This is a genomic window from Kitasatospora cystarginea, from assembly GCF_039533515.1.
Classification (GTDB): Bacteria; Actinomycetota; Actinomycetes; order Streptomycetales; family Streptomycetaceae; genus Kitasatospora; species Kitasatospora cystarginea.
Genome location: NZ_BAAATR010000002.1, coordinates 353,649 through 409,891, shown reverse-complemented (window position 1 = coordinate 409,891; position 56,243 = coordinate 353,649). Strand labels below are relative to the sequence as shown.

The window sequence follows — 56,243 nt, the reverse complement described above, 5'->3', positions numbered from 1 at the left end:
GCGAGGCGCTTCGGGGTGCACTCGGCGATGCCGATGGCCCAGGCCCGGCGGCTGTGTCCGAACGCGGCCTTCCTGGCTGGGCGCTTCCAGGCGTACCGGCAGGTGAGCGAGATCGTGATGGGCCTGTTGAGGGAGCTGTCGCCGCTGGTGGAGCCGCTCAGCCTGGACGAGGCGTTCGTGGATCTGGAGGCCGGGCCGTACGGTCCGGCGCTGGCCGACGCCGGCCCGCAGGAGGGGGCCCAACTGGTGCGGGCGATCGCGGAGGACCTGCGCGCGGACATCCATGCGCGGACGGCGCTGACCGGTTCGGTGGGCGCGGCCGGCTCGAAGCTGATGGCGAAGATCGCCTCGGAGCAGGCCAAGCCGGACGGCCTGGTGCTGATCGGGATCGGATCCGAGCGGGCGGTGCTGAGTCCGCTGCCGGTCCGGGCGCTGCCCGGGGTCGGCCCGGCCACCGAGCAGGCGCTGCGGCGGGTGGGCCTGGCGACGGTGGCCGATCTGGCGGAGGCGGGCGAAGAGGAACTGGTCCAACTGCTCGGCCGGGCGCACGGGACGGGGCTGTACGCGACGTCCATAGGGCTTGACGAGCGCGCGGTGGTGCCGGACCGGGACGCGAAGTCGGTTTCGGTGGAGGACACCTTCGAGGTGGATCTGGCCGACCGGGACGTCATCCTGCGCCAGGTGGAGGTGCTGACGGCGCGCTGCGTCCAGCGACTGCGGGCGGCGGGACGCTCGGGCCGGACGGTGGTGCTGAAGGTCCGGCGGTTCGACTTCTCGACCCTGACCAGGTCGGAGACCCTGCGGGCGCCGACCGACGACGAGGGGGTGATCGCCGAGACGGCGCGGCGACTGGCGATGCAGGTGGACATCACCGGCGGGGTGCGGCTGCTCGGGGTCGGGGTGTCCCAGCTGGCCGACTTCACCCAGGAGGACCTCTTCGCCCAGGCTGCGGCGCAGGCGCAGGCGCAGGCGACGGCCGAGGCGGGGGAAGCCGCCGACGCGACGGAGGAGCCTTCGGAGCCCGAACCGGGCGAAGCGCGGGCGAAGGACGTCGTGCCGCCGACCGGGCGGCGCTGGCTCCCGGGGCAGGACGTGACGCACGCCGAGTACGGCCCGGGGTGGGTCCAGGGCAGCGGGGTCGGCCGGGTCACCGTACGGTTCGAGACGCCGTACGGCCCGCCGGGGCGGGTCAGGACGTTCGCGATCGACGATCCGGGGCTGGAGCCCGCGGACCCGCTTCCTCTGCGGCAGTAGCCGTAAGCCCGTGCCGATGGATGGTGAAACGTTTCAGCAAGCACGCGGAAACGCTGTGGCCCCGTACCCGGAGACATCCGGGTACGGGGCCACCTGTCGGGCCGGGCCCTGGGCGGGTCGCGATGCCCTCACCGCCCGCCGGGGCCCAGTCCCCTCGCGCCCTGTCCCTGAGCGCGAGGGCGGGCGCCTCGTCAGACGCCGGTCTCGACCAGCTCCGACTCGGAGCCGCTCGCCACCGGAACGGCGGTGGCGGGTTTGATGCGCCGGATCGCGAACGGCACCACGGCGGCCACCAGGCACATCGCGGCGGCGACCCAGAACGCGTGCTTGTAGGCGTCCAGCGTGGGCAACTGGATCGGCAGCGGGATCGGGAACTTCATGGTGTCGCCGGTCAGGATCGCGCCCATCACGGCGGTGCCGATGGCGCCGCCGACGGTGCGCAGTACGGCGTTCATGCCGTTGGCGATACCGCTCTGCTCGGCCGGGACGGCGCCGTTGATGTACGCGGGCATCGCGGCGTAGGCGAGGCCGACGCCGAGGCCGAAGACGGCGGAGGCGAGGTAGATGTCACCCTCGGCGCTGTGCCGGACGGCCAGGTAGGCCATCGAGGCGGCGCCGAGCGCTCCGCCGAGGACCAGCGGCAGACGCGGGCCGCTGCGGGCGATCAGCAGGGCGCCGACGGGGGCGGCGACCATCGAGCCGATGGCGGAGGGCAGCAGCATCACGCCTGCGTGCAGCACGGTGGCGGTGAAGCCGTAGTGGGCGAACTTCGCGGGGGTCTGGGCGAAGTTGCTGATCACCATGAAGGAGCCGTACATCCCGAAGCCGATGAGCAGGCCGGAGATGTTGGTGAAGGCGACGGCCGGGCGGGACATCATCTTCATGTCCACCAGCGGGTGGCTGACCTTGACCTCGATGGCGATCCAGATCAGGGCGACCACGGCGGCGACGGCGAACAGGCCCAGGGTCTTGGTCGAGGTCCAGCCCCAGTGGTTGCCCTGGCTGACGGCGACCAGCAGGGCGCAGAGCCAGCCGGCCAGGGTGAGCGCGCCGAGCGGGTCGGCGCCGCCGTCCTTGTCGACGACCGGGTCCTTGGGGACGCGCAGGGCGACCAGAGCGACCGCGATCAAGCCGAAGATCAGGCCCATCCAGAAGATGGACTTGTAGCTCCAGTGCTCCAGCAGCAGGCCGGTGGCGACCAGGCCGAGGCCCGAGCCGACGCCCATCGAGGCGGAGATCGCGGCGACGCCGCCGGTGACCTTCTCCCGGGGGAGCTCGTCACGGACGATGCTGATCGCCAGCGGGAGCACGCCACCGCCGGCGCCCTGCAGGACGCGGGCGACGACCAGCCAGGTGAAGGAGTGGGTGCCGACCGCGAGGGCGGAGCCGGCGACCAGGCCGGCCAGTGAGATCAGCAGCATCGGCTTGCGGCCGCGCAGGTCGCCGAAGCGCCCCAGTAGCGGGGTCAGCACGGCGGCGGAGAGCAGGTTGGCCGTCATCAGCCAGGTGATGTTGGAGCCGGCGGTGTGCAGCTCCTTGGCCAGCGACGGCAGGATCGGGACGACCGCGGTCTGCACCACGCTGAACGCCAGCATCGCCAGGATCAGAGCGGGCAGCACTCGTGCGCTGCTCGGCTTCTCGGCCGTGGAGCTGGGCTGTGGTGCCTCACTCACGGTTCTTCCTCCAGTTCAGGTCCCTCGGCGGTTGTGGCCAAGGGCGAAAGTCAACGAACTGAAGTAACGATGCACATGGATAGTTCAGACTGTCAAATATCTACGGTTGAAAATTAGGCAAACCGGTCGCCCCGGCTCCGTTTCGTCCGGTGCCGGGGCTGGAAGCGAAGCGACGGGTCAGGCGTGGCGCAGCGGTTCGGGACGGGCGGGCGGTGGGGTGGAGGGCGTCGCGCCCGGGGTGGTGGGAGCGTCCGGGGTGGTGCTGTCGTACACCTCGACCTGCTCCCGGCGCAGCTCCTCGCGGATCACCTGCTCCTCGGTGTACCGCTCGACCACCAGGCGCACCCGCTCGACCGGCGCCAGGTACTTGCGCAGCACCGGCCGCTCCTCGCGCAGGGTCACCTCCTCGACCGCGTCGGCGAGCTCCTGGTCGCTCAGTGCGGCCCGCTCGGACTCGGTCACTGGCACGCGCTCGACCCGAACCCGCTCCCGGGCGAGCCGTACCCGGCGCTCCACGGACTCGGTGGTCACGTACTTGCGCAGCCGCGCGGTGCCGAGGACGTGCCACTCGGTGCTGATGTCGAGGCGCTCCTCGCGGCAGGTGATCTCGATGGGCCCGGCCGGCGCGCCCTGGGCGGCCGCCCGGTCCGGGGTGGGGGCGTGCACCGCCCGCCCGTTGGACCCGGTGGTTCTGAGGGCGGGCCTGTCCGCCACGGCGGGGCTCTTGACGTGGTCGGCCGGCGGCGTGGCAGGCTGTGCGGTCGGGCTTGGAGTCGGAGCCGGAGCTTGAGTCGGCGGTGTGAAGCCGGCCGTCGCGCGCTCCCCGGTGGCGGGTGCTGCCGGAGTGGCGGGTGCGGAGGGCGCCGGGGGTGTGGCAGGTGCGGGGGCTGCCGCGGGCGTGGGCTGGGTGGCGGGCGGGTGCGGTCCGGTCGACCCGACGGAGCCGAAGTCCCGGTCGGTGGTCTTCGAGGTGCGGTTTGCGGGTGCCGCCGAGGGGGCGCTCGCGTCCAGGCCGTAGTAGCGGTAGAGCTGCAGCTCCTGTGCGGGCGAGAGGTGCTGCCCGACGCCGAAGTCTGGCGATTCCTTGATCAGTGACTTGTCGTACGGGACCCTGAGTTCGTCGCCCGAGAACTCACTGGTGGTCAGCGGGACGAAGGCATCCCGGCCGAAGATCCCGGTTCGCACCGCGGCCCACTCGGGCTCACCCGTCGCGTCGTCGAGATAGACCTCGTCGACCGTGCCGATCTTGTCACCGTTCCGGTCGACCGCCTTGTGGCCGATCAGGTCCCGCGGATCGATGTCGGTCTGCACGCCGTCCTCCACTACGTGCTCCTGGGGGAATCCCGTCTGGTGGGCGGCTTGGAGGAGCTGTCCGACCGCCACTTCACACGAAAAGCCATCAAGTCGGACAGCGGCTACCCGAAGGCAGCCGTACGGGAGGGCGTTGGGCTGTCCGGGGTCGTCGGTGTTCCGCCCGATCGCTCCCGACCGACCGGTGATCTGCGGGGTTTCCGCTGGTACCCTGGGCGCGACCGCCGAGCCCGCTCGGGAGAGTCCCCAATCCCCGTTGAACTGCGGGAAGTGGGGCGCCGAAGGAGCAAACCCTCCCCGGAATCTCTCAGGCATCCGTACCGTGTGGGCTAGGTCACTCTGGAAAGCAGGGCAGGGCTGTTGGCGCGGGAGCCGGCGGCACCACCCTCACCGACGGTGCAAGCCGATGGACGCCCCCCGGGCCTCCCGCGCGGCGAAGCTCTCAGGTCCCGATGACAGAGGGGGAGGCCTGTCGGGTTCACACGCACATCGGACCACCGCTCCCACAGCGGCGGAGCCCAACGACGTGTGCACCCCCCCGCCGGTCCGCGACCAGGAGGCCTCGACCCCCATGAACGCCCAGCCGACGCTCGCCGAGCTTGAGCAGGCCAGCCCCTTCGAGACCCGCCACATCGGCCCCGACACCGCCGCCCAGGACAAGATGCTGGCGCAGGTGGGCTACGGCTCGCTGGACGAGCTGTCCGACGCCGCCGTGCCGGAGGCCATCCGCAGCCTCACCGCGCTCGGCCTGCCCGCCGGTCGCAGCGAGGCCCAGGTGCTTGCAGAGCTGCGTGAACTCGCCTCGCGCAACCAGGTCCTGCAGCCGATGATCGGTCTCGGCTACTACGGCACGTTCACCCCGCCGGTGATCCTCCGCAACGTGCTGGAGAACCCGGCCTGGTACACCGCCTACACCCCGTACCAGCCGGAGATCTCCCAGGGCCGCCTGGAGGCGCTGCTCAACTTCCAGACCCTGGTCTCCGACCTGACCGGGCTCGCCACCTCCGGTTCCTCGCTGCTGGACGAGGGCACCGCCGCCGCCGAGGCGATGGCGCTGGCCCGCCGGGTCACCAAGGTCAAGGGCGGTGTCTTCCTGGTCGACGCCGAGACCCTGCCGCAGACCGTCGCGGTGATCAACACCCGTGCGGTGCCGACCGGCGTCGAGGTGGTCGTCGCCGACCTGTCGGACGGCATCCCGGCCGAGATCGCCGAGCGCGGCGTCTTCGGTGTGCTGCTCCAGTACCCCGGTGCCACCGGTGTGGTCCGCGACCTCGCCCCGGTGATCGAGCAGGCGCACGGCCTGGGCGCGATCGTCGCCGTCGCCGCCGACCTGCTGGCCCTCACCCTGCTGAAGTCCCCGGGCTCGCTCGGCGCCGACATCGCCTGCGGCACCTCGCAGCGCTTCGGTGTGCCGATGGGCTTCGGCGGCCCGCACGCCGGCTACCTGGCCGTCCGTGCCGAGTACGCCCGCAACCTGCCCGGCCGCCTGGTCGGTGTCTCGGTGGACGCCGACGGCAACCGCGCCTACCGGCTGGCGCTGCAGACCCGCGAGCAGCACATCCGCCGCGAGAAGGCCACCAGCAACATCTGCACCGCCCAGGTGCTGCTGGCCGTGATGGCCTCCATGTACGCCGTTTACCACGGCCCCGACGGCCTCGCCGACATCGCCCGCCGCACCCACCGCTACGCCGCCGCGCTGGCAGAGGGTCTGAAGGCCGGTGGCGTCGAGCTGCTGCACGGTGAGTTCTTCGACACCGTCACCGCCCGCGTCCCGGGCCGGGCCGCCGCGGTCGTGGACGCCGCCCGCGCGGGTGGCGTCAACCTGTACCAGGCCGACGCCGACACCGTGTCGATCTCCTGCGACGAGACCACCACCCGCGAAACCCTGGCCGCCGTCCTCGCCGCCTTCGGCATCGAGGGCGTCGAGCTGGACGAGAACGCCGAGGCGCTGCCCGCCGCGCTGCTGCGCGAGGACGAGTACCTCACCCACCCGGTCTTCCACGACCACCGCTCGGAGACCGCGATGCTGCGTTACCTGCGTCGCCTCTCCGACCGGGACTACGCGCTGGATCGCGGCATGATCCCGCTGGGCTCGTGCACCATGAAGCTCAACGCCACCACCGAGATGGAGCCGGTGACCTGGCCGGAGTTCGGCCAGCTGCACCCGTTCGCCCCGGTGGACCAGGCGGAGGGCTTCCTGACCCTGATCCGCCAGCTGGAGCAGCAGCTGGTCGAGGTGACCGGCTACGACGCCGTTTCCATCCAGCCGAACGCCGGCTCCCAGGGCGAGCTGGCCGGTCTGCTGGCGGTGCGTGCCTACCACCACGCCAACGGCGACACCCAGCGCGACGTCTGCCTGATCCCGTCCTCCGCGCACGGCACCAACGCGGCCTCGGCCGTGATGGCCGGGATGCGCGTGGTCGTGGTCAAGACCCTGACTGACGGCGACGTGGACGTCGAGGACCTCAAGGCCAAGATCGAGCAGCACCGCGACCAGCTCTCCGTGCTGATGGTGACCTACCCCTCCACCCACGGTGTGTACGAGGCCCAGATCACCGAGATCTGCGGCATGGTGCACGAGGCCGGCGGTCAGGTGTACGTGGACGGTGCCAACCTCAACGCCCTGGTCGGCCTGGCCAAGCCGGGCAAGTTCGGCGCGGACGTGTCGCACCTGAACCTGCACAAGACCTTCTGCATCCCGCACGGTGGCGGCGGCCCGGGCGTCGGCCCGGTCGCGGTGCGCGCGCACCTGGCGCCGTACCTGCCGAACCACCCGCTGCAGGCGGAGGCCGGCCCGGCCACCGGTGTCGGCCCGATCTCGGCCGCGCCGTGGGGTTCGGCCGCGATCCTGCCGATCTCCTGGACGTACGTCCGGCTGATGGGCGGCGAGGGCCTCAAGCGTGCCACCCAGGTCGCGGTGCTGAACGCCAACTACATCGCCAAGCGCTTGGCCCCGCACTTCCCGGTGCTCTACACCGGTCCCGGCGGCCTGGTCGCGCACGAGTGCATCATCGACCTGCGTCCGCTCACCAAGGAGACGGGCGTGACGGTGGACGACGTCGCCAAGCGCCTGATCGACTACGGCTTCCACGCCCCGACCATGTCCTTCCCGGTGGCCGGCACGTTGATGATCGAGCCCACCGAGTCCGAGGACCTGGGCGAGATCGACCGCTTCTGCGAGGCGATGATCGAGATCCGTGCGGAGATCGACAAGGTCGGCTCGGGCGAGTGGGCAGCCGACGACAACCCGCTGCGGAACGCCCCGCACACCGCCGCCAACCTGGCCGGTGACTGGGCGCACCCGTACACCCGGCAGGAGGCGGTCTTCCCGGCGGGCGTCAACCCGGCCGACAAGTACTGGCCGCCGGTGAGCCGGATCGACGGCGCGTACGGCGACCGCAACCTGGTCTGCTCCTGCCCGCCGCTGGACGAGTACGGCGTCTGAGTCGAACAGCAGCGCGGGGCCCTTCGGAGGATCGTTCCTCTGAAGGGCCCCGCGCCGTTCTCCGGGGTTGCTCAGGCCGCGGCCAGGGGCCGGTGCGGTGCGATCACCTGCCCGTCGGGCAGCAGCTCGCCGGTGTCATCGAAGATCAGGACGCCGTTGCAGAGCAGGCTCCACCCCTGCTCGGGGTGGCGGGCCACCGGGACGGCCGCCTCACGGTCGGCGGACTCCGCTGACGGGCACTCAGGACGGTGCTGGCACATGACTCGTACCCTCGCTTCGCTCACGACGATCCGCTCCCGCCGCCGCGGCCGCCCCCATCGGACCGGCCGGTAACGGGGCCCGTGGTGAACGCGCACCGACAGCTGCGGCCCGGGCGCACATCCTCGTCGAGGGTCGTTGCTCCGTCCGCCGGAGAAGTCGACCGCTGTGCCCGCCGGCGAAGTCGGCGGCAGGCCCGCGATGCACGTTCGGACTCGACTCTCGGCTCGCTCCTTCCCCCGCGTTCCCTGTTGCCGGTCGGTCCCGGGCGTCCGCCCCGCCGGTCGGATCTCCTGCCGGCCCCGGCTCATGTGTGAACCGGCGCGTCGGTGGGTAGGACTGGCAGCCCTTTCCACCTGATTCCCAGTGTCGGCATCGCGAGCCGATCGCGCAGCGATTTGGTGACATGCGCCACAACTGGCTTCGCTACATCACCCGTTCAGGCGGCGGAACCCGGTCGGGACGGCCGGACGGGCCACCCGGATGCTGACTCGACCGAGTCAGATCCAGATGGCCCGTCCGGGTGATTCGCCTCAGGAGATCCCGGCGGCCAGCCGCGCGGGGACCGCGGCGCGCTCCAGCATCGCCAGCAGTTCGAGCGCCGGGTAGACCCGGTGCGCGGTCACCCCGCAGGGGGCGGGCGCCAGCGGGATCAGCAGGTCGGTGGCCGGGCTGGCCTCCGGATGGTGCAGCCACAGCGCGGTGGCGTAGTGGCCGGGCATCGACAGCAGTCGCGGCTGGTGCCGGGACCGTGAGGACTGGGCGAGCTGCCAGGCCTGGCGCAGCGCCCGGACCGTGGAGTTCAGGTACGGCCCTGCGGTGAAGTGCGAGAAGGCGTGGCCGTCCGCAGTCTCGACCACTTCGGCCGCCGCCGCGACCTCGGCCGCGGGCTCCGCCGGGACCGCCGCCGAGCCACGCTTGATCAGGAAGCGCCACCCGGTGCGCCTGGCCGTGGCGAGCCCGGCGCCGGGTCCCTCCAGGACGTGCACCGCGAGCGGATGGGAGGGCAGCAGCGGGCCGGCGGCGTCGCGCAGCGCACCGGCGGCGGGCTGGCACAGCGCGGTCTCGGAGTCGAGCGCGGCAAGGACCGCGCGCAGGGCGCTGGGCGGGGGCTGGGGCGTCTGCATGGTCATGGCGGGTCGCCTCTCCGTGCTAGATCGGCGTGCGAGTGCGGCATACCGGCGTGGCGTTGGTGTGACGGGACCTGGGCCGTGTCCGGTTGGGCATGATCGCGGTGCGGGCGCGGAACCTGCCGACGATGAGATTCGGAGCGGCATGGCACCGGCTGGAAGCGCAGTGCGAATTCTACTCGAACAGGTGCGCAGGGTGACCTTCATATCACGTTCCGTGGCCCATGGCAAGCTGGGAGATGGCTGACGCAATGTCAGAAACCCTCTATCGTCAACCTGTTCGGGTGAGCGGCTATCGATCTTCCGGCGGGGCATGATGCAGGAGCGATCGGCCGAAGGATCGACCAAAGGTGAAGGGGCACCCATGGGCGAGAAGGTCGTGGCGAGTCGGGCGGAGCTGGCCGACCGGCAGTTGTACCGCCGGAAGCTGCAGTCCTGCATGGACGCACTGGAGCGGATGCTGCGGGAGGAGCGCTTCGACCGCCCCAGGGCCATGATGGGCCTGGAGATCGAGCTCAACCTGGCCGACGAGCAGGGCAGGCCGCTGATGTACAACGAGGAGGTGCTCGGCTCGATCGCCTCCAGCGACTTCCAGACCGAGCTCGGCCAGTTCAACATCGAGGTCAACATCGCGCCGCACCGGCTGACCGGCCATGTCCTGGAGGACCTGCGCGAGGAGCTCGACACCTGCCTGCGGTACGCCGACCGCAAGGCCGCGGAGGTCGGGGCGCGGATCGTGATGGTCGGCATCCTGCCGACCCTCGACCTGGACCACACCGGCCTGGACGCCATGTCGCACAACGACCGCTACACCCTGCTCAGCGACCAGATCCTGGCCGCCAGGGGCGAGGACATCGCGCTCGACATCCAGGGCGTGGAGCAGCTGTCGATCGAGTCGGTGTCGATGGTCGCCGAGGCCGCCGCCACCTCGCTCCAGCTGCACCTCCAGGTCACCCCCGAGCGCTTCGCCTCGGTCTGGAACGCCGCGCAGGCCTTCTCCGCCGTGCAGGTCGCCCTCGGGGCCAACTCCCCGTTCCTGTTCGGCCGGGAGCTGTGGCGCGAGACCAGGCCGGTGCTCTTCCAGCAGGCCTGCGACACCCGTTCGGCCGAGCTCAAGGCGCAGGGCGTGCGCCCGATCACCTGGTTCGGGGAGCGCTGGGTCGACTCCGCGCTGGACCTCTTCGCCGAGAACCAACGGTACTTCCCGGCGCTGCTCCCGGTCTGCTACGACGAGGACCCGGTCAAGGTGCTGGCCTCCGGCGGCATCCCCAGGCTGAACGAGATGCGCCTGCACAACGGCACCATCTACCGCTGGAACCGGCCGGTGTACGACGTCGCCGACGGCGTCCCGCACCTGCGGGTGGAGAACCGCTGCCTGCCGGCCGGTCCGACGGTCGCCGACACGCTGGCGAACGCGGCCTTCTTCTACGGCCTGGTGCGGGTGCTCGCCGAGCAGCCGAGGCCGATCTGGACCAGGCTCGCCTTCGCCCAGGCGGACGAGAACTTCCTGGGCGCCGCCCGGCACGGTATCGAGGCCGTCCTGCAGTGGCCGAAGAGCGGGCGGGGGGCACGCGGTACCGTCCCGGTCGCGGCCACCGAACTGGTACTGAGCGAGCTGCTCCCGCTGGCGTACCAAGGGCTGGCCGAGTGGGGGGTGGCGGCGGGCGACCGGGACCGCTACCTCGGCATCATCGAGCAGCGCTGCCTGCGCCGGATGAACGGGGCGGCCTGGCAGAGCGCCACCGTCCACCGGTTGCGCGAGCAGTACGGGATGGACCGGGCGGCGGCGCTGGCGGCCATGACGCGGCGGTACATGGAGTACTCGCGGGCGGGGGAGCCGGTACACACCTGGCCGGTTGGGTAGCGCGTTCGCCGCGCCGCGGGGCGCGCGGGCCGGGCGGTGAGCCCCGGACGAAGCGGCGCCCTGGACGAAGGGGTGCCCCTGGTGAAGGCGAGCGTCGGATGAAGGGGCGCCCGGCCGGTCGTGCGTTCACCGTGGCCGAGAAGCGTCCCCGGCCAGCAGCCCGGTGTTCAGAGGTTGGTATGGGAGGATGATCGGCCCGGCGGCAGGACCGGTCGTCGGGCCGAAGCTGCGTGCTGGAGAGCCCTGGTGACCACCGTTTCGACCGAGCCCGAACCCGGGACCGCCGCGCCGTCCCGCCGACTGCTGGTGGTCGAGCTGCTGATCGTGCTCGGTCTCTCGCTCGGCGCCAGCGGGGTCAGCGCGTTGATCAGCTTCCTCGGGTCGCTCACCCAGCCGATCGCGCTCGGCCACCAGGTCGCGATGCTCAACGGTTCACACGCTCCCGGCCGGCCGTGGCTCGACCTGGTCTGGCAGGTGTACTACGTCCTGCGCGGGCTGATGCCGGTCGCGCTGGTCGGCTATCTGCTGGTCCGGGAGGGAAGCTCGCTGCGGCAGCTGGGCTTCGACCTCCGCCACAAGCTCGGCGACCTCGGACGTGGCGCGGCCGTTGCCGCCGCGATCGGCGGTTCCGGACTGCTGCTCTACCTCGGTTCGCAGGCGGTCGGGGCCAATCTGACGGTCGCGCCGTCCGGGCTGCCGGACGTCTGGTGGCGGATCCCCGTGCTGGTGGCCTCCGCCTGGCAGAACGCCATCCTGGAGGAGGTGATCGTCGTCGGGTACCTTCTGCGCCGGCTGGGCCGGCTCGACTGGGGGCTGCCCGCGATGATCGCGGCCAGTGCGGTGCTGCGCGGCTCCTACCACCTCTACCAGGGCCTCGGCGGGCTGATCGGCAACACGGTGATGGGCGTGGTCTTCTGCCTGCTGTACCGGCGCTGGGGCCGGGTGATGCCGCTGGTGGTGGCGCACGCGCTGATCGACACCGTCGCCTTCGTCGGGTACGCGCTGCTGGCCGGGCACGTGAGCTGGCTGCCCACGGCGTGACACCCGGTCGGGGGCGGCCGAAGGGGGGAGTTCGGCCGTGAGAGCCCTTTGCTTTACCTGTTGTTGACAATGCGCCATGCTCACGCCAGCGTGGTGGGGCCCGACCGGGACCGTGTGATCCCTTCGACGACCCACCAGGCATGGAGAGTTGATGCGCAATCCGCTTCGCGGGCTGCTGCCCGCAGCCCTGCTCATACCGGCACTGGGCCTCGGGCCGGTGGTGTCGGCCGCCGCTCAGACCCGCACCTCCGTCGGTGCCGCCACGGTAATCGACGCCGACATCCGGGACCGGCTGGCCGCGATTCCCTCGGTGACCGTCACCGAGGAGAAGCCCGTCCCCGGCTACCGCTACTTCCTGCTGACCTACACCCAGCCGATCGACCACTTCAAACCGTGGCTCGGTACCTTCCAGCAGCGGTTCAGCGTGCTGCACCGGGGTGAGGACCGGCCGACCGTCTTCTACACCAACGGGTACACCCTGGGCGCCGAGCCGTCCCGCACCGAGCCGAGCCGGTTGCTCGACGGCAACCAGGTCTCCATCGAGTACCGGTACTTCACCCCGTCCCGTCCGGTGCCCACCGACTGGAGCAAGGCCGGGATCCGGCAGGGCGCGGCCGACGCGCACGCGATCATCACCGCCCTGAAGCGGATCTACGGCCAGAAGTGGATCTCCACCGGGGCCAGCAAGGGCGGGATGTCCTCCGTCTACCACCGCCGCTTCTACCCGGACGACGTGGACGGCACGGTCGCGTACGTCGCGCCCAACGAGGTGGACGACCGCGACGACGACGCCTACACCGAGTTCTTCCGGCAGGTCGGCAGCCCCGAGTGCCGGGCGGCGCTGCGGGTGGCGCAGCGCGAACTGCTGGTCCGGCGGGGCACACTGGAACCGCGCTACGCCGCCGACAACGCGGCCAAGGGCAACACCTTCACGGTGATGGGCAGCGCCGACCGGGCCTTCGAGGCCTCGGTGCTGGACGTGGTCTGGGGCTTCTGGCAGTACGGCACCGAGGCCGACTGCGCCACCGTGCCGGCGGTGAACGCCACCGACGACCAGCTCTACGCCTGGTTCGACACCCACTCGGGCGTGGCCGCGAACTCCGACGGCGCGTTGGCCCGGTTCACCGCGTACTACTACCAGGCCGGCACCGAACTCGGCTCGCCGAACTTCGACGTCTCGTACCTGAAGGGTGTGCTGCACTACGACCCGAGGGAGCTGTACGCGCCGCGCAGCTATGTGGCGCGCTCGATCCCGATGCGCTTCAACCCGTGGGCGATGCCCGACATCGACCACTGGGTGCGACACTTCGCGCGGCGGGTCATCTTCGTGTACGGGGAGAACGATCCCTGGGGCGCCGAGCGGTTCGAGCTCGGGCGGGGCAGCTGGGACAGCTACGTCTACACGGTGGCCGGTGGCAACCACGGTTCGAAGATCGCGGGGCTGAAGGCGGACGAGTCGGCGGCGGCGACGGCGAAGCTGCTCGCGTGGGCCGGGGTGCCGTCCGGGGCCTCCCTGGCTAGGGGGCACCAGGTGCCGGCGTTCGGCCCGCTGGACGCCGAGTGCCTGCGATTGGAGCACAACCGGCTCTGAGGCGGAGTACTTCAGGGGTGGAGCACCTCCGGCGCGGAGTAGTTCTGATCCGGAGTGATCCCGGTGCGGAGCACGTCGGACCGGGAGCGGCTCCGGGCTTGACCCCCCGGGGAGCCGATTCGCTCCGGCTCCGATCAGCTCGGAGTCGGAGCGAATCCGACCGCGATGAACTCCGGAGGGGATCGTTCCACGCCGTCGTTCCAAGGCGGACGGCGGCGGGGGTTCGGGACGGCTCAGCGGTACCGTCGGGCGGCCGGCGGGCGCCGCAGCAGCCGGTCCACGTGGTGGCGCTGGAGGCCCTGGCCCGGGTCGACGGGCAGCAGCAGCCGGTCCCGTCGCAGCAGGGAGTTGCGGACCAGCCGGCGCGGGATCAGGTCGTCCACCCAGGCGAACGGCCGTCCGTCCGCGAAGCGCAGCAGCGGTGCCCACTTGAAGGCCCGGAAGATGTCCATCAGCGGCACCCGCGGGTCGTCCGGCTGCGGGACGTAGTCCGAGAAGCGCACCACCGGCAGTCGGGGGAGGCCGAGCAGTGGCGAGATGTGGATGTTGGCCTGCTCCTCCCAGGTGGTCGCCCAGCAGAGCTGGTAGCTCCCGGCGAGTTCGCGCAGCCACTCGCCGTGGGTCCTGGACAGCAGGACGGTGTAGCCGAGCAGGTCGTGGGTGTCGAAGCCCGCGTCGGGGTACGGGCAGACGGGATTGAGCACTCCGTCCACGTCCAGGAACAGCAGAGGTTCGGACACTGGGCTCCCCCCGGAGTGGCGACAGTCTCATCCAAGGGGACGAACGGGGTCCGGTCCCGGTTTCCGACGCCGGACGATCAGCCGGCGGTGGCCGCCTCCGGGGCGGGACGCGTGGCCGGGACGCACACGCCCCCGACCGCGGTGGTGAGGATCAGCACGACCGAGAACCGCAGCACCATGACCTGCGGTCAGCGGTGCCCGGTGAACTCCCGCCGGCCCTCGCGGAGTTCGTGCGCCAGGATGGGCCGGTCGGGAGGGGCCGGAACGAGCCCGAGGCGGCTCCGGAGCGCGCGGGCCGCGGTCCGGCGGTACTCGTCGGATTGCCGGTGCCCCGGCCGAGGGTGCTTCCCGAGACGGCTTCAGCGGGACTAGGCCCCGGACGCGCGGGAGTACCAGAGACGGCTCCGGAGGGACCGGTGCCCCGGGCGCTATCCGAGGTGGCCCCAGAGGAAGCTGAGCGTGCGCTGCCAGGCGATCCGGGCCTGGAGGGCGTCATAGGTGCCCAGCAGGTTCTCCTCGTTCATGAAGGCGTGGCCGGCAGGGTAGAAGTGGATCTCCGGCCGGCGGTCGGTGGCCTCGCCGATCCGGATCGCCGCCTCGTCCACGGCGGCCACCGGGATCGAGCGGTCCCGCTCGCCGTAGTGCCCGAGCACATGGGCGGTCAGGCCCCGGTAGTCGTAGTCCGGGTCCTTCGGCAGGCCGTAGAACGGCACCACGGCCGCGATCCGGTCGCCCTCCTGCGCGGCCAGTACCAGGGCGAAGCCGCCGCCCATGCAGAAGCCGACCGCGCCGATCGAGTCGCCGACCGCCTGCGGGTGCTCCAGCAGGAAGTCCACCGCGCCGCGCAGGTCGCGGACGGCCTGCTCGACCGGCAGCTGCCGCAGCAGCCGGGCGGCCTCGTCCTTGTCGTGGGTGGTCTCGCCACCGTACAGGTCCGGGGCCAGGGCGACGAAGCCTTCGGCGGCGAACCGGTCCACGGTATCGGCCAGTTGGGAGGTCAGCCCCCACCACTCCTGGACCACCACCAGTCCGGGCCCGACTCCCCGGGGTGGCAGGGCGAGATACCCGTGTGCCGTCCGCCCGTTGCTGGGGAAGGTGACGTTCTGGCGGGAACCGCCCATGGCCTGGACTCCGTCGGGTGGGCCGCGTGAGCGGCGGGCAGCGGGCGCTGGTTGGGCCCGGGCAGCATGATGCAATGCAGGGGTGGGGCTTGGCCAGGTACCCGGCCCGGGCCGATCGGGTGAGCGGCGGGCCGTCCGGCCGGCCCGGGGTCAGCCCATCTCCTCCAGGGGACGGCCCTTGGTCTCCCTGATGCAGTAGGCCACGAAGGGGATGGAGAGCAGCGCGAAGCAGGCGTAGATGACGTACGTCGCAGACAGGTTCCAGTCGGAGAGGGTCGGGAAGGTCACGGTGATGGCCCAGTTGGCGAGCCACTGGGCCGAGGCGGCGACCGACAGGGCCAGCGCCCGGATCCGGTTGGGGAACATCTCGCCGAGCAGCACCCAGACCACCACGCCCCAGGAGAAGGCGAAGCACAGCACGAAGACGTGGGCGGCGGCCAACGCCGTTGTGGCGTAGGAGCTTTCGAGAGTCGCGGTGGAGCCCTTCCCGACCCGGTGGGAGAAGGCCCAGGCCGCGGTGGCGAGCGAGAGCGCCATGCCCGTCGAACCGGCCAGCGCCAGCGGCTTGCGGCCGATCCGGTCCACCAGCGCCATCGCGATCACGGTGCCGAGCACGTTGACGATCGAGGTGGAGAGGCTGATCAGCAGTGAGTTGCTCTCGTCGATGCCGACCGACTGCCACAGGAACGACGAGTAGTAGAAGATCACGTTGATGCCGACGAACTGCTGGAACACCGAGGCGCCGATGCCGACCCAGACGATCGGCAGCAGGCCGAACCGGCCGCCCGTCAGGTCCTTCGGCCGGGGCTTGTGCACGGATGCCAGGACCGCGCGGATCTCCGCCACCCGGGCGTCCAGGTCGACGCCCGGGCCCTCCACCTCCAGCAGCACCGCGCGGGCCTTGTCCTCCCGGCGGTCGGCGATCAGATAGCGCGGGGACTCGGGGATGGCCAGCGCCATCAAGCCGTACACCAGTGCCGGGATGGCCTCCACACCGAGCATCCACTGCCAGGCCTGGATCCCGCCCAGGTGCCCGGTGGACTCGCCGCCGGCGGCCTGGTTCAGGGCCCAGTTGGCCAGTTGGGAAACGGTGATGCCGAGCACGATGGCCAACTGCTGGAAGGAGGCCAGTCGTCCCCGGTACGCGGTCGGGGCGACCTCGGCGATGTAGGTGGGTGCGATGACCGAGGCGATGCCGATCGCGATGCCGCCGACCACCCGCCAGAAGCCCAGCAGTTCGATCGAGGGCGGGAACATCGAGCCGACCCCGCTGACCGCGAACAGGAAGGCGGCCAGCAGCATCGTCCTGACCCGGCCGAGACGGTCGGCCAGCCGGCCGGCGATCACCGCGCCGACCGCCGAGCCGAGCAGCGCGACGGCCACCACGAAGGCGGTCTCGCCGTTGCCCACCCTGAAGTGCTTCTGGATGCCCGTCACCGCACCGTTGATGACCGCGCTGTCGTACCCGAACAGGAATCCGCCCATCGCGGCCGCCGCCGAGATGAAGACGACGTAGCCCAGATGGGCCTGGTCGCTGTGGTGGGTGGGAGTGGTACTGGACAGGACGGGCTCCCGGGGTTCGGCGGTCCGCCCGCGCGGCCGGATGGAACAGCTCCACCGCTCATTTCAGCAGCCGGGCACACCGACGGCGCGCTGTGCGACTCTCAGGGTGAACCGCCCGAACCCCCGTCACCCCCGGGCCGGGCAGCCGCTGCGCCGTGCCGGTCAGCCGAGGTCGCGCAGGTAGCCGGGCAGCGGCCCGGTGGCCGGGGAGTGCGGCACCGGGGTGCCGTACGCCGTGCGCACCGGGACGACGCCGGACCAGTGCGGCAGGTCCAGGTCCGCCTCGTCGTCGTTGGCGCCGTCGTCGCGGGTCTTGGCCGAGACCTCGTCCAGGACCAGGCGTACCACAGCCGTCGCGGCCAGCTCCTTGGCGTTCGCCCGGCGGACGTCGCCCGAGCGGCCCGGCACCACCTGGTCCACCAGCGCGTCCAGGGCGATCGCCAGCTCCTCGGGGTCCGTCACCTGATGGGCGATGCCGTGGGCCACCACCGAGCGGAAGTTGACCGAGTGGTTGAACGCGGACTTGGTCAGCACCAGGCCGTCCACCTGGGTCACCGTGACGCAGACCGGGAGCCCCTCGTCGGCCCCGGCGCCGCGCATCGGACGGCTGCCCGTCGAGCCGTGCACGTAGAGCCGGTCGCCGACCCGGGCGTAGACGGTCGGCAGTACCACCGGGGCGCCGTCCGCCACGAAGCCCAGGTGGCAGAGGTACGAGCTGTCCAGGATCGCGTGGATGGCCTCCCGCTCCCAGGTGGCCCGGTCGCGGTAGCGGGTCGGCGTGGTGCGCTCGTTGCGGGTGTACGCGGCGTCAGTCGACTGCGTGGCGTCCGTGGCGGCGGACACGTGCGTGGTAGCCGTGGCGGCGGTCGTGCTGTCCGACATGGACATCCCCCTATGTATTAGTGCATAATTGTTTTTGTGCTAGGAGACTATCGGATCAAAGGTCGCCGTGCCAGTGACATCGCGGCTGACATCGAACGCGCGGTCGGCGCCGGTGAGTTGGCGCCGGGGGCCACCCTGCCGCCACTGCGCGACCTGGCCGGCGAACTGGGCGTGAACCCCAATACCGTCGCCGCCGCCTACCGGCTGCTGCGCGACCGGGGCGTGATCGAGACCGCCGGACGCAAGGGCAGCCGGGTCCGACCCAGGCCCGTCACCACCCCGCGCGACCAGATCCACATCCCCGTCCCACCCGGCGCCACCGACCTGTCAAGCGGCAACCCCGACACCGCGCTGCTCCCTGCCCTCGCGCCGGCGGTCGCCGTCGCGGCCGCCCAGGGCGACCGCGACCCCGTCCTGTACGGCCATCCCACCGCCGACCCCGGGCTGCTCGACCTGGCCGGCGCGGCGTTCCGCGCCGACGGCGTCCCAGGCGGCCGACTCGCCGTCTGTTCCGGCTCGCTGGACGCGATCGAACGCATTCTCACCAGTCGGCTGCGCCCCGGTGACCTGGTCGCCACTGAGGATCCGGGCTGGGGGAGCCTGCTCGACCTGCTGCCCGCGCTCGGGCTGCGGCCCGTGTCCGTACGGCTGGATGACGAGGGGCCGCTGCCCGACTCGCTCGCCGCGGCGCTGGCCGCGGGCGCCCGGGCGGTGATCCTCACCGTCCGGGCGCAGAACCCGACCGGGGCCGCACTCACCGAGCGGCGGGCCGCTGACCTGCGGGCCGTGCTGGCCGGGTACCCGGGCGCGCTGCTGATCGAGGACGACCACGGCCACGGCATGGTCGACCTGCCCTATCGGCCGCTGGTCGGCGGCACCGCCGCCCACTGGGCCGTGGTGCGTTCGGCCAGCAAGGCGTACGGCCCCGATCTGCGGATCGCGCTGGCCATCGGCGATCCGGAGACGATCGACCTGGTGCTGGGGCGCCAGCGGCTGGACGCGGGCTGGGTCAGCCTGCTGCTCCAGCGCACCGTGGCCGAGCTGTGGCGCGCCGACGCCGCGCCGGCCGGGACGGTGGCCGCGGTGTACCGGGCCCGCCGCGAGGCGCTGCTGGCCGCGTTGGCGGCGCACGGGATCGAGGCGCACGGTGCGAGCGGGCTCAATGTCTGGGTGCCGGTGCCGGATGAGCCCGGGGTGGTCGCGGCTCTGGTGCAGTCGGGTTGGGTGGTCGCGCCCGGCGCGCGGTTCCGGATGCAGTCCCCGCCCGGGATCCGGATCACCATCGCGGGCCTGGAGGAGGCTCGGGCGCCGAGGCTGGCAGCCGACCTGGCGGGCGTCCTGCACTCGTCGGGCGGGCGGTCGCGGTCGACCTGAGTCGGCTGCGACGTGAGCCGTCTCCAATTGGACTGACAATGCGTCAACAAGACGTCCGATCATCGGAGTTTGCTGTCCGATAGGTATGTATGTCTGACAGTCAGAAGAAAGTCGCTTCAGATACCTAGCGGTAACAACCGTGGGCATGCCACATTTTGGGCGCCCCCGGCCGGCGGTACACCCTCACGTCAGCGCCTCCCGTCCCCACGTACGGGAGGCCTTCCGCAGGAGTTCCGCCGTGCCCAACTCTCTCTGTACGACCGAACGTTCCCGCACCACCAGACGACTGGCCACCGTGCTGTCCGCAGCGGCCCTCGCCGTGCCGCTGCTGGGCCTGGCCACCCCGGCCGAGGCTGCCACCGGCCCCACCGTGAGTGTCTCGATGGGGGACAGTTACATCTCCGGCGAAGCCGGTCGCTGGCGGGGCAGCAGCGACAGCACCGGCGGCAGCCGGGACGGCACCGATCGGGCCTGGACCGGCAGCGGCTACGACGCCACCCGGGTCTACGGCAGCACCTTCGCGAGCGGCTGCGACCGCTCCGACAGCGCCGAGATCCGCACCGCGCGGATCGCCCAGAACCAGATCAACCTCGCCTGCTCCGGCGCCACCACCGCGAACGTCTTCCGAGCGGCCGACGGCGGCCAGTCGCATCTGGGCGAGGCGCCGCAGGCCGACCAGCTGGCCGCCGTCGCCGCCAAGAACAACGTCAAGCTGATCACCCTCTCGATCGGCGGCAACGACCTCGGCTTCGCCGACGTGATCACGTCCTGCGCGGCGGACTACATGATCTGGGGCTCCTCCTGCCGCGACGACGAGCAGGCCGCCGTCGACTCGGCGATGCCGGACGCGATGGCGGGCGTGGGCAAGTCGATCGACGAGATCCGGGCCGTGATGCGGGCGGCCGGCTACGCCGACGGCGACTACCGGCTGGTGCTGCAGTCGTACCCGTCGCCGATCCCGCGCAGCAGCGAGATGCGCTACCCCGAGAGCGGCTGGACCCGGGCGAACACCGGCGGCTGCCCGTTCTGGGACACCGACGCCGATTGGGCCAGGGACTCGATGACCGGCCAGGTCTCCGATGCGCTGGCCCAGGTCGCCGCGAGCAAGGGCGTGCAGTTCCTGGACCTGCGCGACACCCTGCAGGGCCGGGAGGTCTGCTCGAAGTCCGACAGCCTGGCCACGCCGGACAACCCGCCCTCCGCGACCACCAGCGAGTGGGCCCGCTTCGTGGACGCCGGACTGAGCACCCCGCAGGGAGCCACCCAGGAGTCGATGCACCCGAACTACTACGGCCAGCTCGCCCTGGGCCGCTGCCTCGCCCTGCTCTACGCGCGGCCGAGCGGCGACTTCGCCTGCGACAACACCCCGGGGCAGGACGCCTCCGGGATGTACCTGACCGCCAGGTAACGGCAGGGGTTCAGGAGCGAACGGCGCCGCGTACCAGCTTCCCCTCGGTCGACAGCAGGCCGGTGCGGTAGTCGAAGCGCGGCGCCGCCGCGAACATCAGATAGAGGTACTTGAGGTTCTCCGCGAACCAGTACCCGGGCGTCAGGTCGCCGAGGCGCACCGGCGAGGCGGTGACGTCCTCGGCGACCGTGTAGCCGCCCGACACCCGCTGTTCGGTCCGTACCGCCCGGAAGTAGCGGTAGGCGGTCTGCCGGTACTCGTCCGCGCCGGTCAGCCGCCAGAGGTCGAAGGCGGAGTTGGCGTACTCGGGCCGCAGGTCGTTGCGGCCACTGCGGACCTGGCCGGCGGCGTAGTCCACCTGCTCGGGCAGCAGCCCGTACTGGTCCAGCAGGGCGGTCCAGGAGCGGTAGTAGGCCTGGCCGGCGTCCAGGTCGCCGCCCTTGCCGAGGAGGCCGGCATAGAACGAGGCGAGCTCGGACTGGTCGTGGCCGGTGGTCTTGCCCGTGCTGAAGTCCACCTGGCGGAACCAGAGTCGGCCGTCCCTCCGGTCTGCCTGGTACTTGAGCACGGCGTTGGTCAGCACCCGGTACCAGCCGCGCAGCTCGGCGTCGTCGAAGAGCTCGCCGCCGGCCCAGAGGTACTCGTAGAAGGAGTCCACCGGTGGGTTCGGCTCGATCGCGTGGGTGTCCGTCCAGCGGCCCGACTCGACGTCCAGTGCGGTGCCGAGGAGGCCCAGCGAGGAGCGCCGGGCGACCACCGCGCGGGCGGCCTTCTTGGCCGCGCTCCAGTAGCGGTCGTCGCCGGTGAGCCGGCTCAGCATGCCGAACTCCACCAGGTTGGTGCCGACCTCGGCCAGCGGGCTGACCGAGCCGGAGACCGCTCCGGTGCGCAGATTGACGTAGCGGTAGGGGAGTTGGGAGGGGGAGCGGGTGAAGGCGGGCAGCAGTCGGTCGGCCAGCTCCCGGCAGCGCGCCAGCAGAGCGGGCCGCCCGGTGCACAGATGGCCCGCCAGCAGGCCGCCGACGAGCCGGATCACCGCCTCGAAGACCTGCACTTCGGCGTCGACGGCCGGGTCGAAGTGCGCCTCGATCCAGTCGGCGGCCAGTTCCACCTCCTGGTCCTGCTCCATCAGCCACAGGGTGTCCAGCGCCTCGACGATGGACAGGCCGAAGGTGTGCCCCCGGGCGAAGAAGTCGTTCCGTCCGCCGGAGAGTGGCCGGACCTCGTCGTAGCCCCAGGCCGCCAACTTGTAGCCCTCCCAGCTGTGCAGGTACTCGGCGCGGATCTGCCGGGCGACCGCGGCGTCGGACGGCAGACCGGCGGCGGCGTGGGCTGCGGGCACCCGGTCCGCTCCGGTCGCGGCGGCCGCGCGGGCGGGGTGGGGGAGAGCGGCGCTCGTGGTGGCCATGGCGGCGGCGCCGAGCACGGTGCGGCGGCGGGGCAACGGGGCAGATCGCATGCCGCAGGACGCTAGTGGCCCGGCAGGCCGCGGCCGCCCAGGCACTCCGTCCGCGTGTCGGCGCTCCCGCGCAGGTCAGCGCGGGAGCGTCGGTGTCAGGCCGGTGCGCCGGTTTCACTCGTACGGATGGCTGTCCTCGGGCGGTGCCGGCTGGTGGTCAGCCCTTGGCCAGCAGCGACTGGGCGTGCTGACGGACCTGCTCCCTGGACAGGTACGCGTCGGTGTACTCGAAGTCGCGCAGCCGGGCGGGTTGGCGGGCCAGGAAGCCGGTCCGGACGAAGTCGTCGCCCGCGGTGGCGTTCAGCAACCAGTTGGCGCCGACCCGGAACTTGGCCACGTTGGTGCGCATCGCCATGATGTGGTAGCCGCGGGCCACCAACTGGGCCGGTACGCCCTTGAGTTCGACACCGATCGGCTTGGAGACCGCGTCCTTGCCACCGAGGTCGACCACCAGGCCGAGGTCCTTGTGGTAGTAGGGCTGCAGCGGCTCGTTGTGCAGCGCGGCGACCAGGTTGTCGGCCACCCGGCGGCCCTGGCGGGCGGAGTGCTGGGCGGTGGGAGGACAGACCGCGCCGTCGCCCTTGGACAGGTCCGGCACGGCGGCGGCGTCACCGAGCGCGAACACGGAGTCGAACTGCGGCACCCGCATCTCGGCGGTGACCGCGATCCGGCCTCGTACCGTGTCGGCGTCCAGGGTCCCGATCAGCGGGCTGGCGGCGACCCCGGCGGTCCAGATCAGGGTGCGACAGGGCAGCACCCGTCCGTCGGTGAACTTCACCGTCTCCGCGCCGACTTCGGCCACCGAGACGCCGAGCGAGACCTCGATCCCGCGTGCCCGCAGGATCTGAAGTGCGGTGTTGCCCAGCTTGTCGCCCAGCTCGGGCATCAGTTTCGGGGCGATGTCGATCAGATGCCACTTGATCATCGCAGGATCCAGCCGGGGGTAGCGCCTGGTCGCGGCGGTGGTCAGACGCTGGAGGCAGGCGGCCGTCTCGGTGCCCGCGTAGCCGCCGCCGACCACCACGAACTGCAGCCGGGACTCCCGTTCGCGCTGGTCCAGGGTGGTCGAGGCGAGGTCGAGCTGGGCGATCACGTGGTCGCGGATGTAGGCGGCCTCGGCGAGGGTCTTCATCCCGCGCGCGTAGGCCGTCAGTCCGGGGATGTCGAAGGACCGGGTGATGCTGCCGGGCGCCAGGACCAGGTAGTTGTACCTGAGCGCGATCACCTCGTCGGTGATCTTCCGGATCACGCACACCTTGGCGGCCGGGTCCACCCCGATCACGCCGCCGGGGATGATGTGGGTGCGGTGCAGGCTCCGGCGCAGCGAGACGGCGACCGACTGGGGGGTGAGCACCCCGGCTGCAACGTGCGGCAGCAGTGGCAGGTAGAGCTGGTAGCTGAACGGCGTGACCAGGGAGATCTCCGCCTCCGAGGCCGCCAGCTTGTGTTCCAGGCGGCGTGCGCACTCAAGACCGGCGAAACCGCCGCCGACTATCAGGATCCGAGGTCGCTCCATCGTCCATCCCCTGCCTGCCGGGTCCGAGCGGTATCAGGACAACTCTGACAACTGTTCGCCACGGTCGCACGGTCATTTGGTGCCTGCCACCGCAGAGGGCCCGGCAGAGGGAAGCGTCGTGGGGTGGCGAGGGGCCACCCGGGCTCGCGCAGGACCCCGTACGTGCGGGAAACCGCCGCGGCCGCGGTGCGGGGCCCGGCGGCGGGCGGAGGACGGCTGACGGTCGGTAGGCTGGCGGGATGCTCTCCGAGGTGACGGCGGTCCGCTATGTGACGCCACTGCGAGAAGGCGGCTCGATGCCGGGCCTGGTCGAGGCCGATGACCATCGGCTCTACGTGCTCAAGTGGTCCGGCGCGGCCCAGGGACGGAAGGCGCTGATCGCCGAGGTACTGGCCGGCGAACTGGGCCGGCGCCTCGGGTTGCCGGTGCCCGAGCTGGTACGGATCGACCTGGACCCGGTGCTGGCCCGCAGCGAGCCCGAGCCGCAGATCCAGGACCAGATGCGCGCCAGCGGCGGCGTCAACCTCGGAATGGCCTTCGTCAGCGGCGCGCTCAACTTCGACCCGCTCTGCTTCGAGGTGGACCCGGACCTGGCCGCACGGGTGCTCTGGTTCGACGCCCTGATCGGCAATGTGGACCGCTCCTGGCGCAACCCCAACCTGCTGATGGCCACCGGCGGCCTGCGGCTCATCGACCACGGTGCCAGCCTGATCTTCCAGCACCACTGGGCGGGCTCGGCCGCCTGGCCCGGCAAGCCGTACGACGCCTCGGACCACGCCCTGCTGCGCTCCGCCGGGGACCTGAAGGCCGTCGACGAGGAACTGGCGGCACTCGCCGAGAAGGCGCTGCCGGCGGCCGTCGCGTCGATCCCGGAGGAGTGGCTGACGGACGAGCCCGGCTTCGCCGACGCCCAGGCCGTCCGGGACGCCTACCAGGAGCGGCTGACCGCCCGGCTGGCCGGACCGCGGGGCTGGCTGCCGACCCTGCCCGGCGCGGAGGAGGCCGGATCATGCTGAACGGGACGAGTGACAGGGAGCGGGGCGTGGGCGTGGAGCTGCACGACTACGAGTACGCGGTGATCCGCGCCGTGCCGCGGGTGGAGCGCGGCGAGTGCGTCAACATCGGCGTGCTGCTCTACTGCCGTCACACCGCGCACCTGGGCGCCCGCACCCACCTCGACCAGGGGCGGCTGCTCGCGCTGGACCCGGTCGCGGACGTGGCCGGGGTCCGGCGGGCGCTGCGTGGCATCGAGGCCGTCTGCGAGGGCGGACCGAAGGCCGGTCCGGCCGCGGAGGACAACCCCGGGCAGCGGTTCCGGTGGCTGACCGCGCCGCGCAGTGCGATCGTCCAGCCGGGGCCGGTGCACACCGGGCTGACCGCGGATCCGGAGGCGGAGCTGCGGCGGCTGTTCGAGCAGCTGGTGCTCTGAGGGCGATCGCCCTGACCGGGGGCCCGACCGGATGCGCCAGGGAACGGTTTGATTACGGAGAGTCGCTTATGCTGGTCAAAGCTGGAGTAACTGAAGCAAGTGTGCGTACCCTGACCACCATGGGCTCCACAGCGACCAGCACCGTACCGACCACCGCCGACCTGATGGAGGTGGTGGCTGCCGTAGGCACCGCCTACTTCCAGGACTTCGCGGCCGCCGCCGCGCGCCACGGCCTCAACTCCTCGCAGGCCAAGGCGCTGAAGTCGGTGCAGGAGCCGGTGCCGATGCGGGCGCTGGCCGGCCGGCTCGGCTGTGACGCCTCCAACGTCACCGGGATCGTGGACCGGCTGGAGGCGCTGGGGCTGGCGCAGCGCGAGGCGGCGGTCGCCGACCGGCGGGTGAAGATCGTCGCGATCACCGAGCAGGGGCGCGAGGTGCTGGGCCAGATCCGCGAGGACATGAGCCGCGCCCGCGCCGCCTTCGCCAGCCTGGACGACGAGCAGCGGGTCGCCCTGGACGCGCTCTGCCGCCAGGTGCTCCCGCTGCTCTCCGGTCAGTAACGGGCGGTCCGCCGGTTTGGCGGGGCGGCGGCCCGGGTGCTGCCCCCGCAACTCCCGTCGCTCCCGGGCCCGTCGTGGCCGTCCTTCGGCGTGGCGCGGGCGGTGGCCGGGTGCGCCTGATCGCCCCTCAGGAGCCGAGCGGGTGTCCGGTCGTCGCGTCGACGTGGTCGGGGATCTCGTCGTGCCGGTCGCCGACCGTCGGTGTCCCGGTGGGCTCGAAGAGCAGGATCGCGGCGCCGCCGGGAGCGGACGGCCTGTGCTCCGTACCCCGGGGGACGGTGAAGACCGCGCCCCGGGGAAGCCGGACCGTGCGCTCGCCGGCGGGCTCGCGCAGAGCGATGTCCAACTCCCCGTCGAGCACCAGGAAGAATTCGTCGGTGTCCTCGTGGACGTGCCAGAGGTGTTCGCCCCGAACCTTGGCGACGCGGACGTCGTAGTCGTTGACACGGGTGACGATGCGGGGGCTCCACAGGGCGTCGAAGGAGGCCAGGGCCCTGCCGAGGTCGATGGGTTCCTTGCGGTCGATGGGTTCGTCGCTCATGGGGGAATCCTGGCCCGCCCCGCGCGGCTGGCGTGAGTGCTAGGAATCGCACATGTCGAAAGGATCCTCGCACGGGCTCCGCGCGCCGGGCCCGCACCGGGTCGTCGTGATCGTGGACGAGAACTCGAACCCCTTCGAACTCGGCTGCGCGACCGAGGTGTTCGGCCTGCGCAGGCCCGAACTCGGCCGAGAGCTCTACGACTTCCGGCTCTGCTCGGCCGAGCCGCGCACGCGGATGCGGGACGGCTTCTTCACCCTCACCGGGGTCGCCGACCTCGCCGCGGCCGACTCCGCGGACACCCTGATCGTCCCCAACCGCCCCGATGTCGAGGTGTCGCGCCGGCCGGCCGTGCTCGATGCCGTGCGGCGGGCGCATCAGCGCGGCGCGCGCCTGGTCGGCTTCTGCAGCGGTGCTTTCACGCTGGCCGAGGCCGGGGTTCTGGACGGGCGCAGGGCCGCCGCGCACTGGCAGTGGGCGGATGCCTTCCGGGCCCGCTTCCCGGCCGTCCGGCTGGAGGCGGACGTCCTGTTCGTGGACGACGGCGACATCCTCACCGCCGCGGGGAGCGCGGCCGCCCTCGACCTCGGGCTGCACATCGTCCGCCGGGACCACGGCGCGGAGGTCGCCAACTCGGTGAGCCGGCGGCTGGTGTTCGCCGCCCACCGGGACGGCGGGCAGCGGCAGTTCGTGGAACGCCCGGTGCCCGACCTGCCGGACGAGTCCCTGGCCCCGGTGCTGGCCTGGGCCCAGGAGCGGCTGGACTCACCGCTCACCGTGGCCGAACTGGCGGCACGTGCCTCGGTCAGTCCGGCGACGCTGCACCGCCGCTTCCGCGCGCAACTGGGCACCACACCGCTGGCGTGGCTGACGGGGGAGCGGCTCACCCTGGCCTGCCGCCTGATCGAGCGGGGCGAGTCGCGCCTGGAGACGGTGGCGCGGCGCAGCGGGCTCGGTACCGCCGCCAATCTGCGGGTGGTGATGCGTCGCGGCACCGGGCTCACGCCCCTGGCGTACCGGCGCCGGTACGGTGCGGGGGCCGGGTGAGCCGTCCGGTGCTCCCGCGGCGGGCGGCAGGAGGCTCCGCCCCGGGGCGGGTGGAGGCGGAGCCGCCGCCGGTCAGCCGCGCAGGTGGTAGCGGTAGGCGAAACCGAACGTGCTGCAGATGCCGATGAGGCGCTGGGCCTGGTCGTAGGTGAACCCCGGCGGCACCTCGCACGCCCACAGTCCGTCGGCCGGAACCCGCAGGTGGTAGCGGATGGCGAAGCCGGACGCGCCGCAGGCGCCGATCAGGCTCTGCACCTGGTCGTAGGTGTATCCGTTCGGGAGCGAACAGGCCCAGGCGTTGTCCAGGGAGTGTGGCCTGGCCTGTGCGGCGGCCGGCGAGGCGCCCACTCCGAACAGGGACAGTGTGAGCCCGGCCGCGGCCAGCACCCTTGCGGCCGCACTACGTCGAGACATGGGCATGCGATACCTCATCTTCGGTTCACCCCGGGCGAGTTGGAGCCTTCGGTGGGGCCGGATGTTGTCGGCGGCCCGAACCTACGGCATGCCGGTCGTGAGCGAAGAGTCGGTAATCGGACGATTTCGCGTCGGAAGTGGCCGCGGTTCCCGCCGCCGGACGTGTCCGCCGCTCGGCGCAGCGCCCCCGGACAGGTGCCCGCCGGCGTCAGGAGGTGGTCCGGTTGGACGCCGGGGGCTGCTCGGTACGGCAGTAGCGGCACTTGGAGGCGGCCGCCGGGATGTCGTCGGCGAGACAGGCGGGACAGGTCTTGGCCGGTACGGGTGCACCGAAGACGGTGATTCCCCGGTGGCGCTGGAAGGCCCGGTACGGGATGACGATCAGGAAGTAGACCACTGCCATGAAGATGACGAAGTAGATCACGGCGGAGATGAACGCGCCGATGTCGACGTAGGTCGCCTTGTTCCCGGGCGCGCCCAACTGCCAGCCCAGCGCGGTCGAATGGCCGCCCTGGGCCCGGGTGATGAGCGGGTTGATGACGCTGTCCGTGAACGCCTTGATCAGGGTGCTGAACGCCAGCGCGACGATCAGCCCCACCGACACGACGACGACGTCACCGCGCATCAGGAAGCTCTTGAAACCCTTGAGCATTGCCGCTCCTCGTCCGCTCCGCCGGTTGCCCGGAGGCCATGGGCACCCAGAACCAGGCGAGCCGATCCGGCCCCGGTCCGCAACCAGAGCGGCGCCGACCGGGGGACGGACGGTGGACCGTCAGAGGGTGACGAAGGTGTAGCCCTTGGCCTTGAGGGCGGGCAGTACGGTGCGCAGCGCGTCGACGGTCTGCGAGCGGTTGCCGCCGCCGTCGTGGCAGAGCAGTATGTCGCCCGGCTTGGCGGCCAGCAACTTCTCGGTGATCGTCTTGGTGCCGGGGCGGGCCCAGTCCTTCGGGTCCACGTCCCAGTCGATCGGCGTCATCCCGTACTTGGCGACCGCGGCGAACACGTCGGCGGACCAGTCGCCACCGGGGGAGCGGAAGAGCTTCGGCTCGGGAGCCCCGGCGTCCACGATGACGGACTGGGTGTCGGCGATCTGCTGCTGGATCTGAGCCGCGCTGCGCCGGGAGAACGGCTGGGGATGGGTCATCGTGTGGTTGGCGATGGTGTGCCCGTCCGCGACGATCCGTCGGATGAGGTCCTTGTCGGCGTGGGCCTCGATGCCGACCACCGAGAACGTCGCCCGGACGTCGTACTTGCGCAGCAGCTGCAGGACCTCCGGGGTGTACATCCGGCTCGGACCGTCGTCGAGGGTCAGCGCGACCGCGTTCGACGGAGCGCTCGGCAGCAGGTCGTGCACCTTGAAGACCGGTTTGGTGCGTACCGGCACCGGCGAGGACGAGGGGTTCGGCAGGTTGGAGATGTTCGGGGGCTCGGTCGCAGCGGCCGGGGAGAAACCGTCGGAGGGGCTGTCCGACGGCGGTGGCGGCGCCGAGGCGACGTTGCCGGACGAACTGCTGCAGGCGGTCAGCGCGCCGCCCGCCCCGAAGACCGCCGCGCCGGCAGCCGTCAGCCTGATCAGCCGTCGCCGGGACAGCCCGCTTTGATCGCCCGGCTGCTCCGCGCGCTGCTCCGCCATGGTGACGACCCTCCTCCAGATGGTTCGCCGGGACGGGTGACCCCGTCCGGCCTCGGTGTGCCGGGGCCGCGATGGCCTCGCGCCACGGTCGATCCGCCGCTCCCCGCCTCAACGGACGTGGACCGGGCCGAGCCGGTTCCGGCGCTCCGATCTCTTGGGCAGGTCTTTGACCTCTCTTGCCAAAGGCCGGTTGAACAGGGGAAACGGCGCGACACCGGTGGGGCTCCGGAGGCAGCGAGCCGGGTCTGGGGGTGTCGGTCAAGGAGCCGCCACCGGCGTCAGAGGTTGGTGAGCTGCTCCCCCTTGCGGTCCTGGATGATGTGGTCCACGCACACCGCCAGGACGACCAGCAGGGTGCTGTCCTCGGGGCTCAGCACATCGACGGCATAGGCGTCCCGGATGGTGAACCAGCGCCGGGAGATGTGCGCCAGGGTGGTGCCACGGTGCTGGATGTCGAACTCGTGGTCCCACAGGTTGCCGACTATCCGCAGCCGCCGGCCGTCCCGCAGCCGGACCTTGAACCGGTCGCTGAAGATCCGGAAGGCCCGCTTGCTGATCCGGGCGACCACCGCGCCGTCCTGCTTGACCAGGATGGTGTGGTGCAGGGTGAAGGCCTTCTTGGTGATGCTCGCCACCTTCTCCCCGTGGGTGTCCACGAAGTCGAAGGTGGTGCGCAGCCGCAGGAACCGCCGGTTGACCTTGTAGAGCTTCTCCCGGTGCTCGGTCTCGATCCACGCCTCTTCGTGGAAGGCGAACATGCGGTCGCGTATGAGGTAGCGCATCCAAACCCCCGTCAGTGTCGCCGCCGCTCGGCGGCGTGGTGTCGCCCAGAGCGTAACGGGGGCCCGAGACGGGTCGGCGATGGAGCGGCGACGGACCGGGCCATTGGCGGGCCATCGGCAGGCCGATGCCGGCCCGGAGGCGGCACGACGGCCGGAGCGGAGGCCGGCCCCGCACCCGGGCCGGCCCGGCTGTGGCGGAGTGGGATCCGTGCTGCCCGCACGGTGCCTGACGTGCCGTTCAACCACAAAGCGATGAGCGCTGACGGCTGATCAGGTGTTAACGTCTGCACCGCCCTGGTCGGACCCGGGCTCGGCCGCCCTGCTCACCCGGGCGGTCCAGGTCCGGCGATGAGGGCGGTTCTCACCGATTCCATCATGAAAGGGACAGCGGACTCCGTTGATATCCCCAATTCGGCACGCCCACCGAGCCACGCGGGGCCTGCCGCGCCTCACCACCGCCGTCGCCGCCTCCGCGACCGGCCTGGCGCTGGTCACGGGTATGACCGCCGGCGCCGTCCCGGCATTCGGCGCCACGCCGGCCGAGGACACACTGCAGCGCCAGTTCGACTCCGCGGCCGCCGAGTTCCACGTTCCGGTCGGCGTGCTGCTGGCCGTCTCGTACCAGCAGACCCGCTGGGACTCCCACCAGGGCGCGCCCAGCACCACCGGCAACTACAACGTGATGGGCCTGACCGAGGTCGACGCGGCCGCCGTCAACGCCGCGCTCGCCAAGGGCCCGGGCCCCGAGACCGACGGCCGGGGTGACGGCGCGGAGCCGAAGCCGGCCAAGGGTGCGACGGCGCGACCCAAGGTCCAGGACGGTCCGGCACTGCACACCCTGGACGCGGCCGCCAAGCTGATCCACCGCCCGGCCGAGGACCTCAAGCGGGATGCGGCCCAGAGCGTACGCGGCGGCGCGGCCCTGCTGGCGAAGTACCAGAAGGAGGCCGGGAAGCCGGCCTCCGCCGACCCCGGCGCCTGGTACCAGGCGGTGGCCAGGTTCAGCCAGGCCGGCGACGCGGCGAGCGTCGACGCCTTCGCCGACCGCGTGTTCGGCACGATCCGCACGGGCGTCTCCCGGCACACCGCCGACGGCCAGTCGGTCGTCCTCGCCGCGACCCCCTCGCTCAAGGCGGACCGCCCGGCCCCGCTCAAGGCGGACCGCCCGGCCGCCGCGGTGCGGGCCGCCGCGGCCCCGGCCGCGGACGACACCACCCCCGAGTGCCCCTCCGGGCTCGACTGCGACTTCAAGCCGGCCGCCTACGCGCTGACCAACCCGAGCGACCTCACCTCGTTCGGCAACTACAGCAAGGCGAACCGCCCGGACGACGGCGACAAGATCCAGTACATCGTCATCCACGACACCGAGGGCGGCTTCGACGCGTCCATCGGGCTCTTCCAGAACCCGGCCAACCAGGACAGTGCGCACTACATCGTCCGGTCCTCGGACGGGCACGTCACCCAGCTGGTGCACACCAAGGACATCGCCTGGCACGCCGGGAACAAGTCCCTCAACATGCACAGCATCGGGATCGAGCACGAGGGATACGCCCTCCCCACCGACCGCCCGACCTGGTACTCGGAGCAGCTCTACCAGTCCTCAGCCGCCCTGACGCGCTACCTGGCCGCCCGCTATGACATCCCGCTGGACCGCGAGCACATCATCGGCCACGACGACGTGCCCGGCCCGATCCAGTCGTACGTCGCCGGTATGCACTGGGACCCGGGCACCTTCTGGGACTGGTCGCACTACATGGACCTGCTGGGTGCCCCCGTCTGCGCGAACCTCGGCGGTCCGCTCACGGTCGGCGGCGTGGTCACCGTCTCGCCCGCGTTCGACGCCACCAACCAGCCCCCGGTGACCGGAACGGCCGACCGGCCGGAGAACTTCGTCTACCTGCGTACCCAGCCGGACCCGAACGCCCCGCTGATCAACGCCGGTACCACCCAGGCCTCCGACTGGCACGACAAGGCCGTGTACGGCACCAGCTACGTCGTCGCGGATCTCCAGGGCGACTGGACCGCCATCTGGTACGACGGCCAGAAGGCCTGGTTCTACAACCCGTCCGGGCAGACCGGCGGTGCCGACAACCGGCCGGGCCGGACCGTGCTGACCGCCAAGCCGGGCCTGGCCTCGATCCCGGTGTACGGTCGCAACTACCCCGAGGCCGCCGCGTACACGCCGTACCCGGGGATCGCCCCGCAGTCCGTGGTGCCGCTGACCGCCACCGTGCCGGCGGGTCAGTCCTACGTCGCCGGCAGTGACGCACCGGTGCAGTCGGACTTCTTCTACTCGCACACCATCGACAACAGCGCGCCGAACGACTGGACTCTGGTGGTGGGCAACGACACCTACTACCCGATCCGCTACAACCACCGGATCGCCTACCTGAAGGCCTCCGACGTCCAGGTCGGCACGGCCGTCACGGCCGGCGGCAACACCGGCCAGAGCACGAAGTCCTGACGCTACGTCAGATCAGTGAGGGTCCCCGCGGCCGGATGGTCGCGGGGACTCCGCGCTGACCGCCCACCTCGGGGCGCCCGGGCCGGAGCGGCAATCGGTGTTGGTGCCGAACGGGATCCAGCCGCACCGCTGATCGTTCTGTTGGCGGGCGCGAGCGATCAGACCCCGCAGAACTCGTCTGCCGCGGAGGACCGGTGACGTTCGTGCCGGTGGCATGCTCGGCGGCTGTGCGGATCGTCGCCACGGGGTCGTCGCCCGGTGCCGAAGCACCACCCCTCGGAGTCGCGATCTACTCAGCGGGCCGATGGCTGGTCTCGGTCAGCCGTGCGGTGTCGGGGGAAACGGTCCGGGATGCCTTCCGGGTGCGGCGGAGGCCGAAGCTGCAGGCGGCAGCGATCAGCAGCAGCGCGATGGGCAGTAGCAGGGTCCAACGCATGGCAGTGACGAAGCCGTGGCCGAACACCCCCACGCCCAGTTGGTGCCACTGCGCCGAGAGCGACGTCGGCAGTCCGGCGGGGGCGTCGACCGTGCGGGCCGGGCTGTCGGCGCTGACGGCCGTGAAGCTGTCGACGAACTGCTCGCGTACCGACACGGGCAGGCTTTCTGCGGCGGTGGCGGCTTCCCGGTGGGTCGAGGTGCGAAGTGCCGCCTGCAACAGCGCGCCCACGGCGGCGGTGCCCAGCGCCTGGCCGAGTTGCCGTGTGGTGTTGAACACCGCGGAGGCGGCGCCGGACAGCTCCGGTCGGACATCGCGCAGGGCCACGGTGGTCATCGTGGAGAACAGCAGCCCCATGGCAACACCCAGGACGATCACCGCTGGCACGATCAGCCACACGCGCATGTTCGGCGCGGCGAGCAGCGCACTGCCGCCGATCCCGGCGCAGAAGGCCAACAGGCCCGTGACGAGCAGGTATTTGCCGCCCGTTCGGTCAGCTCTGAACCCGGCGAAGGGTGCGATCATCGCTGCGCACACCGATGCGGGGGCGGTTACCAGACCGCATTCCAGGGCACTCAGGCCCAACACGTCCTGCAGGAAGAGCGTCACGGGCAGCAGTGCAACCATGCCGAAACCCACTGCCGTGGCGACCACGTTGGCGATCGAGAAGTTCCGGTCGGCGGACAGTGTGAGCGGCACCATCGGCTCCGGGGACCGCTGCTGCACCAGCAGGAACGCAGCGACCAGCACGACGCCGGCCACCAGCAGGACCGGTACGGACAGCGGACCCGCGATCACGCCCCAGTCGTAGTGGCTGCCTTCCTGGAGTGCGTAGATGACGGCGAACAGCCCGGTGCTGACCAGCACGATGCCCAGGGGATCGAGCCGCTGGGTACTCGCGTTGCGGGACTCGGGCACCACGAGCAGGGCGAGCACCAGCCCGATGACACCGACAGGGACATTGACGAAGAAGATCCACTCCCAGCTGAGCTTCTCCACGATCAGTCCACCGAGCAGCGGACCGGCGATGGTCGACACCCCGGCGACCCCGCTCCACGCCCCGAACGCCGCACCCCGCTTCTCCGGCGGGAACAGAACCGTGATGAAGGCCAGCGTCTGGGGGGTCATCAGCGCGCCACCGACGCCCTGCGCCGCGCGGGCCGCGATCAGCTCGCCGCCGGTGTCGGACAGGCCGCAGAGGGCGGAGGCGAGCGTGAAGACCACCAGCCCGACGACGTACAACCGTTTGCGTCCGAAGCGGTCTCCCAGGCGCCCGGCCAGGATGAGTGGTACGGCGTAGGCCAGGGTGTAGCCGTTGACGATCCACAGGATCTGGTCGAGACCCGTCCCCAGGTCGGACATCATGCTAGGGACCGCGATGTTCACGATCGTGTTGTCGAGCAGGATCATGAACAGACCGGTGCAGAGAGCGGAGATTGCTAACCAGGGCCGTGTGACGCGTCGCGGGTTCATCGGCTCGCCGTGCCCTTCCCGGTTCCGTCCGCGTCCTGCGCCGACGAGCCGGCGGTCCCGGCCCCGCCTGTGATCAGGCCGAACTGGACCGGCGGGGCGTCGGCCTTCCGGTCCCACGGCAGTGCACCGCTGCGCAGCCGTGCCACCAGAGTGTTGATCCGGCCTGAGAGTGATGGGGGTGCGCTTTCGGCCATGATCGAGCTCACCGGGGACGGCTGTCTGCAGGGCAGGAGGGGTGCTGGTGGCCGCGGGTACGCCGGTCTGCGAGTTGAGCTGCCTGGGCGCTGTCCTGATTCGGTGGGGCCGGGGTCCGGGTGCCGTGGCAGGCGGGGTGCGTCGTGGCTGGGATCTGGCGGGAACTGCACCATCGGCAGTCAGGGCGCCATTTGGATTTTCCTACAAAGTCGGCTGGCCGCCCGGTCGGCGGCAGCTGTGTGGATCTTCAACGTTCACTCGTGAACTGGCTTTCGAGCAGGGTATGAGTGAAACTCGACGGTTGGGTGCGGGGCGCCCGAGTGCGCCCTCGCGGGACATCCGCAGCCGCACCCGAGGTGTAATTTCTCCCAGCCAGAGAGCCCTTTTCATGCGCTTCCTGAACGACCTCAAGCCCGCGTACGACCTCACGTACGACGACGTCTTCATGGTCCCCAGCCGTTCCGCCGTGGGCTCCCGGCAGGGTGTCGACCTCTCCTCGAACGACGGGACGGGGACCACGATCCCGCTCGTCGTCGCCAACATGACCGCGATCGCCGGTCGCCGGATGGCCGAGACCGTGGCCCGCCGTGGTGGTCTGGTGGCCATCCCGCAGGACATTCCGACCGAGGTGATCGCCGAGGTGATCGGCTGGGTCAAGCAGCGCCACCTGGTGCACGACACCGCACTCACCCTGGCCCCCGGTCACACCGTCGCGGACGCGCTGTCCCTGCTGCCCAAGCGTGCGCACAACGCGCTGGTCGTGGTCGAGGACGGCAAGCCGGTCGGCGTGGTGACCGAGGGTGACTGCCAGGGTGTGGACCGGTTCACCAGCCTGTCCGAGGTGATGTCCCGCGACCTGCTGCTGCTGGACGAGGGCATCGACCCGCGCGCCGCGTTCGACAAGCTGAACGAGGGGCACCGCAAGCTGGCGCCGGTCGTCGACGCCGAGGGGAAGCTGGTCGGCATCCTGACCCGCAAGGGTGCGCTGCGCGCCACCCTCTACACCCCGGCCGTGGACACCGCGGGCAGGCTGCGGATCGCCGCGACCGTCGGCATCAACGGCGATGTGGCCGGCAAGGCGAAGGCGCTGATCGACGCCGGTGCGGACGTGCTGGTGGTGGACACCGCGCACGGCCACCAGGAGACGATGATCAACGCGCTGCGCGCGGTGCGCGCGCTCGACCCGGAGATCCCGGTCGTGGCGGGCAACGTGGTCTCCGCCGCCGGTGTCCGTGACCTGGTCGAGGCCGGTGCGGACATCCTCAAGGTCGGTGTCGGCCCCGGCGCGATGTGCACCACCCGGATGATGACCGGTGTCGGCCGCCCGCAGTTCTCCGCCGTCCTGGAGTGCGCCGCCGAGGCCCGCAAGCTCGGCAAGCACGTCTGGGCCGACGGCGGTGTCCGCCATCCGCGCGACGTCGCCATGGCGCTGGCCGCCGGTGCGTCCAATGTGATGATCGGTTCCTGGTTCGCCGGCACCCTGGAGTCCCCGGGTGACCTGCAGACCGCCGCCGACGGCCGCCAGTACAAGGAGAGCTTCGGTATGGCCTCCGCACGCGCCGTGACCAACCGGACCTCGGGCGAGTCGGTGTACGACCGCGCCCGCAAGGGCCTGTTCGAGGAGGGCATCTCGCACTCGCGGATGTTCGTCGACCCGGTCCGTCCTGGTGTCGAGGACCTGATCGACTCGATCGTCGCGGGTGTGCGCAGCGCCTGCACCTACGCGGGTGCCAACAGCCTGGAGGAGTTCCGCGAGAAGGCGATCGTGGGCGTCCAGAGCGCGGCCGGCTACGCCGAGGGCAAGCCGCTGCACTCCAGCTGGGCGTGACGCCTCCCAGGCGTCGGTAGGCGGTCGGCCGGTCTCCCGCAGTGCGCGGGAGGCCGGCCGACGGCGTGTTCAGTGCCCGTCGAACGGGGTCAGCAGGGCCCGGCTGACCATGCCCACCGAGTCGGACAGCGCGGTGGTGACGGTCTCGTACGCGAGCGGGGCGCGCCGCAGCTCCCACAGGCCGAGGACGCTGGCCCAGGCGGCGTCCCGGGCGCGGTCGATGCTCCAGACGCCGATCACGTGCAGCAGCGGGTCGGCGATCCGCAACCGCTCGGGGCCGGGCAGCAGTTCGTCGCGGACCTGGGACTCGACCTCGGCGAGCAGGTCGTTGATGCGGTGGTAGTCGGCCTCGGCGTCCTTGGGTTCGAGGCCGAGGACCCGGCAGCAGTCCAGTACGGAGAGCGGCAGGTCGTTCTCGATGTGGGCGTTCATCCCGGCCAGCGCGAACTGGATCGGATGGATGCCGGGGTTGCCGCGCAGTTCGAACAGCGGTCGCCAGCAGGCCTCCGGCGCACCGCCCGAATCGGCGGTGTCGACGGCGGAGAGGAAGCGGGCGGCGAAGACGGCGTCCAGCCTGGCCATCCCCGCGGGGTCGTCGAAGTAGGCCGTCGCCAGCCGGTCCCTGACCAGTTCGGTCACCGTCAGGTACATCGCGTTGAAGACCTCGATGCCGTCCCCTTGTGGCAGCCGCTCGGCCAAGTCGCGCATACGACTGATGACTTGATCGATCGTCAGGACATCGGTGGTTGTCATCGTCTCGTCCGCCCTCCGCCGGTGAAGCCCCCGGCCGTTCACGTTGCCAGGCGCCCGACCCGCGCGGAATCCGCCGGGCGGGTGCCCGTCGAGCGGGGGCGCGGGCCACCAGGGGGCGGGTCGGGGGAGCCTCGGTGTCGCCGTGGGTGCGTCGGAGGGCAGGGATCCGGGTGGAGTGCGATGGGTGCCCGTTCGGGTGCAGGGCGTCACCATCGTGACAGTAGTTGGCCAAGTGGGTCTAAATTTCCTATTCAGGGCATATATCTCAGCATGAGCCCTTGAAGGGAGGCCCTCGATGTTCCTCCTCGGACTGCTGCTGCTCGTCGTGAGCGCCGGGTTCGCCGCGTTGCTGATCTCGCAGAACCTCCAGGCCGGTTCCGACTACGCGATCACGTTGTTCGGCAACCACATCGGGACCATGAACGCCCTGGAGATCTTCCTCGCCGGTATCGCGCTGACCCTGCTCTTCGCGCTGGGCTGGATGCTGGCCTCGTCGGGGGCCCGCAGGCACCGCCGCCGCGCCGTCGCGCGGCGGGTCGACAAGCGGGCCGCGCGGGAAGCCCGCCGGAGCCCGACGGGTGATACGCAGGTGGACCAGGCGGTGCAGGATCTGGACGCCGACAAGTCGCCGCCGGCCACCCGGCGCCACCGCTTCGGCCACCACCGCTTCAGTCACTGAACGGCGGGGCCTCGGCGCACTGAGCGGCGGGCCCCGGTCGGGCCCCGGTCCCGGGCCCGACGCGGTCCGTCGAGGCCCGGTGTGGTCCGCCGGGCTGGTTCGGTCGCGGCCCGCCGCGTTAATTCGCGTGCGGGCGGCGGGTCCCGGTGACAGGATGACGAAGCTCGTGCCGTCACAGTCAGGAGAGTGAGATGCGCCAGGTTCTCGGAAACCCCAAGCTCCCCGTTCTTTCGAGCGTTTCCGAGGATTCCGCCACTCATGACCACCCTGAACATCGGTATTCTGGCGCACGTCGACGCCGGTAAGACCAGCCTGACCGAGCGACTGCTGTTCGAGACCGGCGCGATCGACCGGCTCGGCTCGGTGGACGCCGGTACCACCCAGACGGACACCGGCGACATCGAGCGCGAGCGCGGTATCACCATCCGTTCCGCCGTCGCCTCCTTCACCACCGCCGGCCCCGCGGGCCGCCTGCAGGTCAACCTGATCGACACCCCCGGCCATGTCGACTTCATCGCCGAGGTGGAACGGGCCCTGCGGGTCCTGGACGCGGTGGTCCTGGTGGTGTCCGCCGTCGAGGGCGTCCAGGCGCAGAGCCGGGTACTGATGGCCACCCTGCGCAGGATGGGCATCCCCGTGCTGATCTTCATCAACAAGATCGACCGCGCCGGCGCCCGCCACGACGAACTGCTGGCAGCCATCCGGCGGCGGCTCGCGCCTGGGCTCGTGCCGCTCAACACGGTTGCGGGCATCGGTACTTCGACCGTCCGGACCAGGCCGTGCGCACTCGACGACCCGGACTTCCACACCGCGGTCACCGACCTGCTCTCCGTGAACGACGACGAGTTGCTGACCCGTCTCGTCCTGGACCGGCCGACGCCCCACGAGGAACTGTGGGCGGGTATCGCCGCGCAGACCGCGGCGGGCCTCGTGCACCCGGTGGTCTTCGGCTCCGCCCGCACCGGCGAGGGCATTCCGACCCTGCTGGAGGGCATCACCCGGCTGCTGCCGGTCCCGCCGCAGCCCTTCGGTGACGCGCCGCGCGGCACGGTCTTCGCGATCGAACGCGGCAGCGCCGGCGAGAAGATCTGCTGCCTGCGGCTGTTCGCCGGGACGGTGGCCCGGGGCGACCGGCTCACCCTGCACCGGCGGGAGGCGGACGGCCGGTACCGGCAGTACCAGGGCCGCGTCACCGAACTGACCGTGGTCGGCTCGGCATCCTCGGACACCAGGGCCGTGGCCGGCAGCATCGTGCGCCTGCGCGGCCTGGCCGAGACCCGGGTCGGTGACCGGCTCGGAATGCCGGGCGAGTCGGAACTGTGCGAGGAGCAGGACGGCTTCACCCCGCCGTCCCTCGAGGTCGTGGTCCGGCCGGAGCCGCCGAACCTCGCAACCCGGTTGCACGAGGCCCTGAGCGCGCTCGCCGAGCAGGACCCGCTGATCCAGGCCCGCGTACTGCCCGGCGGCCGGATGTCGCTGCTGCTGTACGGCGAGGTGCAGCGGGAGGTGATCGCGGCCAGGCTGCGCGAGGAGTTCGCGGTCCAGGCCGTCTTCGAGCCGTCCCGGATCCGGTACACCGAGCGGCCGGCGGGCGGCGGCGAGGCGTTCGAGGAGATCGACCGGCGCGGGCGCAACGAGTTCTTCGCGACCGTCGGACTGCGGGTCGAACCCGCGAGCCGCGGCTCCGCCGTGAGCTTCCGCTGGGAGACCGAACTCGGCGCGCTGCCGCGCGCTTTCCACCGCGCCATCGAGGACACCGTGCACGAATGCCTCCAGCAGGGCCTCCACGGCTGGCCGGTGACCGACTGCACCATCACCCTGACCCGGTCCGGGTTCGCGAGCCCCATCAGCACCGCCACCGACTTCCGCAACCTGACCCCGCTGGTCCTCATGCGGGCTCTCGCGCAGGCCGGCACCCGGCTCTACGAGCCCTGCCAAGACTTCGAGTTGGAACTCCCCGCCGAGGCCGTCAACCCGGTCGTCGCCCGGCTCGTCGGACTCGAGGCCGAGATCAGGCGGTCGTCCGCCCAGGGGGAGGGTTGGTTGCTCGAGGGCGGCATTCCGCTGCGCCAGGTGCCGGTCTTCAAGCGGCAGTTGGCCTCACTCACCGGCGGCGAAGGTGTCTGGTGGTCCCGTCCCGGCGGAGACCGGGCGGTCACCGGTCACGCGCCGGGCGCCTACTCGGCCGGCCGGCGGACGGACGGCAACCCGCTCAACCGCGCGGAGTACCTCCGGCACCTCGCGCAGCGCGGCGGGCAGGCGGGGTGAACTCCGGCTCCCGGCGCCGCGGCTGGGGGCCAAGGCTGTGAAAGCGAGGGAGCCGGATGCGCCGCAGGCGCCGGGATCTCGGGGATCCCGGCGCCTGCGGCAGCGCTGGCCGGCGTTCGGTGGCCGGCGTCCGAGTGGTTACGCCTGGCGGCTGGCCTGGCGGTAGAGGGGAAGCAGAGCCAGGGCGTAGAACGCGACGCCGACCGTCATCATGTCCATCGAGGCGGCCATCGCGACCACACCGGCCAGGATGGCAAGCGGGCTCCAGAACGGGAGGCGGCGGCGGACCGCCAGCACGATCACCATGGCCAGCAGACCCAGGTGGAAGAAGACCGGAAGCACCTGGTAGAAGATCGGCAGCACGCCCGGGTAGCTCTGCACCTCGGCGAAGAACCGGTTCTGCTCGGCCAGGGTGTCGGCCCGGAAGCCGCTGTAGAGGTCGATCAGGACCTGGCCCACGCCGGTGGCCGTGCCGACCATCGCAGTGCCGTAGCCGAGTACCGCCGCCACCCGGCCGCGCTCGGCCAGCACCCGGTACAGGTCGCGGAAGACCACGCCGAAGGTCAGCAGCGCGCCGAGCAGGCACAGGTGCCCGACGGTCCAGCCCGGGCCCGGTTGGCGAGAGCCCGGCAGTAGCCGGATCACGCCGTACACGCCGAACAGTGCGGGGGCGGCGATGCCGGCGAGCACCGACAGACGGCCCGTGGGGCGGGTGGCGGTGGCGACGGCGGGCGAGACGGGGGCGGGGGCTGCGGCGGTCACGGTGGCGGGTCCTTCTGATTTCTTCCGGTGCGGTCGGGCGACATGGAAGATCGTGCTCCGTTCGGAGCGGCCGGGGATCGCCGTTGAGGGGGAGATCGACGCCCTGTTCTCTGGGGGTGGGCACGGACGCTGACTCGGGGACGGGTCGGGGGTGCAACCCCTAGTGGGAGTGGTCCGGATGCTCGACCCACTGTCGGATCAAACGTCTGATACGTGCCTGATGTATCGTCAACTCATTGAAGCCGTAGTGTCAGTCCCTCCTGTGATGCTGCGCGCATGGCGACGTGGAAACAGTTCGAGGAAGAGGCCGGGGAGCTCGCAGCCGTGGTGAAGTCCCGGTTGGAGGCGGCCAGGACCTACATCCTGGCGACACCGCGCAAGGACGGTTCGCCCCGGGTGAGTGGGACGGAAGTCGACTTCAAGGGGCCGGATCTGTCGTTCGGTTCGATGCTGAACGCGGTCAAGGCTCGCGACCTCCGGCGGGACGACCGGTGCGCGATCCACGCCCACCCGAGCGATGACGGTGATGCCAAGGTCAAAGGGGGCGCGGTAGAGGTGACCGACCGTGGGGACAAGGCCGGCTACGCCACCGGCGGCGAGCCGCCCGGTGACTTCCATGCGTTCCGCCTGGACCTCCAGGAGGCCGTGACCACCACCGTCGAGGACGGCGAGCTCGTGATCCGGCTCTGGCGTCCGGGCCGTCCGGTGGAGGTGTTCCGGCGCAGGTGACGCGGCGACGGCGCACAGGTGATCCGGTGGCAGTGCCTTCGCCGTGCGCCGAAAGCCGCTCGAGTGCCCGGGTGCTGACGCAAATCCGGTAGCCCCTTCGGCCGCCGGTCGCCGAACTCGGCTGCCGGCGGCCCAGGTTGAGAGCGGGACAGCCGGCGGCGGAGCCGCCGTACCCGGCTGGGCGGCCACCCGTCCGGCGGCGGGTTTTTGCATCAGGGCGTGTGGTGTGATCGGCTGTTGGCCCGATCTGCCCGCATGGGCGTTCCCATTGCCGACGAGGAGAGTGAGTGACCCATGGCGGGCTTCGGCTGGAAGCTGCACGGCGACGGAAGGAGCCCGGCGCCCGGTGCGGTGGTGAAGCCGGACGAGCGGCTCAGCTGGGGGCGCACCATCGGACTCGGGGCCCAGCACGTGGTGGCCATGTTCGGCGCGACGTTCGTGGCGCCGGTGCTGATGGGGTTGGACCCCAACCTGGCCGTGATGGTCTCCGGCGTCGCGACCATCTTCTTCCTGCTCGTCACCGGCGGGCGGATCCCCAGCTATCTCGGCAGCAGCCTGTCCTTCGTCGGGGTGGCCGCCGTGATCAAGGCACAGGGCGGTGACGCCGCGACGCTGACGGGTGCACTGCTGGTGGTCGGTGCGGTGCTGGCGGCCTGCGGCGCGGTGGTCCAGGCGGCGGGCGCGAAGGTGATCCACGCGGTGCTGCCGCCGGTCGTCACCGGCGCCGTCGTGATGCTGATCGGCTTCAACCTGGCCCCCGTCGCCGCCGGGACGTACTGGCCGCAGGACCAGTGGACCGCGCTGCTCACCATGCTGTTCACCGGACTCGCCCTGGTGGCGCTGCGCGGTTTCTGGTCGCGCATCGCAATCTTCCTCGGCCTGGTGTTCGGGTACGCGCTCTCCTGGGTCTCCGACCGGATCTTCGGGCAGATCCACTCCGCCAACGGTGCCGGGGTGGTGGGCGACCACTGGCGGCTCGACCTCTCGGGCGTGAGCAAGGCCGACTGGATCGGCCTGCCGACCCTGCACACCCCGAGCTTCTCCGCCTCCGCCGTGCTGGTGGCGCTGCCCGTGGTGGTCGCGCTGATCGCCGAGAACGCCGGACACGTCAAGGCGGTCGGCGAGATGACCGGTGATCCGCTGGACGACAGGATGGGCGTGGCGATCATGGCGGACGGCGCCGCCACCATGATCTCCACCAGCGTCGGCGGCCCGGCCACCACCACCTATGCCGAGAACATCGGCGTGATGGCCGCGACCCGGGTCTACTCCACCGCCGCGTACTGGTGCGCCGCCGGCTTCGCGATCCTCTTCGGCCTCTGCCCCAAGTTCGGCGCAGTGGTCGCCGCCATCCCCGGCGGAGTGCTCGGCGGGATCACCGTCGTCCTGTACGGCATGATCGGTCTGCTCGGCGCCCAGATCTGGGTGCACAACCGGGTGGAGCTGACCAACCCGCTGAACCTGGTCCCGGTGGCGGCCGGCGTGATCATCGGCATCGGCAACGTGTCGCTGAAGATCACCGAGAACTTCTCGCTCAGCGGCATCGCCCTCGGCACCTTGGTGGTGCTGCTCGGGTACCACGTGCTGCGCCCGATGGCCCCGGCACACATGAAGGAGCCGCAGACCCCGCTGCTGGACGCGGGCACCAGCGAGTACGACAGCACCACGCCGGAGCAGTAGGGCGTCAGCTCTTTCGCAGGTCAGGGGCGGGCACGCCGATCAGCAGACGGCGCAGCGCGTCCCAGGCGGCGCGCATGGCGCGGGTGAGCGCGGGGGACTCGTCGGACATCACGCGGACCCAGGCTCCGCACTCCCCGGGCAGGGTGCTCACCCCGTACGTCAGTGAAGTGGGCCGCAGCGCCTCGTCCAGGGTGTCGGCGACCGTGTCGGCGGGGGCGAGCGGGGTGACGGCGAAGAGGCTCGACATGAGGTCGTAACCGTCCAGCACGGCCGGGCCGTTGACTCCCTCGCCGCCCTCGCCCGGCTCCAGCCGAACGGTGTCCATGGCCAGCGGCTCGCCGTCGGGGCGCCGGATCTCCAGGTCGCTGCAGAGCATCCGGTAGGCGTGCCGCTCGCCCCGGGCGAGCCGTCCGGCGGCGATGGTCTCGCCGAGCAGGACGGTGGCGCCGGGGTCCACCGTGACCACGGTGTGCTGGTACAGCCGGGCGTCCCGGTAGGGGATCAGCGGGTCTGGCAGGTACTCGACGTAACTCCCGGCCCGCGCCGTCAGGTTGACGAGCTGGGTGGCGTGGTCGAACTCCATCCGGTGCACCTTGGTGGCGGCCTGGGTGGTCAGGTGCACGGCGCTGCCCGGACCGCAGTCGATGTCGATGCGGTTGCGGTCGGCCTGGACGATCCCGCCACCGGTGGACATCAGGAAGGTGACCGGCAGATCGGGCCGCAGCGGGTCGATGTAGAGCGGCCGCACGATCTGCAGCGGGGACTTCTGGTAGCGGTGGACGAGTTCGGTGCGCTCACCGACCCGGGTGTAGCGCAGTTCGAGCAGGCCGACCTTGCCGGGGCGCCCGGCGGCCAGGGTGTCCGGGCTGCCGGCGAGTTCGAGCAGCCGGCCCGGTACCCGGCGGGGCTCGTAGTGCGCGGGGTCCAGCCGCTCGGGCGCCGCCGTCATGCGGGGACCGCCGCCGAGCTGTTCGCCGCCGTGTGCGCGAGCGGGACGCGCTCGCTCCGGGGCGCGGCGCCGTTCGCCCGCGGGTGGGCGAGGAGGAAGTCGGCGACGGCGTCCAGGCCCTCGCCGGTCAGCGCATTGGTGAGGACCACCGGCCGGCCCTCCCGGACCGTCCGGGCATCCGCCTCCATCCTGATGAGGTCGCAGCGCACGTACCGGGCGATGTCGGTCTTGTTGATGACCAGCAGCTCGCACTCGGTGATGCCGGGGCCCTTCTTGCGCGGCATCTTGTCACCCTCGGCGGTGTCCAGGACGAACAGGAACAGGTCGACCAGGGCGGGGCTGAAGGTGAGGGTGAGGTTGTCGCCGCCGCTCTCGAAGAGCAGGGTGTCGATCTCCGGGAAGCGTTCGAGGAGTTCGTCGGCGGCAGCCTGGTTCATCGTCGGGTCGTCCCGGACGGCGGTGTGCGGGCAGGCGCCGGTCTCCACGCCGACGATCCGGTCCGCGTCCAGCACGCCGGCCAGGGTGCGCCGGACGTGTGCGGCGTCCTCCGAGGTGTAGATGTCGTTGGTGATCACGGCGGGCGTGCGGCCGCGTCCGATCAGGACCGGGACCAGTGCCTCGATCAGCGCGGTCTTGCCGGAACCGACCGGGCCGGCGATGCCCACCCGCAGCACGCCGTCCTCGGGACGGCGGACGAGGCCGTCGTGGTCGTGGTGGTGGGTTCCGCGTACCTGTGTGGGGTCGTGCATGACAGTCCTCAGGGGGAGTGGGGAGGTCGGTTCAGCTGGCGAACAGGCGGGCATCGGCACGCTCGTGGCGGCCCGCCATCACGTCGGCCAGCGGTGTGCAGCTGCCGAGGTCGGCCAACTCGCGGCGCAGGGCGGCCTCGACGGCCTCCTCGATCACCGGGGCCGCGCCGTGCAGTACGACCTGCGCCCGCCGGTGGTCGGTGAGCCGCAGCCGCAGCGCGGCGCCGGTGAAACTGGCCGCGAAGGCGAACAGTTCGCAGGTGACCGCCTGCCGCGCCGTCACGCCGTTGCCGGCGTGCACGGCGGCGGCGACCACCGGCTGGCAGCCGTGCACCCGGCTGGATCGGTACAGCTCCCGGTAGCGCTCGATCTCCGGTGTGCCGTAGACCTCTCCGGCCAGGTCCAGCAGCTGCCGCCCGGTACGGACGGCAGCCTGCCGGGACTCGCGGCCCAACTTGGCGACGTACAGCCGTCGTTCGACCGCCACCAGCTGCTCCCAGTCGCCGGCGGACACCGCGCGGTGGGCGAGGGCGAGGGCGGTCGCGTCGGCCGGGCCCGCGCCGTGCCGCAGCAGGTCGTGCAGCAGCGCTGGCAGGGTGCGCGGCGAGACCGCGCGCGACTGCTGGAAGCCCTCCAGGCCGTGGGAGAGGGTGTAGTAGCCGCTGGGGAAGGCCGAGTCGGTGAGCTGGAGCCCGGTCAGCAGTGCCGGGATCTGCATCGGTTCGTTCAAGCCGGTGTTCCTGACTGGGAGTTGTCGACCGGTATCACGTCGTGTCGGCCGGATCAGGCGATGTAGAACAGCTGGCTGAGCGGGAGGCGCTCGGCCGGCTCGATGGTGGCCACCTCGCCGTCCAGCGTGACCTTGTAGGTCTCCGGGTCCACCACGATCTTCGGCAGCGCGTCGTTGCGGACCATGTGCTGCTTGCCGACCGTACGGCAGCGCCGCACCGGTTCGATCCGGCGCCGCAGGCCGAGCTCGCCCGGGACGCCCGCCGCGACGGCCGCCTGGGACATGAAGGTCACCGAGGTGCGCTGCCGGGCGCGGCCCATCGCGCCGAACATCGGGCGGTAGTAGACCGGTTGCGGGGTGGGCAGCGAGGCGTTGGGGTCGCCCATCAGCGCCCAGTTGACCATGCCGCCCTTGATGACGAGCTTGGGCTTGGCGGCGAAGGAGTGGATGGGCCACAGCACGATGTCGGCCAGTTTGCCGGGCTCCAGTGAACCGATCACGTCGGCGGCGCCGACCGCGATCGCCGGGTTGACGGTGAGCTTGGCCAGGTAGCGCAGTACCCGCGCGTTGTCGTTGCGCGAGCTGTCCTCGGCCAGGGCGCCGCGCTTGTCCTTGCAGTGGTGGGCGGTCTGGAAGGCGCGGGCGAAGGACTCGCCGACCCGGCCCATGGCCTGGGAGTCGGAGGAGAAGATGCTGATCACGCCGAGGTCGTGCAGCACCGTCTCGGCCGCGATGGTCTCGGCGCGCACCCGGCTGTCGGCGAAGGAGACGTCCTCGGGGATGTCCCGGGACAGGTGGTGGCAGACCATCACCATGTCGAGCAGCTCGTCCACCGAGTTGACGGTGTACGGCAGGGTCGGGTTGGTGGAGGACGGCAGCACGTTGGGCTCACCCGCGACCCGCATGATGTCGGGAGCGTGGCCGCCGCCCGCGCCCTCGGTGTGGAAGGTGTGGATGGTACGCCCGTCGATCGCCGAGAGGGTGTCCTCGAAGAAGCCGCCCTCGTTCAACGTGTCGGTGTGGATGGCCAGTTGGACGTCGTGTTCGTCGGCGACCCGCAGCGCTTCGTCGATCACGGCGGGGGTGGAGCCCCAGTCCTCGTGGACCTTGAGACCGGCGGCGCCCGCCTCGACCTGCTCGCGCAGTGCCTGGGGCAGGCTGGCGTTGCCCTTGCCGAGCAGGCCGACGTTGACCGGCAGCTCCTCGACGGCCTCCAGCATCCGGTGGATGTTCCACGGACCCGGGGTGCAGGTGGTGCCGTTGGTGCCGTCGGTCGGCCCGGTGCCGCCGCCGAAGAAGGTGGTGATGCCGTTGGACAGGCCCTCCTGGGCCTGCTGCGGCGAGATGAAGTGGATGTGGGTGTCCACCCCGCCAGCGGTGGCGATCAGGTGCTCGCCGGAGACCACCTCGGTGCCGGGGCCGATCACCAGCGCGGGGTCGACACCGTTCTGCAGATGCGGGTTCCCGGCCTTGCCGACGCCCGCGATCAGGCCGTTCTTCACGCCGATGTCGCCCTTGACGATGCCGAGTACCGGGTCCATCACCACCACGTTGGTGATGACCAGGTCGAGCGCGCCCTCACGGCTCAGCGCGGCGGGGTCCTGGGCCATCCCGTCCCGGATGGCCTTGCCGCCGCCGTAGACGGCCTCGTCGCCGTAGGAGCCGGCGTTGTGGTCGTACTCGACCTCCACCAGCAGGTTGGTGTCGGCCAGGTGGAACCGGTCGCCGACGGTCGGGCCGAACAGGTCGGTGTACTGCTTGCGCGGCAGGAGCGCCATCAGGCGTCGGCCCCCTCGTTCTCGTCGTTCGCCGAGGCGGTCGGCGGTACCGTCGCCAGTGCGGTCGCAGGATCGGTCGTCGGCGCGGTGGTCGGTACGGCCGACGGTTCGGTCATCGGAGCGTTTGTCAGCGAGACCGTCGGCACGACCGCCGGTGTGTCAGCCGGTACTCCGGCCCCCACCCCCGCCGGCGCGTCACGGAAGCCTTGGTCGGCCGCGCGGCGCAGGGCGGTCCGGCGGGTGTCGGGCGCGGTCAGGCCGCCGTTCACCAGCCCGGCGAAGCCGACCAGGCGACGGGTGCCGCCGAAGGCGCACAGATCGACCTCGCGGGTGTCCCCGGGTTCGAAGCGCACGGCGGTGCCGGAGGGGATGTCCAGGTGCATGCCGTACGCGGCCTCGCGGTCGAAGCTCAGGGCGCGGTTGGCCTCGAAGAAGTGGTAGTGCGAACCGATCTGCACGGCCCGGTCGCCGGTGTTGGCGACGGTGAGCCTGGTCGTGGCCCGGCCCGCGTTGATCTCGACCGGATCATCGCCGTAGAGGTACTGGGATCCCCCGGACATCCTGCTTGACTCCTCGGTGCGGCAAGGGCGTTTGCTCGTACTCCGGGACACCTGCGCGGCACGGTGTGGTGCGGCGCGGGCGGCCGGGCGGCTCGGTACGGTCAGGGGTGGATCGGGTCGTGGCAGGTGACCAGCTTGGTTCCGTCCACGAAGGCGGTCTCGACCTGGAGCACGCCGAGCATCTCCCTTACGCCAGGCATGACTTCGTCGGCTGCGACGACCTTGCGGCCGATCTCCATGCACTCGGCCACGGTGTGCCCGTCGCGGGCGGCCTCCAGTACGGCCTCGGTGATGAGCGCGGCGGCCTCGCTGTAGTTGAGCTTGGTGCCCCGGTCGCGGCGGCGCCGGGCCAGGTCGGCGACCACGTAGACGTGGAGCTTGTCGATCTCTCGGGGCGAGAGGTTCACGGCGTCACTTCTCTCGGTGGAGGGCTTGGCCGGTCCGACGCTGGACCGGCCGGGGGAGAAGGCCCTGTGGGTCGGGACTCGGTCAGCCGGACTTCGTCAGCCGGATGTCGGCGGCCAGGGCCTCGATGGCCGGGGCTTCGGCGGCGTCGGCGAAGCCCTGTCAGCGGGTGGAGCGGAGTGCGCCGTACCGGTGGATCAGGTCGGCACGCCGTTCGTGGGGGAGACGGACCTGATCGAGGCGGTGGCGTCGGGGCCGGTGGCTGCGCGGCGCCGTGGTCCGTGGGCCAGCCCTGATGGCGCCCCTTCGGACGCCTGCTCCGCAGCCTGCACAGGAACTCCCGAGAACGTCGTCCCGCCCGCCGACACCGCTCGGTTCGGGCGGTGTCCGTTCGTGCTCTGCTCCCGGATCGGAACAGTACGCCTGACCCGGCCGGAGGCAAGTGAGCGATACCGGATGCGTAGCGTAGCGGATCGATTGCCGAAAGGAATAATCCCTGATGGGGGCGGGTTGGCGGGCGGGCGGTCGTGTGGCTGGTGGGGCGGGAGAGTGGAAGCGTTGACAAAATGTTGAACTCTTCGGGGTCAAGGTTTGACCGAGTCGACCGCCCCGAAGGCTGTCCGTGGCCGGCGGACCGAAGGCCCGAACGTGCCAGTGGGAAGCGGAGCCTGACGTTCCGTTCGGTCACCCGCTTTCGTTCCGCCGCACCCTGAGTGTCCGTCAGCCCGGCGTGCGCGACCGCCGCCCACGCAAGACGCTCGGCTGGGAAACCCCAGCCGAGCGTCTGTCTGAACTGCTCGCGGCCTGGACGACCGACCACGGGTTGCAGCGACCCCTGGAAACCGCCGGTGGAACGCCGGGCCGGGCTCTGGGGCGGAACTCGCTCGGGGTGGGCGTCACTCGTAGCGGTACAGCAGCGCCTCGCGCTCGGACTGTTCGATCATCTCGATCGTCAGCTCCGGGTCGCTCAGATGGGAGAGCGTGACCTGGGCCGAACTGGGTGCGGCGTCGGGGGAGAGCCACTTCTCGGGCTTCCAGGCGCCCGCCCGCAGGAAGGACTTCGGGCAGTGTCCGTACACCGCCTCGACCGCGACCACGACGGCGCTGCGCGGCGGCTTGCCGACGGCGGTCAGCTGCGCCAGCAGCTGCGGGTCGGTGGAGACGCACGCGCGGCCGTTGACCCGCAGGGTGCTGTCGCGGCCCGGGATGACGAACAGCAGGCCGACCTGTCCGGTCTCGATGATGTTGTGCAGGCTGTCCAGCCGCTTGTTGCCGGTCGCGTCCGGTATGGCGAGGGTGTGCACGTCCAGCACCGAGACGAACCCGGGCGGGCCTCCCCGCGGAGTCACATCAGTCCGCCCGTCCGCCCCGGCGCTGGCCATGAACACCAGTGAGGCGCAGCCGATCAGCTGCTGGGCGCTGTCGTGCAGGTGGTCCACCTGCTTCCGGCGGGCGTGCTCGCTCGGCTGCTCGTAGATCTCGCGCAGCTGTGCGGTGTCCCGCAGTGCGGCGGTGCTCAGGGCGTCGAAGAGCCGGCCCGGAGCCAGCGGTGTCGTGGTCACGCATCGGCAATCTAGTCGAGTACCCGGAGGGCGGACAGGGGCTTTCGCCGTTCCTGGGCTCCCGGGTGCGGCGTCCGGTCGGGTCGGGCCCGTCGTACCGGGTGAGCCGGTGGTGCCGGTCCGAGTCGGTCAGATCGTGATCGACACGTGGTGGATCTCGTCGGCCCGGTGTCCGGCGCGCTCATGCACCCGCTGGACGGCCTCCTTGGACGGGGCGTCGGAGAGGCAGTAGACGGTGCCGGTCTCGGGGTCGGCCCAGGCCTGCTTGAAGTGCACGTGCTCCCCGGCCTGGATCGCCAGGTCGGCCCGGTGTGCGGCCGCGAGCTGTTCGGCGGTGATGCCGGTCATCCCGTGGTGGACGTCCATGAAGGTGGCCATCGCCCCACACCTCCACTGGTCGGTGGCCCGGGTCGACACCGCCCGGTGCCGTGGATACCAACAGGGTGCGCCCCGGTGGAGGTGTGGCGGCAGAGGCCTGGGCGTGCCGTTGGCGGAGGCGGAGAGGGGCCGTCCCCGGGCCGTCCGCTGGGCCGCCCTCCGGGGGCGCGGTACGGGTTGGACTCGCGGCGCCGGCCCGCAGTCGGCCGTCGTCGAACGGGCTGTCGTCGAACGGGCCGTCGCGGGTCGGTCCGCAACGTGGTCGAGCCCGGTCCGTGGCCGCCGGCGACGATGCGTGTCGCCGCTGGACGAGGCCGACCGGGCTCGCAACCTGGCGGGTTACCCGCTGCGCGGGCCGCGCAACCCCGACCGGCGGCCGAGGCGGTGGCCGGAGCCGGCACCGGCCTCGGCCGCGCGCGGCGGATGCCCCTCGCCGTCCGGCTCGAGGTCGATGGCCGACGGCCGATGGCCCCAACCACCTCCGCACTCAGTCTGGTTGGCGGTCGGCGGGCGGGCCCGCGCACTCCTCGCGCCGCCGGCGCCCTGCGCCGGACGGTCAGTTCCCCCCGCAGCCGGGGCAGTTGCGTGCCCAGCGGGTCGCGGTGCTCGATCTGCCGCCGGGGTGCGGGATATTCCCGCCGGCGCCGATCTGGCCAAGTGAACCAGGCCACAGTGAGTTCCCCTCCTCGTCCGTCGGGGAGCGTGGCAGAATGACCGCAGTAGCAGTGACGTTCAGCGCACTCCGGGGTCGGTGAAAATCCGAACCGGCGGTTACAGTCCGCGACCCGTCCGCAGCCAGCGGCCGGTTGACCAGGTGAAATTCCTGGACCGACGGTTAAAGTCCGGATGGGAGGCGTGCGCGGGCGGACAAGCAGTGCCGCGGCTCCACCCGAGGGGCCGCGGATGGTGTGCCGGGAGGACTCCGTCCCCTCGCAGCGGTCGTACCCGGCCGGTGCCGAGGAGCGCTCCCGACATCCAGGAGTGCCCGGTCGGGCATCCCTGGGCATTGCTGTCCGTGTCATCTCCCATGCCGCCCCGGAGTCCGCGCCCCAAGCGCGAGGAGAACCCGGGTGTTCACCGGCATCATCGAAGAGCTCGGCGAGGTCGTCTCCATCGAGGAGTTCGGCGACTCCTCGCGAATCCGCCTGCGCGGCCCGGTGGTCTGTTCCGGAGCCCGGCACGGCGACTCCATCGCGGTCAACGGCGTCTGCCTCACCGTGGTCGACAGCCCCGAGCAACTGGCCGCTGCCACAGGCGAGTTCAGTGCCGACGTGATGGCCGAGACGCTCCATCGTTCCAGTCTCGGCGCCCTGAAGCCCGGTTCCAGGGTCAACCTGGAGCGCGCCATGGCACTGGGCGACCGGCTCGGCGGACACCTCGTCCAGGGCCACGTCGACGCCACCGGCACCCTGCTCTCCCGCGAACCGGGCGAACGCGATGCCGAGGGCAACCTCCGCTGGGAGGTGCTGCGCTTCTCGCTGCCGCAGAGCATCACCCGGTACCTGGTCGAGAAGGGCTCGATCACCGTGGACGGCGTCAGCCTCACCGTGGTCGAAGCCGCCCTCGACAGCTTCACCGTCAGCCTCATCCCGGCCACCCTCGCCCTCACCACCCTCGGTGCCAAGGGCATCGGCGACCCGGTCAACCTCGAGGTGGACGTCCTCGCCAAGTACGTCGAGCGCCTCCTCGACACCCGCACCCTGCCCAGCACCCTCGCCGCACCCGCCGCCGCGGAGGACGCCTCGTGAACTGGCTCAACGACACCGCCTTCTCGGTTCTCGGCCAGCCGGTCAAGTGGACGGACATGGCCGGCAACCTGCTCGGACTCCTCGCCCTCGCGCTCGGCTGGCGCCGCTCGATGCTGACCTGGCCGGTCCAGGTGCTCTCCGGCGTCGTACTGATCGCCGCCTACCTCTCCGGACACCTGGCCGGACTGGTCGGCAAGCAGGGCATCGTGATCGTCGCCGCCGTCTGGGGCTGGTACCGGTGGCAGCGCGGCCGCCGCGACACCGGTGACATCGAGGTCCGCTTCGCCAGTTGGACGGAGCGCGCGCTGCTGGCCGGTGCCACCGCGCTGGCCACCGTCGGCCTGGCCGAGCTGTTCCTCGCCTACCCCAAGCTGTCCTGGAGCCCGTGGGCGGACGCCTACATCTTCGTCGGCACGCTGGCCGCGATGTACGCGCAGGCCAGGGGCTGGGTCGAGTTCTGGTTCGCCTGGATCGCGGTCGACGTGGTCGGCGTTCCGCTCGCCTTCTCCAGCGGCTACACCTTCTCCGGTCTGACCTACGTCATCTACTTCGTACTGGTGCTGCTCGGCCTGCGTGCCTGGTGGCTGCGCACCCGCATCCCCCGTGCCGCGAGCACGGCCGTCCTCCAGGGAGCCACGGCATGACCACCCAGCCCGTCCACGACGTCCACCCGCTGCTGGACGACAGCCTCGCCCTCGACCCGGTCGAGCACGCCATCACCGACATAGCGCTCGGCCGCCCGGTGATCGTGGTCGACGACGAGGACCGCGAGAACGAGGGCGACATCATCTTCGCCGCCTCGGCCGCCACCCCCGAGCTGATGGCCTTCACCATCCGCTACAGCTCCGGCGTGATCTGCGTGCCGATGACCGGCGCCGAGCTCGACCGGCTCAAGCTGCCGCCGATGACCCAGGTCAACGAGGATCGCAAGGGCACCGCGTACGCGGTCTCGGTGGACGCCCGCGACGGCGTCGACACCGGTATCTCGGCCGCCGACCGGGCCCGGACGGTCCGGCTGCTCGCCAGCGAGGCCACCGGGCCCGGCGACCTCACCCGACCCGGACACGTCTTCCCGCTGCGCGCGGTCGAGGGCGGCGTCCTGGTCCGCCCCGGCCACACCGAGGCGGCGGTGGACCTCGCCCGGCTGGCCGGACTCCCGCCCGCCGGCGCCATCGCCGAGGTGGTCAACGACGACGGCACCATGGCCAGGCTGCCCGAACTGGTCGCCTTCGCCCGCAGGCACGGTCTGTCGATCATTTCCATCGAGGACCTGATCGCCTACCGCCGCCGCACCGAACTGCACGTGGCCCGCGCCGCCGTCACCGCCCTGCCCACCGAGCACGGCGACTTCACGGCCGTCGGCTACAAGGGCACCCTGGACGGCGTCGAGCACATCGCCCTGGTGGCCGGCGGCCTCGGTGCCGACGGCCGGGTCCCGGACGGCGAGGATCTGCTGGTGCGGGTCCACTCCGAGTGCCTGACCGGTGATGTACTCGGTTCGCTGCGCTGCGACTGCGGACCCCAACTCCAGGCCTCGCTGCGGGAGATCGCCACCGCTGGGCGCGGCGTGCTGCTCTACCTGCGCGGCCACGAGGGCCGGGGCATCGGGCTCGCCCACAAGCTGCGCGCCTACGAACTCCAGGAGCAGGGCCGGGACACCGTCGACGCCAACCTCGAACTCGGCCTGCCCGCCGACGCCCGGGACTACAGCATCGGCGCCCAGATGCTGGCCGACCTCGGGGCGCGCTCGCTGACCCTGCTCACCAACAACCCCGACAAGATCGCCGCACTCACCGAGTACGGCCTCACCGTCAACGGCCGGCAGCCGGTGGCCGTCGAGCCGGGTGCCCACAACACCGCCTACCTGCGCACCAAGCGCGACCGGATGGGCCACGAGCTGCCCTGGCTCGACATCAACTCCTGAACTTCCCGACCAGCAAAGGACATACGAACGTGAGCGGCCACGGAGCCCCCGTACTGACCATCGATGACGCCGCCGACCTGAAGGTCGCCGTCGTCGCCGCGCAGTGGCACGAGCAGGTGATGAACGGCCTGCTGGACGGTGCCCACCGCGCGCTCAAGGAGCTGGGCATCGCGGAGCCCACCGTCATCCGCGTTCCCGGCACCTTCGAACTCCCGGTCGCCGCCAAGCGGCTGGCCGAGCGCGGCTTCGACGCGGTGATCGCCCTCGGCGTGGTCATCCGCGGCGGCACCCCGCACTTCGACTACGTCTGCGAGGCCGCCACCCTCGGCCTCACCCAGGTCAGCGTCGACACCGGCATCCCGGTCGGCTTCGGCGTCCTCACCTGCGACAACGAGCAGCAGGCGATCGACCGCGCGGGCCTGGAGGGCTCCGCCGAGGACAAGGGCCACGAGGCCGTGACTGCGGCGGTCGCCACCGCCGTCACGCTGCGCGGACTCGCGTAGCGGGGGCTCGCCCTCGATAGCAGGCCGGGACGCCCGCGCGCCCGGCCCCGCACCGCCGGGGATGCCCGGTCGCCCGTACCCGCACCGTCCGAGGGCGCGGGGAGTCATGACCTTGACGGTCGTGGCTCCCCGCGCCCTCGGCTGTTGCGAGGTCGTCGCGAGGTCGTCACGAGGCCGGTCGGGTGGCTCCGGCGAAAGCCGGGGGAGGCCGCACGCGCGGTGGTTCGCGCCCTTGAGGGCCACGAGCGGGTGCGTCTGCGATAGTCCATGGGAGCGTCCACGCTGCGGACCGTTTACCGTCGGTCAGCCCGCAAGCCGTAAGGTGAGCTCATCATGGCTTCCAAGACATTCGAGGAGCTCTTCACCGAGCTCCAGCAGAAGGCCGCCAACGGCGACCCCTCGTCCTCCCGTACCGCGCAGCTCGTCCAGCAGGGCGTCCATGCGATCGGCAAGAAGGTCGTGGAGGAGGCCGCCGAGGTCTGGATGGCTGCCGAGCACGAGAGCGACGAGCGGACCGCCGAGGAGATCTCGCAGCTCCTCTACCACCTTCAGGTGATGATGGTCGCCCGTGGTCTGACGCTCGACGACGTCTACGCCCACCTCTGAACCGATCCCGACCACCCCGACGCACCACAACCCCCTCCACAGCGAAGGATTCCTCTCTCATGCTCCGCATCGCCCTCCCCAACAAGGGTTCGCTCTCGGGTCCCGCGGCGGAGATGCTCCATGAGGCCGGCTACCGGCAGCGCAAGGACCCCAAGGAACTGGTGCTGGTCGATCCGGAGAACCAGGTCGAGTTCTTCTTCCTGCGCCCGCGCGACATCGCCGTCTACGTCGGCTCCGGCCGGCTCGACGTCGGTGTCACCGGCCGCGACCTGCTGCTGGACTCGGGCGCGGACGCGGAGGAGGTGCTCGCACTGGGCTTCGCCGGCTCGACCTTCCGCTTCGCCAAGCCGGTCGGTGCCGGGATGAAGGACGTCCAGGACCTGGAAGGGCTTCGGATCGCCACCTCGTACACCGGCCTGGTCGAGAAGCACCTGGCCGACCAGGGGGTCAAGGCGACCGTCACCAAGCTGGACGGTGCCGTCGAGACCGCCGTCCAGCTGGGCGTCGCCGATGTGATCGCCGACGTGGTGGAGACCGGCACCAGCCTGCGCAACGCGGGCCTCCAGGTGTTCGGCGAGCCGATCCTGGTCTCCGACTCCGTGGTGATCCGGCCCAAGGGCGCCGGGGAGGACCCGGCGGTCGAGCAGTTCCTGCGCCGCCTCCAGGGTGTGCTGGTGGCCCGCCGCTACGTGCTGATGGACTACGACATCCGCGCCGAGAAGGTCAGCGACGCCGTCGCGCTCACCCCGGGCCTGGAGTCGCCGACCGTCTCCCCGCTGCACACCGAGGGCTGGGTGGCCGTCCGGGCGATGGTGCTCCGCAAGGAGGCCCAGCGGATCATGGACGACCTGTGGGGGATCGGCGCCCGCGCCATCCTGGTCACCAACATCCACGCCTGCCGCCTCTGACCCCGTCGCCCGCGACGGATAAGGCCTCGGTAGAGTCGGCTGACCCAGCCGTTCGATCCAGTTGATCGATTTGGACCGGCCGGCGACAGGGAGCGCGACGCCGCGGGCAGTGTAAGTCGGATCGTAGCCATGTCGTTCTGTG

Annotated in this window: 49 protein-coding genes and 3 riboswitches (1 of these 52 only partly in view); of the genes, 23 read left to right on the top strand and 26 right to left on the bottom strand. The window is 71.4% G+C overall.

Annotated elements, in window-relative coordinates:
• A protein-coding gene (locus ABD369_RS03745; RefSeq protein WP_344634733.1) for a DNA polymerase IV crosses the window boundary here: on the top strand, window positions 1-1,254 show its 3' portion. 147 nt of this gene lie to the left of the window's left edge; 1,254 of the gene's 1,401 nt are visible here — the last part of the coding sequence; the start codon falls outside the window, past its left edge; its stop codon occupies window positions 1,252-1,254.
• Window positions 1,255-1,445: 191 nt separating this feature from the next.
• On the opposite strand, the gene ABD369_RS03740 is transcribed toward ABD369_RS03745, so the two are convergent.
• Complete coding sequence (locus ABD369_RS03740) at window positions 1,446-2,927, bottom strand: MFS transporter (RefSeq protein ID WP_344634732.1); 1,482 nt, start codon at window positions 2,925-2,927, stop codon at window positions 1,446-1,448.
• Between the two features lie 177 nt (window positions 2,928-3,104).
• Window positions 3,105-4,238 carry a PRC and DUF2382 domain-containing protein gene (locus ABD369_RS03735; RefSeq protein WP_344634731.1) on the bottom strand — a complete coding sequence of 378 codons (1,134 nt, stop codon included), beginning with the start codon at window positions 4,236-4,238 and terminating at the stop codon, window positions 3,105-3,107.
• A 225-nt stretch (window positions 4,239-4,463) separates the two neighbouring features.
• Window positions 4,464-4,571, top strand: a riboswitch (glycine riboswitch).
• Window position 4,572: 1 nt separating this feature from the next.
• A riboswitch (glycine riboswitch) is annotated at window positions 4,573-4,704 on the top strand.
• 105 nt (window positions 4,705-4,809) lie between these two features.
• Here ABD369_RS03735 and gcvP point away from each other — a divergent pair.
• Window positions 4,810-7,683 carry an aminomethyl-transferring glycine dehydrogenase gene (gene gcvP, locus ABD369_RS03730; RefSeq protein WP_344634730.1) on the top strand — a complete coding sequence of 958 codons (2,874 nt, stop codon included), beginning with the start codon at window positions 4,810-4,812 and terminating at the stop codon, window positions 7,681-7,683.
• 71 nt (window positions 7,684-7,754) lie between these two features.
• Here gcvP and ABD369_RS03725 read toward each other — a convergent pair whose 3' ends face one another.
• Entirely contained in the window at window positions 7,755-7,943 is a 189-nt protein-coding gene (locus ABD369_RS03725; protein ID WP_344634729.1) for a DUF5999 family protein, read from the bottom strand.
• 531 nt (window positions 7,944-8,474) lie between these two features.
• Window positions 8,475-9,074: a hypothetical protein gene (locus ABD369_RS03720; RefSeq protein WP_344634728.1), complete on the bottom strand. Its 600-nt coding sequence runs from the start codon at window positions 9,072-9,074 to the stop codon at window positions 8,475-8,477.
• 361 nt (window positions 9,075-9,435) lie between these two features.
• Here ABD369_RS03720 and ABD369_RS03715 point away from each other — a divergent pair, with 361 nt between their 5' ends.
• The 3 genes from ABD369_RS03715 to ABD369_RS03705 all read left to right on the top strand — a co-directional run bounded on the left by ABD369_RS03715 (window position 9,436) and on the right by ABD369_RS03705 (window position 13,567).
• Complete coding sequence (locus ABD369_RS03715) at window positions 9,436-10,935, top strand: glutamate-cysteine ligase family protein (protein WP_344634727.1); 1,500 nt, start codon at window positions 9,436-9,438, stop codon at window positions 10,933-10,935.
• A 246-nt stretch (window positions 10,936-11,181) separates the two neighbouring features.
• Window positions 11,182-11,976 carry a CPBP family intramembrane glutamic endopeptidase gene (locus ABD369_RS03710; protein WP_344634726.1) on the top strand — a complete coding sequence of 265 codons (795 nt, stop codon included), beginning with the start codon at window positions 11,182-11,184 and terminating at the stop codon, window positions 11,974-11,976.
• A 151-nt stretch (window positions 11,977-12,127) separates the two neighbouring features.
• A complete protein-coding gene (locus tag ABD369_RS03705) occupies window positions 12,128-13,567 on the top strand; it encodes a S28 family serine protease (protein WP_344634725.1) in 1,440 nt (479 codons plus the stop codon).
• A 233-nt stretch (window positions 13,568-13,800) separates the two neighbouring features.
• On the opposite strand, the gene ABD369_RS03700 is transcribed toward ABD369_RS03705, so the two are convergent.
• From ABD369_RS03700 to ABD369_RS03685, 4 genes are all read right to left on the bottom strand, one after another.
• Complete coding sequence (locus ABD369_RS03700; RefSeq protein ID WP_344634724.1) at window positions 13,801-14,307, bottom strand: HAD domain-containing protein; 507 nt, start codon at window positions 14,305-14,307, stop codon at window positions 13,801-13,803.
• Between the two features lie 428 nt (window positions 14,308-14,735).
• On the bottom strand, window positions 14,736-15,428 hold the full coding sequence (locus ABD369_RS03695; RefSeq protein ID WP_344634723.1) for a dienelactone hydrolase family protein: 693 nt from the start codon (window positions 15,426-15,428) through the stop codon (window positions 14,736-14,738).
• 150 nt (window positions 15,429-15,578) lie between these two features.
• Window positions 15,579-16,991, bottom strand: a complete 1,413-nt coding sequence (locus tag ABD369_RS03690) for a sugar porter family MFS transporter (RefSeq protein ID WP_344634757.1) — start codon at window positions 16,989-16,991, stop codon at window positions 15,579-15,581.
• 162 nt (window positions 16,992-17,153) lie between these two features.
• A complete protein-coding gene (locus ABD369_RS03685; RefSeq protein ID WP_344634722.1) occupies window positions 17,154-17,873 on the bottom strand; it encodes a pyridoxamine 5'-phosphate oxidase family protein in 720 nt (239 codons plus the stop codon).
• A 36-nt stretch (window positions 17,874-17,909) separates the two neighbouring features.
• On the opposite strand from ABD369_RS03685, the gene ABD369_RS03680 reads away from it, so the two are divergent.
• Both ABD369_RS03680 and ABD369_RS03675 read left to right on the top strand, forming a co-directional pair.
• On the top strand, window positions 17,910-19,247 hold the full coding sequence (locus tag ABD369_RS03680) for an aminotransferase class I/II-fold pyridoxal phosphate-dependent enzyme (protein ID WP_344634721.1): 1,338 nt from the start codon (window positions 17,910-17,912) through the stop codon (window positions 19,245-19,247).
• A gap of 238 nt (window positions 19,248-19,485) precedes the next feature.
• Window positions 19,486-20,655 (top strand): GDSL-type esterase/lipase family protein, encoded by a 1,170-nt coding sequence (locus ABD369_RS03675; protein WP_344634720.1) that lies wholly within the window; start codon window positions 19,486-19,488, stop codon window positions 20,653-20,655.
• Between the two features lie 10 nt (window positions 20,656-20,665).
• Here ABD369_RS03675 and ABD369_RS03670 read toward each other — a convergent pair whose 3' ends face one another.
• Both ABD369_RS03670 and ABD369_RS03665 read right to left on the bottom strand, forming a co-directional pair.
• Window positions 20,666-22,114: a glycoside hydrolase family 47 protein gene (locus ABD369_RS03670; protein WP_344634719.1), complete on the bottom strand. Its 1,449-nt coding sequence runs from the start codon at window positions 22,112-22,114 to the stop codon at window positions 20,666-20,668.
• Window positions 22,115-22,271: 157 nt separating this feature from the next.
• Entirely contained in the window at window positions 22,272-23,630 is a 1,359-nt protein-coding gene (locus ABD369_RS03665; RefSeq protein ID WP_344634718.1) for an NAD(P)/FAD-dependent oxidoreductase, read from the bottom strand.
• 239 nt (window positions 23,631-23,869) lie between these two features.
• Here ABD369_RS03665 and ABD369_RS03660 point away from each other — a divergent pair, with 239 nt between their 5' ends.
• The 3 genes from ABD369_RS03660 to ABD369_RS03650 all read left to right on the top strand — a co-directional run bounded on the left by ABD369_RS03660 (window position 23,870) and on the right by ABD369_RS03650 (window position 25,619).
• On the top strand, window positions 23,870-24,646 hold the full coding sequence (locus tag ABD369_RS03660; RefSeq protein ID WP_344634717.1) for a HipA family kinase: 777 nt from the start codon (window positions 23,870-23,872) through the stop codon (window positions 24,644-24,646).
• Window positions 24,640-25,059 (top strand): DUF3037 domain-containing protein, encoded by a 420-nt coding sequence (locus tag ABD369_RS03655; RefSeq protein WP_344634716.1) that lies wholly within the window; start codon window positions 24,640-24,642, stop codon window positions 25,057-25,059. The genes ABD369_RS03660 and ABD369_RS03655 overlap by 7 nt, the downstream gene beginning before the upstream one ends.
• Before the next feature lie 119 nt (window positions 25,060-25,178).
• Window positions 25,179-25,619, top strand: coding sequence for a MarR family winged helix-turn-helix transcriptional regulator (locus ABD369_RS03650; RefSeq protein WP_344634715.1), 441 nt, complete (start codon window positions 25,179-25,181; stop codon window positions 25,617-25,619).
• Between the two features lie 127 nt (window positions 25,620-25,746).
• Here ABD369_RS03650 and ABD369_RS03645 read toward each other — a convergent pair whose 3' ends face one another.
• Window positions 25,747-26,160: a cupin domain-containing protein gene (locus ABD369_RS03645; RefSeq protein WP_344634714.1), complete on the bottom strand. Its 414-nt coding sequence runs from the start codon at window positions 26,158-26,160 to the stop codon at window positions 25,747-25,749.
• 52 nt (window positions 26,161-26,212) lie between these two features.
• On the opposite strand from ABD369_RS03645, the gene ABD369_RS03640 reads away from it, so the two are divergent.
• Window positions 26,213-27,205: a GlxA family transcriptional regulator gene (locus ABD369_RS03640; RefSeq protein WP_344634713.1), complete on the top strand. Its 993-nt coding sequence runs from the start codon at window positions 26,213-26,215 to the stop codon at window positions 27,203-27,205.
• 72 nt (window positions 27,206-27,277) lie between these two features.
• On the opposite strand, the gene ABD369_RS03635 is transcribed toward ABD369_RS03640, so the two are convergent.
• From ABD369_RS03635 to ABD369_RS03620, 4 genes are all read right to left on the bottom strand, one after another.
• Window positions 27,278-27,619, bottom strand: a complete 342-nt coding sequence (locus tag ABD369_RS03635; RefSeq protein ID WP_344634712.1) for a hypothetical protein — start codon at window positions 27,617-27,619, stop codon at window positions 27,278-27,280.
• A 208-nt stretch (window positions 27,620-27,827) separates the two neighbouring features.
• The gene (locus ABD369_RS03630) at window positions 27,828-28,271 is read right to left on the bottom strand and encodes a large conductance mechanosensitive channel protein MscL (RefSeq protein WP_344634711.1); all 444 of its coding nucleotides are present in this window, start codon (window positions 28,269-28,271) and stop codon (window positions 27,828-27,830) included.
• A 120-nt stretch (window positions 28,272-28,391) separates the two neighbouring features.
• The gene (locus tag ABD369_RS03625; protein ID WP_344634710.1) at window positions 28,392-29,252 is read right to left on the bottom strand and encodes a polysaccharide deacetylase family protein; all 861 of its coding nucleotides are present in this window, start codon (window positions 29,250-29,252) and stop codon (window positions 28,392-28,394) included.
• 278 nt (window positions 29,253-29,530) lie between these two features.
• Window positions 29,531-30,034 (bottom strand): LURP-one-related/scramblase family protein, encoded by a 504-nt coding sequence (locus ABD369_RS03620; RefSeq protein ID WP_344634709.1) that lies wholly within the window; start codon window positions 30,032-30,034, stop codon window positions 29,531-29,533.
• A 397-nt stretch (window positions 30,035-30,431) separates the two neighbouring features.
• Between ABD369_RS03620 and ABD369_RS03615 the strand changes: the two genes are divergently transcribed.
• Entirely contained in the window at window positions 30,432-32,498 is a 2,067-nt protein-coding gene (locus ABD369_RS03615) for an N-acetylmuramoyl-L-alanine amidase (protein ID WP_344634708.1), read from the top strand.
• Between the two features lie 289 nt (window positions 32,499-32,787).
• Here the strand turns inward: ABD369_RS03615 and ABD369_RS03610 are convergent, their stop codons facing one another.
• Entirely contained in the window at window positions 32,788-34,407 is a 1,620-nt protein-coding gene (locus ABD369_RS03610; RefSeq protein WP_344634707.1) for an MFS transporter, read from the bottom strand.
• A gap of 583 nt (window positions 34,408-34,990) precedes the next feature.
• Between ABD369_RS03610 and ABD369_RS03605 the strand changes: the two genes are divergently transcribed.
• Window positions 34,991-36,430, top strand: coding sequence for a GuaB1 family IMP dehydrogenase-related protein (locus ABD369_RS03605; protein WP_344634706.1), 1,440 nt, complete (start codon window positions 34,991-34,993; stop codon window positions 36,428-36,430).
• A 69-nt stretch (window positions 36,431-36,499) separates the two neighbouring features.
• Here the strand turns inward: ABD369_RS03605 and ABD369_RS03600 are convergent, their stop codons facing one another.
• Window positions 36,500-37,183 (bottom strand): DUF5995 family protein, encoded by a 684-nt coding sequence (locus ABD369_RS03600; RefSeq protein WP_344634705.1) that lies wholly within the window; start codon window positions 37,181-37,183, stop codon window positions 36,500-36,502.
• A 295-nt stretch (window positions 37,184-37,478) separates the two neighbouring features.
• Between ABD369_RS03600 and ABD369_RS03595 the strand changes: the two genes are divergently transcribed.
• Both ABD369_RS03595 and ABD369_RS03590 read left to right on the top strand, forming a co-directional pair.
• Complete coding sequence (locus ABD369_RS03595; RefSeq protein ID WP_344634704.1) at window positions 37,479-37,862, top strand: hypothetical protein; 384 nt, start codon at window positions 37,479-37,481, stop codon at window positions 37,860-37,862.
• Between the two features lie 258 nt (window positions 37,863-38,120).
• Window positions 38,121-40,130, top strand: a complete 2,010-nt coding sequence (locus ABD369_RS03590) for a GTP-binding protein (protein WP_344634703.1) — start codon at window positions 38,121-38,123, stop codon at window positions 40,128-40,130.
• 138 nt (window positions 40,131-40,268) lie between these two features.
• Here ABD369_RS03590 and ABD369_RS03585 read toward each other — a convergent pair whose 3' ends face one another.
• Window positions 40,269-40,892, bottom strand: a complete 624-nt coding sequence (locus tag ABD369_RS03585) for a hypothetical protein (protein ID WP_344634702.1) — start codon at window positions 40,890-40,892, stop codon at window positions 40,269-40,271.
• A gap of 276 nt (window positions 40,893-41,168) precedes the next feature.
• Here ABD369_RS03585 and ABD369_RS03580 point away from each other — a divergent pair, with 276 nt between their 5' ends.
• Together ABD369_RS03580 and ABD369_RS03575 are read left to right on the top strand one after the other, a co-directional pair.
• Window positions 41,169-41,621 carry a pyridoxamine 5'-phosphate oxidase family protein gene (locus ABD369_RS03580; RefSeq protein ID WP_344634701.1) on the top strand — a complete coding sequence of 151 codons (453 nt, stop codon included), beginning with the start codon at window positions 41,169-41,171 and terminating at the stop codon, window positions 41,619-41,621.
• Between the two features lie 294 nt (window positions 41,622-41,915).
• Window positions 41,916-43,301 carry a uracil-xanthine permease family protein gene (locus ABD369_RS03575; RefSeq protein WP_344634700.1) on the top strand — a complete coding sequence of 462 codons (1,386 nt, stop codon included), beginning with the start codon at window positions 41,916-41,918 and terminating at the stop codon, window positions 43,299-43,301.
• Window positions 43,302-43,305: 4 nt separating this feature from the next.
• Here the strand turns inward: ABD369_RS03575 and ABD369_RS03570 are convergent, their stop codons facing one another.
• From ABD369_RS03570 to ABD369_RS03535, 8 genes are all read right to left on the bottom strand, one after another.
• Complete coding sequence (locus ABD369_RS03570) at window positions 43,306-44,250, bottom strand: urease accessory protein UreD (protein WP_344634699.1); 945 nt, start codon at window positions 44,248-44,250, stop codon at window positions 43,306-43,308.
• Complete coding sequence (ureG, locus tag ABD369_RS03565) at window positions 44,247-44,999, bottom strand: urease accessory protein UreG (protein ID WP_344634698.1); 753 nt, start codon at window positions 44,997-44,999, stop codon at window positions 44,247-44,249. Before ureG ends, ABD369_RS03570 begins: the two co-directional genes overlap by 4 nt.
• Window positions 45,000-45,030: 31 nt before the next feature.
• Complete coding sequence (locus ABD369_RS03560; RefSeq protein WP_344634756.1) at window positions 45,031-45,717, bottom strand: urease accessory protein UreF; 687 nt, start codon at window positions 45,715-45,717, stop codon at window positions 45,031-45,033.
• 65 nt (window positions 45,718-45,782) lie between these two features.
• Window positions 45,783-47,507: an urease subunit alpha gene (gene ureC / locus ABD369_RS03555; protein ID WP_344634697.1), complete on the bottom strand. Its 1,725-nt coding sequence runs from the start codon at window positions 47,505-47,507 to the stop codon at window positions 45,783-45,785.
• Window positions 47,507-48,067 carry an urease subunit beta gene (locus tag ABD369_RS03550; RefSeq protein WP_344634696.1) on the bottom strand — a complete coding sequence of 187 codons (561 nt, stop codon included), beginning with the start codon at window positions 48,065-48,067 and terminating at the stop codon, window positions 47,507-47,509. Before ABD369_RS03550 ends, ureC begins: the two co-directional genes overlap by 1 nt.
• 101 nt (window positions 48,068-48,168) lie before the next feature.
• The gene (locus ABD369_RS03545; RefSeq protein WP_344634695.1) at window positions 48,169-48,474 is read right to left on the bottom strand and encodes an urease subunit gamma; all 306 of its coding nucleotides are present in this window, start codon (window positions 48,472-48,474) and stop codon (window positions 48,169-48,171) included.
• An 894-nt stretch (window positions 48,475-49,368) separates the two neighbouring features.
• Window positions 49,369-50,034, bottom strand: a complete 666-nt coding sequence (locus ABD369_RS03540) for an MSMEG_1061 family FMN-dependent PPOX-type flavoprotein (protein ID WP_344634694.1) — start codon at window positions 50,032-50,034, stop codon at window positions 49,369-49,371.
• Between the two features lie 129 nt (window positions 50,035-50,163).
• A complete protein-coding gene (locus tag ABD369_RS03535; protein WP_344634693.1) occupies window positions 50,164-50,412 on the bottom strand; it encodes an SCO4226 family nickel-binding protein in 249 nt (82 codons plus the stop codon).
• A gap of 734 nt (window positions 50,413-51,146) precedes the next feature.
• Window positions 51,147-51,274, top strand: a riboswitch (FMN riboswitch).
• Window positions 51,275-51,482: 208 nt separating this feature from the next.
• Between ABD369_RS03535 and ABD369_RS03530 the strand changes: the two genes are divergently transcribed.
• From ABD369_RS03530 to hisG, 6 genes are all read left to right on the top strand, one after another.
• Window positions 51,483-52,160 carry a riboflavin synthase gene (locus ABD369_RS03530; protein WP_344634692.1) on the top strand — a complete coding sequence of 226 codons (678 nt, stop codon included), beginning with the start codon at window positions 51,483-51,485 and terminating at the stop codon, window positions 52,158-52,160.
• The gene (locus ABD369_RS03525; protein ID WP_344634691.1) at window positions 52,157-52,804 is read left to right on the top strand and encodes a nicotinamide mononucleotide transporter family protein; all 648 of its coding nucleotides are present in this window, start codon (window positions 52,157-52,159) and stop codon (window positions 52,802-52,804) included. The genes ABD369_RS03530 and ABD369_RS03525 overlap by 4 nt, the downstream gene beginning before the upstream one ends.
• Window positions 52,801-54,084 carry a bifunctional 3,4-dihydroxy-2-butanone-4-phosphate synthase/GTP cyclohydrolase II gene (locus ABD369_RS03520; RefSeq protein ID WP_344634690.1) on the top strand — a complete coding sequence of 428 codons (1,284 nt, stop codon included), beginning with the start codon at window positions 52,801-52,803 and terminating at the stop codon, window positions 54,082-54,084. Before ABD369_RS03525 ends, ABD369_RS03520 begins: the two co-directional genes overlap by 4 nt.
• A 29-nt stretch (window positions 54,085-54,113) precedes the next feature.
• Window positions 54,114-54,587 carry a 6,7-dimethyl-8-ribityllumazine synthase gene (gene ribH, locus ABD369_RS03515; protein ID WP_344634689.1) on the top strand — a complete coding sequence of 158 codons (474 nt, stop codon included), beginning with the start codon at window positions 54,114-54,116 and terminating at the stop codon, window positions 54,585-54,587.
• A 333-nt stretch (window positions 54,588-54,920) separates the two neighbouring features.
• Window positions 54,921-55,193: a phosphoribosyl-ATP diphosphatase gene (locus ABD369_RS03510; RefSeq protein WP_344634688.1), complete on the top strand. Its 273-nt coding sequence runs from the start codon at window positions 54,921-54,923 to the stop codon at window positions 55,191-55,193.
• A gap of 59 nt (window positions 55,194-55,252) precedes the next feature.
• Window positions 55,253-56,101 (top strand): ATP phosphoribosyltransferase, encoded by an 849-nt coding sequence (gene hisG / locus ABD369_RS03505; RefSeq protein WP_344634687.1) that lies wholly within the window; start codon window positions 55,253-55,255, stop codon window positions 56,099-56,101.
• Window positions 56,102-56,243 lie beyond the last annotated feature (142 nt).

What these genes read in the sequence shown, in the direction of transcription:
- gcvP (WP_344634730.1), top strand. Translation starts at nt 4,810, where the DNA reads ATGAACGCCCAGCCGACGCTCGCCGAGCTTGAGCAGGCCAGCCCCTTC.
- ABD369_RS03725 (WP_344634729.1), bottom strand. Translation starts at nt 7,943, where the DNA reads ATGTGCCAGCACCGTCCTGAGTGCCCGTCAGCGGAGTCCGCCGACCGT.
- ABD369_RS03720 (WP_344634728.1), bottom strand. Translation starts at nt 9,074, where the DNA reads ATGACCATGCAGACGCCCCAGCCCCCGCCCAGCGCCCTGCGCGCGGTC.
- ABD369_RS03715 (WP_344634727.1), top strand. Translation starts at nt 9,436, where the DNA reads ATGGGCGAGAAGGTCGTGGCGAGTCGGGCGGAGCTGGCCGACCGGCAG.
- ABD369_RS03705 (WP_344634725.1), top strand. Translation starts at nt 12,128, where the DNA reads ATGCGCAATCCGCTTCGCGGGCTGCTGCCCGCAGCCCTGCTCATACCG.
- ABD369_RS03695 (WP_344634723.1), bottom strand. Translation starts at nt 15,428, where the DNA reads ATGGGCGGTTCCCGCCAGAACGTCACCTTCCCCAGCAACGGGCGGACG.
- ABD369_RS03685 (WP_344634722.1), bottom strand. Translation starts at nt 17,873, where the DNA reads ATGTCGGACAGCACGACCGCCGCCACGGCTACCACGCACGTGTCCGCC.
- ABD369_RS03670 (WP_344634719.1), bottom strand. Translation starts at nt 22,114, where the DNA reads ATGCGATCTGCCCCGTTGCCCCGCCGCCGCACCGTGCTCGGCGCCGCC.
- ABD369_RS03665 (WP_344634718.1), bottom strand. Translation starts at nt 23,630, where the DNA reads ATGGAGCGACCTCGGATCCTGATAGTCGGCGGCGGTTTCGCCGGTCTT.
- ABD369_RS03660 (WP_344634717.1), top strand. Translation starts at nt 23,870, where the DNA reads ATGCTCTCCGAGGTGACGGCGGTCCGCTATGTGACGCCACTGCGAGAA.
- ABD369_RS03655 (WP_344634716.1), top strand. Translation starts at nt 24,640, where the DNA reads ATGCTGAACGGGACGAGTGACAGGGAGCGGGGCGTGGGCGTGGAGCTG.
- ABD369_RS03650 (WP_344634715.1), top strand. Translation starts at nt 25,179, where the DNA reads ATGGGCTCCACAGCGACCAGCACCGTACCGACCACCGCCGACCTGATG.
- ABD369_RS03645 (WP_344634714.1), bottom strand. Translation starts at nt 26,160, where the DNA reads ATGAGCGACGAACCCATCGACCGCAAGGAACCCATCGACCTCGGCAGG.
- ABD369_RS03640 (WP_344634713.1), top strand. Translation starts at nt 26,213, where the DNA reads ATGTCGAAAGGATCCTCGCACGGGCTCCGCGCGCCGGGCCCGCACCGG.
- ABD369_RS03635 (WP_344634712.1), bottom strand. Translation starts at nt 27,619, where the DNA reads ATGTCTCGACGTAGTGCGGCCGCAAGGGTGCTGGCCGCGGCCGGGCTC.
- ABD369_RS03630 (WP_344634711.1), bottom strand. Translation starts at nt 28,271, where the DNA reads ATGCTCAAGGGTTTCAAGAGCTTCCTGATGCGCGGTGACGTCGTCGTC.
- ABD369_RS03625 (WP_344634710.1), bottom strand. Translation starts at nt 29,252, where the DNA reads ATGGCGGAGCAGCGCGCGGAGCAGCCGGGCGATCAAAGCGGGCTGTCC.
- ABD369_RS03620 (WP_344634709.1), bottom strand. Translation starts at nt 30,034, where the DNA reads ATGCGCTACCTCATACGCGACCGCATGTTCGCCTTCCACGAAGAGGCG.
- ABD369_RS03610 (WP_344634707.1), bottom strand. Translation starts at nt 34,407, where the DNA reads ATGAACCCGCGACGCGTCACACGGCCCTGGTTAGCAATCTCCGCTCTC.
- ABD369_RS03605 (WP_344634706.1), top strand. Translation starts at nt 34,991, where the DNA reads ATGCGCTTCCTGAACGACCTCAAGCCCGCGTACGACCTCACGTACGAC.
- ABD369_RS03600 (WP_344634705.1), bottom strand. Translation starts at nt 37,183, where the DNA reads ATGACAACCACCGATGTCCTGACGATCGATCAAGTCATCAGTCGTATG.
- ABD369_RS03595 (WP_344634704.1), top strand. Translation starts at nt 37,479, where the DNA reads ATGTTCCTCCTCGGACTGCTGCTGCTCGTCGTGAGCGCCGGGTTCGCC.
- ABD369_RS03590 (WP_344634703.1), top strand. Translation starts at nt 38,121, where the DNA reads ATGACCACCCTGAACATCGGTATTCTGGCGCACGTCGACGCCGGTAAG.
- ABD369_RS03580 (WP_344634701.1), top strand. Translation starts at nt 41,169, where the DNA reads ATGGCGACGTGGAAACAGTTCGAGGAAGAGGCCGGGGAGCTCGCAGCC.
- ABD369_RS03575 (WP_344634700.1), top strand. Translation starts at nt 41,916, where the DNA reads ATGGCGGGCTTCGGCTGGAAGCTGCACGGCGACGGAAGGAGCCCGGCG.
- ABD369_RS03570 (WP_344634699.1), bottom strand. Translation starts at nt 44,250, where the DNA reads ATGACGGCGGCGCCCGAGCGGCTGGACCCCGCGCACTACGAGCCCCGC.
- ureG (WP_344634698.1), bottom strand. Translation starts at nt 44,999, where the DNA reads ATGCACGACCCCACACAGGTACGCGGAACCCACCACCACGACCACGAC.
- ABD369_RS03560 (WP_344634756.1), bottom strand. Translation starts at nt 45,717, where the DNA reads ATGCAGATCCCGGCACTGCTGACCGGGCTCCAGCTCACCGACTCGGCC.
- ureC (WP_344634697.1), bottom strand. Translation starts at nt 47,507, where the DNA reads ATGGCGCTCCTGCCGCGCAAGCAGTACACCGACCTGTTCGGCCCGACC.
- ABD369_RS03550 (WP_344634696.1), bottom strand. Translation starts at nt 48,067, where the DNA reads ATGTCCGGGGGATCCCAGTACCTCTACGGCGATGATCCGGTCGAGATC.
- ABD369_RS03535 (WP_344634693.1), bottom strand. Translation starts at nt 50,412, where the DNA reads ATGGCCACCTTCATGGACGTCCACCACGGGATGACCGGCATCACCGCC.
- ABD369_RS03520 (WP_344634690.1), top strand. Translation starts at nt 52,801, where the DNA reads ATGACCACCCAGCCCGTCCACGACGTCCACCCGCTGCTGGACGACAGC.
- ABD369_RS03510 (WP_344634688.1), top strand. Translation starts at nt 54,921, where the DNA reads ATGGCTTCCAAGACATTCGAGGAGCTCTTCACCGAGCTCCAGCAGAAG.
- hisG (WP_344634687.1), top strand. Translation starts at nt 55,253, where the DNA reads ATGCTCCGCATCGCCCTCCCCAACAAGGGTTCGCTCTCGGGTCCCGCG.